Origin of the sequence: Microcoleus sp. N3A4 (assembly GCF_036701805.1) — a bacterium.
Classification (GTDB): Bacteria; Cyanobacteriota; Cyanobacteriia; order Cyanobacteriales; family Microcoleaceae; genus Microcoleus.
The window spans coordinates 47,334-104,372 of sequence record NZ_JAUBRJ010000016.1 but is presented as its reverse complement, the minus strand read 5'-3'; the positions used below and the strand labels follow the sequence as shown (position 1 = coordinate 104,372).

Genomic DNA, 57,039 nt, shown 5'->3' with positions numbered 1-57,039 from the left:
CGAACAAACCGGGTTTCTGAGGTCAACCCGTGCAAGTCTTATCTATTTTTGAGAATATTTCTGCTTATTCTGAACACAAGCGGATTTTTTTCAAAACTCTATTTTCCAGCGATAACGCCTAATTCCTGCTGCTGTCTTTTGAAGCGAGACGCCTAGGAGAGTTAATGCGGCTTTTTCCTGGCCGAGAATTTCAAAGGTGGTACCCGCCACGCGATCGATCCGTGGAATCAATCGAAAGCATCTCAAATCTAAAATCCTCAAGCCCCCGAATTTATCCGTGGGGTCAATCCAAAATCCAAAATCTAAAATCTAAAATCGAATGGCCTTTATTGGGGATGTAAAAAATAGATGCACGGCTGTTTGAGCCGGCAGGTAAAAATCAGATCGACTGACAAACGGGCATTTGATATATATTTTGCCTGCTTGTTTAAGACTTGCCAAGAATTGCGAGTGCAACCTTGCAAGCGATCGAATTACCTGCACTCTTTGCCCGAGAATTCCAGAGAAGGTAACTAACAAATAATCTACCCCGCGTCGGCAAAGGCATCGGTTTACCCCTGGACAGCGAGTTGCTGCTTGCTAACAGTCAATTTTATCGATCGGCAGCAGCATCGGCACATATAATAGTAAAGAATTTGCAAGCCAGACAATCTGGGGGAACTTTTTCTAAGTCTTGCAGATCGACCGGTCGATCTGCTTCGCTGCAGGCGGGAACTATGCACAGGGCAACTTGTCCGACTCCAGCCATGAGTTCGGCAACTCGCTCCAAAATACTGTCAATTTTTTCTATTAGTTGCTCTGCTGCATCGAGACTCGGCGCGATAATGAAAAAGGTTTTGACTCCCTCGGGACAGGGGGCGAAGCCGAGGGTACAGTCTCGTAATAGTGCTTCGGTGGAGAGACTGAAACCGTTGTAGAAGCGATCGATTACTGCTTGATAAAAGGCTTGGGTCAGAGAACGATCGCCAAAAATAGGTTGAGATAACATAACTACTTCCTTTCGTAGGATTTTTGGGAGCATTGAAAAAATTTTAACATACCTTAATGTAAGCGATTTAACTAAATTATTTAGCGATCGAGATCATGGACTTGATGTGACATTTTTTAATTTGTGTAGCGATCGCAACTGTGATAAAATGTACTGTGTGTTAGCACTGCCAGTGCTTTCGATCGCACCAGCAGATCCAAGCTAAGTACAAAATTTCCTAGTAACTGGGGAGAGGGGGAGAGGGGGAGAGGAGGAGAGGGAGAGAGGGAAATTACGTAAGTAGTAAGAGTATTATTGGCAAAAAGTGCTGAATCTAGAGTTTAAAATAAACATCCAATCAAAATATTAAACATGAACTCGATCGCCCAACAGTTAAAAGCAAGATTTGAAAAAGCATTCACCGCGGCATTCGGCGAAAGTTATGCAGGTGCAGATCCGATGCTAGCCGCCGCCAGCAATCCCAACTTTGGGGACTTTCAGTGCAATGCGGCGATGAGTTTGGGGAAAAAGTTAGGAAAACCCCCACGGGCGATCGCCTCTACAATCATCGAAAATCTCGACATCGCCGACATCTGCGAAACCCCAGAAATCGCCGGGCCCGGTTTTATCAATTTGAAGCTGAAACCGGCTTATTTGGAATCGCAAATTAGTGAGATCGCCGCCGACTCGCGTTTGGGGATTGAACCGGCGAAAACGCCTCAGACAATCGCGATCGACTTTTCGAGTCCGAATATAGCCAAAGAAATGCACGTCGGACATTTGCGATCGACAATCATCGGAGATGCGATCGCCCGTACCCTCGAATTTCTCGGCCACGACGTACTCAGAATCAACCACATCGGCGACTGGGGAACCCAATTCGGAATGCTGATCGCCTACTTGCGCGAAGTTCACCCCGAAGCATTAACAACTGCTGACGCCCTAGACTTAGGCGATTTAGTCGCATTTTACCGCCAAGCAAAACAGCGCTTCGACACAGACGAAACCTTCAAAGAAACCGCCCGCCAAGAAGTAGTAAAACTGCAAGCAGGCGCCGAAGACACCCGCCGCGCTTGGAAATTGCTGTGCGATCAATCCCGTCGCGAATTCCAAGTAATCTACGATTTGCTCGACATCAAATTAACCGAACGCGGGGAATCGTTTTACAATCCATTATTGCCCGCAGTAGTCGAAGATTTAACCAATCTAGGTTTGCTAGTAGAAAGTGACGGTGCAAAATGTGTTTTTGTAGACGGTTTCACCAACAAAGAAGGCGAACCGCTACCGCTAATCGTCCAAAAAACCGACGGCGGCTACAACTACGCCACAACAGATTTAGCAGCAGTGCGCTACCGCATCCAAAAAGACGGCGCAAAGCGCTTAATTTACGTCACAGATTCAGGACAAGCCAACCATTTTGCCCAAGTATTTGCAGTAGCCAGAAAAGCCGGTTGGATTCCCGAAGATGTCGAAATTGTCCACGTTCCCTTCGGTTTGGTATTGGGAGAAGACGGCAAAAAATCGAAAACTCGTTCTGGCGATACAGTGCGGCTGCAAGATTTGTTAGATGAGGCGATCGTCCGCGCCCGCAAAGATTTGGAAGAGAGATTAGTCAGAGAAGAAAGACAGGAAACTGAAGAGTTTATAGCTAACGTAGCTCACGTAGTTGGTTTGAGTGCAGTTAAATATGCCGATTTGAGTCAAAACCGGGCGAGCAATTACACTTTTAGTTACGACAAAATGCTCGCTTTGCAAGGCAATACAGCACCTTATATGCTCTATGTTTGCGCGCGCGTGCAAGGAATCGCCCGCAAGGGCGAGATTGATTTCGAGAATTTAGATGCTAGTGCGAAAGTAATTTTGCAGTCGGATGCGGAGTTAGTTTTAGCCAAGCATTTATTGCAATTTAGTGAAGTGATAAATGCTGTTAGCGGCGATTTGTTGCCGAATCGGATTTGTCAGTATTTGTTTGAATTGAGTCAAAAATACAATCAATTTTACGAACAGTGTCCGGTCTTGGAAGCTGAGGAACCGTTGCGGACTTCGCGGTTAATTTTGTGCGATTTGACGGCGAGGACTTTGAAGTTGGGTTTGGAGTTGTTGGGGATTAAGGTATTAGAGAGGATGTAATCTAAAGAAGGTGCGTCAGAGATCGAAACCCTCAATAATTGTTAGAGAAACTCCCCTGACGCACCCGACAGCTCGATCTAATTTTAGATTGCCGATTTTAGATTCAAGATACTAATAAAATCTAAAATCTAAAATCTAAAATTACCATTACCCATTACAAAATTGCGAAGTTTGCGATCGATATACCTCGTACATCAGCAAACTTCCCGCTACCCCGAGATTCAAAGAATCTGCCGCACCTAGCATCGGAATCCGCACTAAATGCTGGCAGAAATCCCGCTGTTGCTGAGTCAGGCCTTGACGCTCTTCGCCGAGGAACAGCACGGTCGATCGAGGATAATTGAAAGAGTGAAAATCAGCAGCGCCGTCAGGCGACGCACCGACGCCGTGACAGCCGTGATGGCGCATCCAGCCACCCAGAGTTCGGAAGTCCGTGCGGACGAACTTCTGGGCGAACAGCCCGCCCATTGAGGCCCTCACAGCGTCTGCATCAAACGGATCGGCACGCCCTCCGACGAAAATGAACCCAGCGCCGCCCACAGCTTCCGATGTGCGGATCAAAGTCCCCAAATTGCCTGGGGATCGCACATTTTCCAGCACTACCCAGCACAAACCGGCTTGGGGCGATATCTCGTCCAATTTAAACCACCGCTGGCGGACGATCGCGCCGACACCTGAAGCGCGTTCTGTTTTGCAAACGCGCCGGAATTGTTCGGGAGTAACTGAAATAGTTGGAATGCCGGAACGGCGGGCGCTGCGAACCATTTTTCGGGCAAGTGGCGCTATGAGCAATTTTTCGCTGAACAGGATTGCCGAAATCTCGAAGTGGCGGTCGATTACCTGCACGAAATTGCGAACGCCTTCAATGTAAAACAGGCTGTGGGTATCGCGGTAGGCGCGATCGAATTGAAGCCTTTCGATTCTTGCCAGGGTAGCCTCAACCTCTGGCCGATCGAGGCTGGAACTTTTAGTACCAGCCATCCTCCTTCTGCGGAGCCATGAGGCTCCCTACTAGCGAGATTTGAATTAACATATATTGCTACAGAAATATCTCTGTAGAACTCAACTTTAATTATTTATAACACGCTACGTCTGCCGATCGACAGATTCATCGAAATCAATTCCCTCCCACAGCTCAGAAAGCGGTACAGTCTCTCCTGTCATTGCTTCGTGCCATCCTTGACGAAAACACTCTTCGGCTGACTTCAGCGGTTCCTCATCAGCAAGAACAATAATGCGAACTCGGCGATCGGCAAATTTCGCTGATTGGGCGAGAATCTCTTCCCAAGTTCCCTCTAGTTCTAAAAGTTGTGATGTCATTGCTTTTACTTTTTTTGAAATAGGGATTTAGTTAATTGTAGCGCATCTCTAAAATCTAGTATTTACGGCTTTTTGTTAACAATCAAGCTATCCAGGACGCCTTTAAACATTGTTACGACAATTTGGCGATCGTTATCTCTCACAAAAATATCGTAATTGGGAGTTGAGTTAATTTCTATTAACCAATATTGTCCGTTTTTATCTAGCGCGATGTCAAACCCCGCATAATTAATCGCCATTTCGGCAAAAACAGGTTTAACAAAATCTTCAATCTCAGACATGAGATTGGGGTTAATTATATGTTTGGCTTTCGCACCTTCCCAGTGCAGCGGGCTTAAATTCCCCGCAAATTTAGCCTGAGATTTGTCTTTCTCGTACAGCAAAACTAGCTTTTCTTTGCAGAATACAGCCCGATATTCGCGGGCAATTTCGATATATTCTTGAGCTAGCGCCACATAGTCATAATTTTTGCTGTCGATGTTAAATATAATTTCTAGGGCTTCTTTAATTTGCTCTATAGTTTTACACAAAAAAACATTGTTGCCACCAGCACCGCGATTTCTTTTGAGAATCACCGGGAAAGCGAAATTTTTGTTTACTTCTAAAACTATTGATTCAATATCTGGGAAACTCAAATACTTTTTATACTTCTCCTCGCAGTGAGGCGTGACAAAACCGAGAGTTCTGGGAGTATTTATTTTGCCGCTTAAGAGTTGATAAGTATATTCTTTGTCTTTAAAAATCTGTGCAATTGATGCGCTGTTAAATGGCATCATGTAATTGACAAAATAATAGTTTTCCTCTCTATGTTTGATTCTAATCAAGTTTTGGGAATGATGCAGGATTTCGTAAGGGATATTTAATTCCTCACAAGCTGCCAGCAGGATTTCAATATTGGTTAGCATAAAATGCAAGTTCAATTGTTAATTTTAACTTTAGTATCCACCATTACTCAATATCCCGCCACTCGCGAGCATCCACAAATCTCGACAAATGCCCCACATTTGTTGTAGCAATAACAACCTCTTCTCCACCTTCAGCAACCAGCAAACATTGAGCCGCTAAAATCACATCTCTATCAAGTTCTTTGGGGTCTGCTGTTGGCATTCCAGCCTGAGCGACGCACCCTACATATTAACATCACAGAATATAAATATAGTGGCTACTGTACTTCATCAACCTGGAATATGCTGTATCTGAAAAAGTTGAGATTCGAGAATCTCTCTCAAACCTCAAATTAAATCAAATTCTATCCAAACAACCGCTGCTGCCCGTTTGCGGCATCTTTCCCGGCATAAATCTCGCGCGTTCCCTTGGGAATGTAAATCCAATCGAATTCTTGCAAGCGGTTGGTCAAATTGGAAATGCTCACTCCCAATTCATCTCTCATTTTGTATAAATGCGACCACTTAGTTAAATCGCGTCCCTGTCTTTTTTCCTCCAAAATACACCGAGGCATCAACAAACAGCTTGCAAAATATTGCGCTTGCCATTCGATCGACAAAACCTTATTATCAGCACTCGCACCCCGACAAACAAACGGTTCCTCGACATCAGACGCCGTTTTTCCTTCATTGCCCAAGTTTAATTCCAACTGTTCGACAGTGCCGTCTGCTTCGTCTTGATTGACGTGTAGCACCCAGTGGCCGATTTCGTGGGCGATCGTCGATTCGATGAAACCCGGCGGTTTTTCGAGAATCTGTTCGTTGATTTCGATTAACCGCTGCTGCGGCAAAATCCTCGCCGCGATCGCACCTTCTTCATCCGGCTCAATGCACTCCCAAACTACGCCCAAATCCAGAAAATCAGCAACCGTTGTCGCATCAAAAGGCCATCTCGGAGCAAAATTTTGCGTTTTCTGCATCTGCATCAGGATGTCATTTGCCAAACGCTCGATCGATTCTTTGGGATAGAAGCAATACGGCTTAAAAATACTCACTATGAGGGGCCTCTCTTACGCTTCAAAAGACTGTTTGAGCCAATCGGGATTTTCTTGCATCCGGCGGAAAAGAGCCTGCATTTCCTTCGGATTCTGCTTCAGCAGCGCTTCGTACTGCTGCGGCAGTCTCCCCGCCAAGAAAATCAATTCCTCTTCGTTTATGTCTAGATTCCGCGCTAATGCTCGGATTACGTCCTCTTTTGGCGCATAATCCGCTCGATCGTTCTCCAACTTCGACAAATAAGTAAAATCCACACTTAGCATAGCAGCTAGCTCACGTTGTGAGTAAGCTTTGTCCTTGCGAGCTTGACGGATCAGTCTTCCAAATGTTTGTTCCACGGTTTTTTGCCTCCTGACAAGCATTCTAGCCTGTTTTGATGAAAAATTCAACAAAAGACTTGACGGGAAAATCAACCCAGGCTACCATGAGGTTAGTTGACGGTTTAATCAACTAATTTAACCGCCCTGGTAGGGTCAAAAGGGGAAATTATCCCAGGAAACAGCTACATATAGCGCCTTTAAATTCAGAGGAGTGAGAAGCGCTGGGCGTCAAAACGCTTGTACGCAGCAAATAAGGAGGAGCAGATCGCAAATGCTGAGAACCTGGACAGACACGCATTACAAGCTCGAAGACGATGACTGGCTATACATCGCCACCCACGAAGAACAAAGCTCAGCCTCACTCGTTTGTCCCGGCTACGCGCGGGATGGCGAAGGCTTCAGCATCCACTTCTCCCCAGCGCACCTAGAAACATTAGAGCATTTGCTCGCCGCGCTGCGGATTATTAAAGCTCAACAAGAGGCGATGCTTGAGTATACCTATCCAGAACCAAAAGCGACAACACATCTCATTAGGTAATGGAAGGAAGAAGGAAGAAGGAAGAAGAAAGAAGGAAGAGGGAAGAAAAATAATTCGATTGTTGTGAGTTCCCAATTCCCAATTACCGATTCCTAATTGTCAGAACATAAATCAATAACTAAGGAAAAACGAACAATGACTACTAAAACACAAGAAAGACCTACATTTTCAGTATTTGGTGCCAAACCTAGCAACGCTTTGCTAGTACCGGAAATCCCGATCGCAGTGCGTAACAATTGCCAAAGCGGCCAATGGGCGATCGGCGATACAGATTACGGTTCCAAGTGTTCCATGACAATCCTCAAATTCTCCAAATTCTTCGGTTCTCTCGGTCAAACTTCGCACACATTGTGGGGTCAACTGTGGTTTGTCGCAGAAACCGGCGAATTGCCGCAAGGAGTTGTCATGGTGACATACATCAAAAACCGCAGTTTGAACGATTTTAACCGCTTGGTAGCCTCAGTTCAATCTCGCGGCGTAGAGCCTGCAACCGGGATTTTTGTTCCCGAATTTGTCAAGCATTCCGGTCAGAAACCAGACGACAGCGGAGTAGTAAAACCGATTAATTACTACAGCTTGAAATGGTCTTGGAACGAGCGGGGCGATTGGGCAGTTATCGACCAAGCAGCAGCAGTTTTGTCGGATTCTGGCAATCAATCGCGGATGATTGACTTAGAAGGAACAAGGGCTATGGTGTGTTTAGATAACTTGCCGGCGCAGCAAGTTGCCTGCTTGATGGCTGCTCACGCTAGTAGTGAAATCGATGCTATTGCTTTGAATTCCAACGGCGGTATGTCGCTACCGCCAGCCGAAGACAAATCAACTGCTGACTTGTTCTAATTTTGTTGTAAAGGCGCGATTTAATCGCGCCTTTATCATAACTGTTACAACAGAGTGAAATGAAGAAATTAACGAAGCTAAAAACCAAACCAAACCTGCAAGAAAGCCGTTTGAGAGAGAATCTTGAGCTACTAAACCAAATTCGGGCAGATGCACTTAACGACATCGAAAGTCTGACCCAAGACTTCCAGCACATGACTTTAGTTGCCGAATCCGTCCAGCGGAATTACCGAGCTTTGTTAGCCGAAAATCAACTGCTAAAAGGCACTCTTTTGAGTATAATTGATGAGTGCGACTGCGGGCAAGGAAATCGGTGCGATCGCTGCTGGGAAATTCTCAAAATTATCGCGATCGACAATCCCGAAGAAACACCCGACGCAGCCAGAAAATATCGAGCCATTCTCAGCCAACTCCGCAACTTAGGATAACTGAAAACGTCTCTGTAAAAAGTCTCGACAAGTTAGAATCAGGAGAAGCAAACATTATGACAATACCAAGTGCCAAAGATAGCAAAGCCAAAATTTTGCAAAACTTTCAGCAGATTTTAGCCGACAAGAAAAACATCGAATCAAAAGTAGAAACCAAAGAACAATCTGCCGAAAAAGCCAAAAACAAACAACTCCTCGAAGTCGCTTCCACCTACACAATTGACAGCATAGTCAAAGGCTTGGCCGACTTGCAATTAGATTTCGGCAGCATCATCAGCGGACTTTCCGAAAAACTCAAAGCGGAATCTTCAAAGTTAGACGAATTAAAACGCGCGATCGAAATAGAAACCGAACAATTGCAACAGTTGCAGCAAATCAGAGTTGTAGCAGACGCCCTCCACATTTTAACTCAAGAACACCGAGAAAAACTGACTCTGCTCGAACAAAATGCCGCCAACCAGCGCGAAATTCTCGAAAAAGATACGACTCAAAAACGCAAGATTTGGGGGAAAGAACAGCAAGAATTCGATCTAGCCGTTCAAGAAAAAACTGCACTCACAACCAAATATCGCCTGGGTGAAACAGCAGATTACCAATACGAATTACAGCGCACCCGCAAAATCGAAACCGACGAATACGAAGAAACGAAGCGCAAACTAGAACAGCAGTTGCAAGAATCAACCCGCGAAAAAGACAAAAATTGGACAGAACGGGAAAAATTACTCAGCGACAATCAAGCGGAGTTTGAAGAGAATCAAAGAAAAGCCGCCGGATTTGAAGAAGAACTCAAACAGGCTTTTGTTAAAGCCAAAGAAGAAGCAATTCAAGAAGTTTCCCGCGAAGCTAAAGTCAAGGCAGATTTAGTGGATAAAGAATGGGAAGGAAGCAAACAGGGATATGAATTGAAAGTGCAATCTTTACAGCAGACAATTGGGCGACAAACCGAACAAATCGCCGAAATTTCCGCGCAACTGCAAGCCACGATGAAGCAAGCGCAAGATTTGGCAATGAAAGCTTTTGCTAGCAAAGCTTAAGGTTGGTTTGCAGCCAAAATTTTGACAAGAAGAATCGGCGGTTGAAACCGCGACTACATAAACAAAGTCCGCCTTCGCGGACTAACAGAGTTAGGAGATGAAGGTAATGGCGAAATTGAGTGACAAAAATACTAAGGCTGAAATCTTAGAAGCTTACAAACAGTTGGAAAAGGAAAAAGCCACATTAGATTCCCAACTGAAGCAGCTTGAAAACTGGCAATCTACAAATTTTTCTCAAAACGACCAATCGGCAAATCTTTCTCAAGCAGAAGTCGCAGTCAAAGAACTAGCAATAGCGGAAGCAAAAAAAGCAATGAATTTAATTGAAAGCAAGCAAAAAATGCAGTCTACAATCGACAATTTGATTTTGCTGCAATTTGGCTTTGGCGGCGCTGTCAGCGAGTTGTCTGAAAAATTAACTTCGGAAGCTGCTAAAGTCGAAGAATTGCGGCGCACTGTGGGCGAGGAAGTTCAACAACTGCAAGAGTTGCACAGTTTAGAAGATGTTGCAGAAGATACGCTGGACAATTTAATTCAACAGTACGAAGAAAGCGCCAAAACTTTTGCTGGCGAACTCAGCGAACAGCGCGAAACTGTTGAACAGGAATTGTTGGAACGCCGGCAAGCTTGGGAAAAAGAGCAGGAACTCCACAAGTTGACCATTAAAGAACGCAATGAGACTCAACAAAAAGCTCGCGAGCGGGATGAAGAGTTGTATGATTATGATTTGAATCTTCAGCGAAATCTGGACATCGAAGAATACGAACAGCGCCAGAAAAGGCTTTATCAAGAAATCGAAGAGTTTCAGCAAGAACAGGAGAAACAGTGGGCGGAACGCGAAAAATCTATTTCGGAACGGGAAAAACTTTATGCTGAGGTTAAAGCTAAGGTAGAAGCTTTCCCGAAAGAACTGGAAGCTAATATCAAGAACGGGAAAGATAACGGCCGCAATATTGGCAATTACCAAGCTAAAGTTAAGGCTGATTTGTCTGCTAAAGATATCGAAGGGCAAAAGCAAAATTATGAACTGCAAATTCAAGGGATGTTGCAGACAATTCAAAATCAAGATGTGCGTCTTGCTAGCTTGTCGAAACAACTGGATTCTGCTTTGAAACAGGTTCAAGATTTGGCGGTGAAGGCGATTGAGGGTGCGTCGAATTTGAGTTCTTTCCAAGCAGTGAGGGAAATTGCGATCGAACAAGCGAAGACTCAGCAAAAAAGTAAGTAATTCGTAGGGCTGTTAGGAGTTAATTAGGTTGCTTTAGATACCCGATTTCTTGAAGAAGTCGGGTATCTGGGTATGGAAGGGAGAGATTTTTGCGATCGCCCGCGAATTGTGCAAAAATATAAGTATTTAGGATTAGCACAACTGCTATGCTTGATACTGACAACTTCGATCCGCGCGAGATTCCTATATATTCTATCCCTCAAGCAGCGCAATATCTCAGGCTGCCGAAGGATAGGTTGCGAGATTGGGTTGGTGGCTGGTTCTCGAGAACAAAAGCGGACAAGCGCTTCTTTGAGCCACTGATTAAGTTACCTCACCCCAACAATTTTGAACTGCTTCCCCAGTCCAAAACTACACTACTTTCTTTCACAAATTTGGTAGAGGCTCATGTCTTGATTGCCATTTTTAAGGCTACTGGCTTCTCCCGAAAACAACTTAGCACTGAACTCGACTACATCAACCATCATCTTTCTACTCCTAAATTATATGCTGGAAGAGAGTTTCAAATCGAGGGAATAGCTCTTTTGTTTGAGAGATTCGGACAGAAGCTTGCAGCATCCGACAGGGAACAGGAAGCAAGACAGATTCTAAAAACTTATTTCGATCGCATTGTACGAGATGAAGCTGGATTACCTATCAAACTCTTCCCTTTTACCAAATTATCAGGTTCCGACGAACCTAAAACAGTGATGATTGACCCCAGAATCTCCTTTGGTCGTCCAGTTTTAGCTGGAACTGGCATTCCCACAGCTATGCTGGCGGAACGTTACAAAGCTGGGGATTCCATCGATGAACTTGCCGAAGACTACAATTGCGATCGGCTCCAAATAGAGGAAGGTATTCGCTGCGAACTTCCGCTAGTAGCAGCATGAATGAGATATTTTTCATAGACAGATGTTTAGGAACGAAACTGGCAGATTCACTCCGAAATGTGGGGGCTACAGTAGAAATTCACGACGATCATTTTGATCCAGATATGAAGGATGAGGATTGGCTGAGGATAGTTGGAGAACGCAATTGGGTGGTATTAACAAAGGACAAGAAAATCGCTACCCGTTCTTTGGAGTTATTAGCCGTGGCTCAAGGCAATGTACGGCTTTTTGCATTTGCCGACGGCAATGTTCGTGGAGTTGTAGTGGCACAAGCTTTTGTAAAGGCCTTACAAAATATGCAAAGATTTATTCGGGGGAATCAAGCACCTTTCATCGCTAAGGTGTACCAGTCGGGTTTGGTAAAGCCCTGCAAGAACCAAAAAGAACTTTTGAGAATGCTCCCTAAAACAAGTGAGTAAATCATCCCCAATCAATCTCCCTTAGTCCAGTTTTAAAACTGTCCACTCGCTGCGAGTCTTCCTTGAGCCTCAAAGCCTATCTACATCGTTCTAATTTTTAGTAAAAAGCCCGATCGCCCTGTTCACTTATCGAAACTGTCCCTTCCTCTCCTGACCGCTTCACTCACGCTATCTATTCTTTAAGTTAATCAACCAAAAGATATATTTGACTTAGAGGCACTATGCAGAAACAAATCATACGTCAAAAAGATACTAATGCTTGGATACTTCAGTGTTGGGTTTCTTTTATTGTTGCCCTTTCCGCAACTACTGTAGGTATCATTTATTTACAGGTAGACCCCTGGCAGAAAGCTTTTATGGGTATGGGTTTAACTTTTTCAATCGGCTCGTCTTTTACTTTAGCAAAAACCATTCGCGATAACAACGAGGCAACAACATTAACTGCCAGAATCGACGAAGCTAGAGTTGAGAAAATTCTCGCTGAGCACCATCCTTTGAAATAATCGGCGGCGCATCACTCGGCGGATGACTCGGCGGTTGAAACCGATCCTACACAAACGAAGTCCGCCGACGCGGACTAAGAGTAAGTGAAAGTTATATTTTGTATAAAAACAGCCCGCGCAGGCGGGCTTTGTTTTTGTAGCCTGATTGCTTCAAGCTGTGGATTTTAATTGGGGATTTCAATGGCCACCTTTGAACTTACGATCGCCCAATTTAGCTTTTTCCCGCTGGCGAACACCAGTCCGAATCGTCGCATACTCCACGGGAAAACCAACTACAGGAATCACCTGATCCTTGCGTTCCTCTTCCAGATTCTTGAGTTCGGTGTAATCAACCCAGTGAATGCAATTCACCGGACAAGTGTCGATCGCCTCAGCAATCAACTCTTCAGAATCCCCGTCTTGTCGAACTACGCGCGATCGACCGTAATCCGGTTCAATATAAAAAGTGTTGCGAGCAACGTGAGCGCAGTGCTTGCAGCCAATGCAGGTAATCTCATCAACATAGACACCTTTTTGGCGCAACACGCCGCCCAATTCCGGTTCAAAACCAGAGCGATCGGGCGCATCCCGCAAAAAACCTCCCAACTCCGGCTCTAAACCAGAGCGATCGTTTGCTGTATCTATTCCGAGTCCAGAAAGCTCAGACATTTAGACCCCCACAAGAGTAAATAAGTCCTCCACGCACTCCGACAAGGCACTGAGCGAAGTCGAATGTGTTTAGCGAATTTCCGGTTTAACTGAGATGTTGCACCATTCTCAATAAGCCTTTTATGAACAGGCAAGATGCCTGTTCCACAAAGACTGAATTTTCTTCTTGTGGAACAGGCATCTTGCCTGTTACTGACATAGTGCAAGATGTCAGCTTTCACGCATCTAAGCGCACCAGCGCTGAACCACCAAGCGGATCGAACCGTCTTGATTTTGCTTTTGCTCAGAAACTTGGAAACCCTGCTTAGCGCTTTCATTCACCACAGTATGGTAAGCGTAGCGCTGAGTCACCTTATTCAGAAAACGGTCTACAGACCAAGCTTGCTGCCAAAACTGCAAATCAGCCACCAATTCATACTCAGTCCCGTTCCAGCTAAAACCTAGGTCATAGCCGTTTTCTTGCTCAATTACCACCTCAGCGGTGCTGGTTAGGCCGCGATAGCCGCGCACCTCAGTCGGGCCAGACTTCCAATCGATACTCAAGTCTGTTAAAGCGGCTTCCAAAGAATTCAAATTGCGGATCTGGGTCTTAATTTGGCTAAAGTGTGACATGGTGATTCCAAAAAAATTTAAGTGAACTCAACAAAAAAATTACCAATCGCTAAAAGCCACTTGGGCGGTCGCTTCGGCTGACTGATGCAGCGCTTGCGTGAAATATTCAGATGTTGACTCTTGATGAAGCACCACGCCGAGCTGAGCTTCAATTGCAGCCGTTACCTCAGCGCAGGAAGCACCGATAATGCCGGTGACAGTTTCCTGTACGCGGCCATCTGGATAGATCACAAACTCTAGTGTTTCCATAGTTCGGGCTGACTGAATAGGAATATTGAGAACAGACACCGACACCAGCAAGCCAGGGACGATGCCTCCTGAAGTAGCTTCTTGAGAGTTGGCTGACTGACAAAGCGCTATATCAATTTTGACGAATTGATAGGTTTTGAGTCAGAACTTAACATAAGTTATTAATAATTAGAAGCAATACATCAGTTGTATGTAAAGTTTCGCGTACATCGTGACATCAGTCAAGTCAGTCTATTTGATGAGATTTTAGATTTTAGAGGGAGGAGGAAGGAGAGGGGATGAACCGCAGAGGGCGCAGAGGACGCAGAGGGAAGAAGGCAGAAGGTAAAAGGCAGAAGGCAAAACGAAAAAGTATAAATTCCCCCACCCCTCCTCTAATTCCCTCTGGGGTCTAAAACGTCTCGCAGGCCATCCCCCAAAAGGTTGAAACCGAGAACAGTCAAGGTAATCAGCAAACCTGGAAACACGATCGTCCAAGGAGACGAAAGAGCGTATCCGCCCTTAAAAGCATCAGAAAGCATGGTCCCCAACTCAGGGGCGGGCGGCTGTGCGCCCAAACCCAAAAAACCCAAACCGGCAGCTTCTAGTGTCGCCGTACCAGTCGAAAGAGTTGCTTGTACAACTAGAGGCGCGAGACTTCCAGGCAAAATGTGGCGAAAAATAATCCGCAAGTCGCTGGCGCCCAAGGCCTTGACAGCCAAAACAAATTCTTGTTCCCGCAGAGACAGCACCATACTGCGAGTTAAGCGGATGTAAATCGGAATTTGCACGACGCTGACAGCGATAATTACGCTTTGCAGGCTCGGCCCGGTGACGGTAACAACGCCGATCGCCAGTAAAATCGAAGGAAAAGCTAGCAAAATATCCGCCAAAGTGCCGATCGCAATTTCCAGAAACCCCCGAAAATAGCCGGCCACCAGCCCCAAAACCGCTCCCACAATTAAACCCGCACCCACAGAAACCAGGCTGACGAGTAAAGATATCCCCAATCCGTGCCACACCCGCACCAACAAATCTCGCCCCAAACCGTCGGTGCCAAACCAATGTTTAGCGCTAGGAGCCACTAAGCGCAACAAATAATCTCGATCGACCGCAGCATCGTAATGGGAAAGTACGGGGGCTAACAGTGCCCATATCGTCAGCGCTACAGTCAAAATTAAGCCGATTTTCCCCGAAGTCGATCGCCAAAATCGTTGAAAAGCTGGTTGTGGAAATATTAAGTTTTTATTCAATCTTCGATTTTCCATCGAATGTTGTTACCAAAAAACTGAGGACTTGGGCAACTATTAGGATAAATTAACGATCGCGATCGCTGAAATACGTTAACAAGACTTCTTCCGCGAGACCAAAAACTCGGTGCGTGGATTACCCTCCATATCCAATTGCATTTTTCCCGCCAAATGCCGAATGCCTGAGCCCTTCGTTAAAGACGCTTTAAGATATAGAGAACAAGATCAATTTAAAAGCGCAATGACATCAACCCTGCTCAAAACCTCCTCCCGATCGCCCCTCAACGCCCCAACAGTCCGCCATTTCCCCAACGGTCTCACAGTTATAGCCGAACACTTGCCGGTCGATGCTGTTAACCTCAGCGTGTGGCTCAATTTAGGCTCAGCCGTCGAACCCGACGAAATCAACGGCATGGCTCACTTTTTAGAACACATGATTTTTAAGGGAACTCCCAGCATTCCCAGTGGCGAATTTGAGCGCGCGATCGAGCAGCGCGGCGCTGTCACCAATGCTGCCACCAGCCAAGATTACACTAACTATTACATCACCACAGCTCCTAAAGATTTTGCCGAACTAGCTCCCCTGCAAGTCGATGTGTTGCTCAACGCCAGCATTCCCGACGACGCCTTCGATCGAGAACGGCTGGTAGTGTTAGAAGAAATTAGACGATCGGAAGACAATCCCCGCCGCCGCACCTATCAGCGATCGATGGAATTAGCCTTTGAAGTCCTGCCCTACAAGCGACCGGTACTCGGCCCGACTGGCGTAATCGAACAGTTGACAGCGCAACAAATGCGGGATTTCCACAGCAGCAGATATCAGCCGGGGGCCATGACAGCCGTAGCTGTTGGCAATTTGCCAGTCGATCGACTAATAGAAATTGTTGCAGACAGTTTTGCAGCAAAAAGTACAGCACAAAACAACAAAATAAATGTGCCTGCTGTCAGCAACTTTCACCCAGAACCCCAAATCCTGAACTACGGCGAAGAATCGCCGTTTACAGAAACAGTCCGCCGCGAATTTGTAGACTCCGCCCTTCAGCAAGCCCGACTGATCGTGATGTGGCGAGTGCCAGGTTTCGTGGAACTGTCCGAAACTTATGCCCTCGACGTTTTGGCGACAATATTGGGTCACGGCCGCACAACTCGCTTGGTTCAGGATTTGCGCGAAGAAAAAGGGCTAGTCTCGTCAATTTCGGTCAGCAACATGACTCAGCGACTGGGCGGGGTATTCTCAATTTCCGCTCAACTACCGACAGAAAACTTGCCAGCAGTCGAAGCTGCGATCGTCGGACACATCCGCACTCTCCAAACCGAACTGGTGACAGATGCCGAAATTTCCCGCATCCGCACCCAAGTAGCAAATCGGTTTGTCTTTGGTAACGAAACTCCGAGCGATCGAGCAAGTTTGTACGGTTACTATCAGTCGATGTTAGGAGATATCGCTCCCGCCCTCAACTATGCCGCCTGCATCCAAGCTCAGACGGCGCAGGATCTCCGAGAAGCCGCCGTCAAATATCTATCTCCCGACGCGATGGGTGTTGTGGTAATTCGCCCCGACGAAGCATAAATCGGACGATCGCCTCAGCAGGGCAATTCTACCATCGCTTTGCTTTTGAGGCATCCAACGGCATTCGGCATTCAGCAAAAACAAGGTCAACCGGCACCAGGGATTTTTAGTCAATAGTGCGTGAAATTCGATCGGCCCTCGCCTTGAAGGTTTTGTATCAAATAATTAATACAAAGCCTTTAAGGTACGGACGATCGGTAGAATTGCCGTAATTTTCTGAGAGAATAAGCTGGGAATTATTGACCAGCAAGTAATTTGGTCTGGGGCACCCAGATTTATCCGCAGTCGTAATTCTCAAATCTCAAATCTCAAATCTCAAATCTCAAATCGATAGAATTGCCGTAATTTTCTGAGAGAATAAGCTGGGAATTATTGGCGATCGAGCAATTTGGTCTGGGGCACCCGGATTTATCCGCAGTCATAATTCTCAAATCTAAAATCTAAAATCTAAAATCTAAAATCGATTGACGTGGGTAGGCAAGCATGAAATTACAAAACTTTCTCAACTCTAAAATTAGGTACGATGCTAAAGCAATAGCTGCTGACGACGAACTCAGCCGCCAAATTCAAAGCCGCCTAATTGACCTAAGTTTACTGAAACCTCCCGTAGACGGCAAATTTGGCCCTCTCTCTACTGCTGCTCTCCACCGATTTCAAACTCTGATGAAGTGCGGCGAAGCTGGTTTTTTGGGAGCAGTAACAGCCAAAAAGCTGATCGAAACCAAACCGGGGGACATTCCCACACCTCCCCTGATACTGAAAACGATCAGAGACACCATTTTTAAATCAAAACCGCTGGCGTCTTCTCAACTTCAGGACTCGGAAAAACAAGTAATACCAGCAGGAAAAGAATTTGAACTCCTTGCTTTTGCTCCGATTCGCGGCCACGTCAGAGTTGCTCTGCGGAACGAATCTTTCAAAGGTTCAGGAGTTTGGTATGTTTACGGGCCGCACGCTCAAATTACTCAAGACGGCGCTTTGCTTTATCCCAAACCCAATCCGCCAACTGTGAGGCTGGGGGTTCCTTATCGATCGCAAATGGATAACTTTTACAACCCGACAGGTGCTTGCAATGTAACTTCAATAGCGATGTGTCTGGACTTTTTGAGGGTGCCGCGGCGCAAAAAAACCGGGCAATATGAAGACGAACTTTACGAATATGCGATCGCCAAGAATTACAGTCGCTGGGAACCGTTGGATTTAGCAAAGATTGTTAAAGATTACGGTGCCCAAGATTTCTTTACCGAGAATGCAACTATTGATGACGTTCAAGATTGGCTAGCCAGCGGAAATCCCGCTGTCATACACGGGTATTTCACGTCTTTCGGTCACATTATAGTTGCCGCCGGCTACGACAGCGAGGGATTCTTCGTTCACGATCCCTATGGCGAGTGGTTCCCAAGCGGTTACGACACAAGTGTCAGCGGTGCTTACTTGCACTATTCCTATCGATTAATCCGCAGCGTGTGTATGGCTGACGGGAATTTTTGGGTTCATTTTATTTCTAAGTAATTGGGAATTGGTTATTGGTTATTGGTTATTGGTTATTGGTAACAACTAACCAATATAGTCCTGGACGCATTTTAAAGTAATGATGTCATTCTCAGCAACTCTGGACACGGCAGTGCCGTTTCCCTACTCCCAAATAATCGATTGCGCGATCGATCGAAAGAGGACACGGCAATGCCGTTTCCCTACCACAATTAATTGTAGGGAAACGGCATTGCCGTGTCCAGACTGTGGGTAACTAACAACCAATAACCAATAACAAATAACCACTAACTAACTAATAACTATTAATTTTCATGCTCAAATCTAGCCAAGTCGATCGCGTAATCGGAGCACTGGTAGAAATATAGTCAACTCCGGTTTCCGCCACACTCCGAATAGTTTCTAAAGTAACATTGCCGGAAGCTTCAATTTTTACCCGATCGCTCTTTTCGCGAATTATTGCCACAGCCTGCCGCATCAAATCAAAGGACATATTATCTAACATGATAATATCGGCTTTGTGCTGCAAAGCTGTCTCTACTTCAGCGAGAGTTTCGGTTTCGACTTCGATTGTCAGCGGATAGGGGATAGAATTGCGAATTAGGGCGATCGCCTCGGCAATTCCCCCAGCCGCCGCAATGTGATTGTCTTTCACCATCACTGCGTCATCCAATCCCATCCGGTGATTGCAAGCACCGCCGACTTGAGTTGCGTATTTTTCCAACAATCTCAACCCCGGCGTTGTCTTGCGCGTATCCACCAATTGCACGGGTAAATCGGCAATTTTGTCAACATATTTCTGAGTTAAAGTAGCGATGCCGCTCAAACGCATTGCCAAGTTTAATGCTACTCTTTCTCCGGTTAACAGCGCCTCGAAATTGCCGGAAATCTTGGCAATTACTTCTCCTTTTTCGCACAGTTTCCCTTCGGGTACTTGGGGGATGAAACTGAGGCTGCTGTCTAAAAGTTTAAATGTGCGATCGGCAATTGGCAATCCGGCTATGACTCCAGCTTCTTTGACAATCCATTTAGCAGTACCCTGGATGCTGTTTGCGGGGAATAAAGCCGATGTTGTGCGATCGCCCCTACCGATATCTTCTAGCAGCCAGTTGTGCAGTAGGGAGTCTAAAACTATCCAAGGTGGTAATATTGCTGTCATGTTTTCTTTGTTATTCCTGCTACTAGGAACGATAGTCGATCGCGTAATTTTAGGCAAGTTGCAAGATAGTGATGGTGTTGGTGCGATTTTGGGCGATCTGGATTTGGGATGCGGGGGCGATCGGGCTAGATGATGGGGTATTCTGTTGCTGACATTGGGTGTTGGTGCTTTAATGGAGTAGATAGGGCGATCGCAAGTAAAAACCATGATACAGCCAGTCATTTTAGAAAAACTAGAAGAACTCCCTGAGTCTCTTCAGACAGAAGTGCTTCATTATATTGAGTTTTTGATCGAAAAGCAGGCTAAAAACTCAACCCAAGAAAAGCCGACACAGAAGCGTCGTGTGGCCGGAACAATGAAAGGAATGTTTGTTCTACCGCTACCTGATGACTTTGATGAGCCGCTTGAGGATATGAAGGAATACATGGAATGAATAGATTACTATTAGATACTCATGCTTTGATCTGGTTTGTATCCAATGATCCAAATCTGCCAGTGTCAACCAGAGACAAGATTGAATCTGCCGACGATGTTTTCTTGAGCATTGCAAGTCTTTGGGAGATGGCAATTAAACTCAATATTGGAAAACTCCCCTTACAGGGCAATTTTGAAGACATTGAACCTCAACTCATTGCTGCGGGTATAACGATTCTTCCTCTGACATTTGCCGATACTGTTCAATTCCGTTATTTACCCCTGCATCATCGAGATCCTTTCGATCGCATTCTGGTGGCACAGGCGATTAATCATTCCCTTGTTTTGATTAGTTGCGATGTGGCTTTTGATGCCTATGACCTTCAGCGGGTATGGTCATAATGAATGCAAAAATATTTTACTTTTGTAAAGGCGATCGCTACCATCAAAAGCTAACTTTTAGTGGTGCTTTAGTCATTGTTTCGGCGGGTAATGTGGCGACATCTGCCCGTTCTTTAGTAGCTCCGGCGAGTATCCTGTTGACAACCTTGGGTATTGGTGCTTTGATGGAATGGAGGGGTTTAATTTAGTATCAAAAAGAGTTTGAGCCTCTTAAGACAGTTCATTTAACTCATATAGGCTTAACTGATTGCCGTGAAGATCACATCAGATATGGATACAGGTATGGATAATAGTGAACTACAGAAAAGGCACTTTGCAGCTCTTAAACAGAAATATCAAGTAGGTCAGTATAAGAGTGGTGTGTCTGATAGTTTCCTATATCTGATACTGAGAAAAGCCGACCTGGGCATTCAGGTCACAAACCTAGAGTTTCAATGGCTAACAGAGAATCGCCTTGTCGGAACCGTTGAAATCATTTCTTTACAGCAATACCAAGCAGAAGACAAGAAAAGGCTAGAAGCTGAATTTCTACAACTGCGAACTAAGTACCATATTCCAAAACAGTTAGAGATTCCAATCTCCAGCCCAGTCTATTCAATACTTTGGAAATTAGATCCTGGGTATAGCCTTACAGATTCAGAGTTGGAACTACTAAATAATCATGGTCTTGTAGACACAATAACTTTGATTGAAGATATTCGTAACTTTTCAAAACTCAAAATTAACTATAAAGCGACTAAGAATCTAAACCAATTTCCTGAAGAGCCTCTGTATTCAATTCTGAAAAAGCTTGATGCGAGAGAGCAATTATATAACTCCGAAGCTGAATGGCTTTTAGAATTAGATTTTGGAGAAACACTAGAAATTCATTGGCAGCAAGAGGATGAAAGGAAAGTTGAAATTGAATTTTCAGAACTAAAGTCTAAATATCAGATTGATTCTCACCCAGATACTTCTATTTCTAGTCCACTATATTCTATTTTGAGCAAATTCAACTCAGAATTAGAATTAGAGCCTAGTGAATGTGAATGGTTGAAGCAGCAAAACTTGAGCGAGTTAATTTCAATCGATCGAGAGCGTAAGGACAGAAGATTCTTTGCGGAACTTAAAAATAAATATAAAGCCACTCAATATCAAAGCTCAGAACCTTCGAGCCGTTTATTTTTAATCCTTAGAATTTTTGAGATTAGTGAATCAAAAACTTCCAACCCTTCTGAGGAATCGAAAGTATTGATTGACGAAAAAGATATTCAGTGGTTGTCAGAAGAAGGACTTGTTGAGACAGTAGATATTGCCAAACAGATCCACTTCAGGACATTAAAAACCAAGTATCAGATTGTGGGTCAATTAGCGCTCGACCCATTTTATGAAATTATGCTCAAACTTGAGCGAGAGGAACGACTCGACCCAAAACAAGTCATTCAATTAATTGAAGAAGGTCGTCTTGCTCGACATGGAAAGATAGCGATCGCCTACTACAGATTAGAAGCAATATTTTGCGAAAAAGAACATCAACGAACTGGAAACAGATGGAAGCTACCGAGTGCAAGTAGTAACTGGCGGAAGGCAGATGAGCCGGAAAAAGCTCTAAAAGTAACAGAAAATGTGAACTGGAACAAAGTACAAGAATCTGACCTGAAATCAGCTCTGTGGGTAACTAGAGGTGCAGCATTTCGGGATCTTAATCAACTAGATGAAGCAGAAAATTGTGCAACGCAAGCAAGAGAATGTCACCCTGATAGTCACCAACCCTATACCCTTATGGGAGCAATTTGTTACGACCGAGGTGAATATGCGGATGGTGATAATTGGTTTGAACTGGCCGCAGAACGTGGGGCTGACGATACCGATGACGAAATTGAAAGAATTGTCAGAATGACAAAAGACAAGGATAAACGTAGAGAAGTTGCAGAGTATCTTCTGAGTAAAGATTCAAATCGCTATAAATGGGCAAATTCGTATCTAAAGTAGGAAGAACTATGGAAGAATCGAAAAGGTCTGCCTCTACCAGTATCCTGACGGCTCATATAGGTGCAAAGGAAAAGGCAAGATGATCGCCCACTATTGACTGCTAAAATAAGGGCGATCGCTCGTGATGATTGTGTTAAAATATGGTTCTATTCCCCCGCAATTCTAGATTATTTGAAAACAGTCATTGAAACATCACATAACCATCATGCAAACCAAAACGATCGCAATTCGCGTCAATGCTGAAGTTGCTAAGATATTTGAGGCTGCTTCTGAAGAACAGCGTCGTAAATTGGAGGCATTACTTAGCCTGAAACTTAGTGATGCAATTCGACGCAAAAGACCCCTGGAGGAGGTAATGAGTGAGATGAGTCGGAATGCTCAATCGCGAGGATTGACCCCAGAAATTTTGGATTCAATTCTTTTTGATGAGTAAGATGCGCTACGTTTTTGATACAAATGCAATTGTCAGTGCGATTCTGTTTGATAACAGTAAACCCGATCGTGCCCTTCGATATGCTTTAGCAAACGGAGAGATATTACTATCACTTGAACTGCTAGAAGAATTGAATGAGGTATTGGGGCGCGAAAAATTTAATCGGTATGTCACAAGTGAAGAAAGGGAGGAATTTTTAGCAGCTTTGGTGGACAGGGCAGTTCTAGTAGAGATAATTGAGAAGGTGCAAGAGTGCCGCGATCCAAAAGATGACAAGGTTTTGGAGTTGGCATTAAATGGAGAAGCGCAGTATATCATCACTGGTGACAGAGATTTGCTAGTATTGCACCCATTTCGTGGTGTGGTGGTAATCACAGTAGACGAGTTTTTGAAGACTATCGAACCTGAGTAGTCTCGGTGGCTCAACTTTGCCATCCTACCACGATAAAAGATGCGCTCGCCCACTATTGACTGCTAAAATTAAGGGCGATCGCTTTCCCTATTTAAGCTACAGTAAAAGCTATATTTTCTAGCACTACATTAGGTATACTTCCACTACCTAAAACCTGTGTAGCATCTAAAACTTCTATCCCTACCAATAACTCATTTTCCCCAATATTTAAAGCAATTTCGTCAGTCAACTGTAAAGTGCGACACTGATGCTTACCTTCTACAAGTCTAATGTAGAGAGCATCAATTTCGGAATCATAACTAATCTTCATAAATATTTACCTCTTATTCTTCAGTCCGCGGAGGCGGACTTCGTTTGTGTAGTAGCGGTTTCAACCGCCGAGCTTCGTTTGTGTGTTGCTGCGCGGTTTCAACCGCCGAACCCTAAAGGAAACGACTAATAACCCCCCAAAAAAACTAAAGCTCTTTTCCGTTGTTGCGGGAAAAGAGCTTTAATTTATTATTAACCTGGCACTGAGCTATTTTACCGGGCAGTGACCCGCCGAGTATCTTCGCCATAGCAACGTTTAACAACCGAGTTCGGGATGGATCGGAGTGGTTCCATTACATCATAAGCACCAGGAAAGCTTTGAAAACTTTGAATCATGTGTCTGCGTTAAGTTTGATGCGCTGCATCTCTTTCGCTCGACTTAATTACCTTATCAAGTTTTCCTTTGTCTGTCAACCCCTTTGTCCAAACTTTTTTTCGATCGCCCGAAACAGCCCCCAATCGCCGAGTTTGACGTATTATTTGCCAGTGTTACCGATCGACCTTTAACTCACAAATCCAAAAAAGCCGCATCGGTTCCCTGTTCTCTGCGAATCTTCCCGTCCTTCACAAACCACGCCACGACCTGCTTAACTGTTAATTGTTCGATCGCCCCTCCCGATTCCACAGCAATTTGCCTCAAAGGCCGCAAAGACGCAATTACCAAATTCGTAAAAAAGTTTTCAAAACTAGCATCAAGTTCGATCGACCCTTTAATACTCTCATCATTCTTAATCCAATCCATCACCTGCCCATTTGTCACCTCAGCCACCGGCAAACCAGTCTCCCCAGCAATTTGCTTTAGCACCCTCAAAGCATAAATTGCCAGCCGCGCCGAAAACTTTTCCTTCGACGACAGCAGCGCCATATCAACTTCCGCACACTCTTCCGGCTTTAAAAAATCTGCTAGCGGTTCCATAGTTATTAGTTACTTGTTATTTGTTATTTGTTATTTGTTATTGGTAAAAACATCTATCCGTGTATCCGTGTCAAAATTCGTGTCGTGCTGTTGGTAATCGGTAAAAGCAAAAAACACCCATCCGTGTATCCGTGTCAAAATCCGTGTAGTGCTGTCGGTAATCGGTAAAAGCAAAAAACACCCATCCGTGTATCCGTGTCAAAATCCGTGTAGTGCTGTCGGTAATTGGTAAAAGCAAAAAATACCCATCCGTGTATCCGTGTCAAAATCCGTGTAGTGCTGTCGGTAATTGGTAATTGGTAAAAACACCCATCCGTGTATCTGTGTCAAAATCCGTGTAATGCCTTCCCTCATCCTTCTTCCTTCTTCCTTCTTCCTTCTTCCTTCTTCTTAGCGATCGAATAACCGCAGCGGTGTTCCCCATTAATAATCCAGTGAGTCCGCTCTACAATACAATCCGGCAAAACCCCTGCAAACATTTCCAACTCATTGCCGCACACACTCGGAAAAGTTTCAGCCACATTAGAAATCGCGCAGTTGTGTTCCGCAAACACAAATCGATCGCCCAAACCAGCGCGATCGCACATCCCCACCTCTACAGATTCTACAGGATAACACTCAGCCATATAACCTTCAGCCCTGCGGAGTTCCACCAACTTAGTCACCCGCTCTTGCAGCGAACCCGCACCCACGAGTCGCCGATAGTCCGTAGCCTTGCGCTGCCACTGTTTTCGTAGGATACTAATCACTTGCTCGCGGCCGACGGTTTCCGCCAACGTATCCAAGAAAGAGACTGCAAAATCGCCGTAACGGTTCGGGAATCGATCGCGCCCCAGACTGGTAAGCTCATAAATGTGCTGCGGCCGCCCCATCCCAGCCTGAACCGACTGATACTGAATCAGCCCCTCCGCTTCCAAATCCTTCAAGTGACGGCGAATCGCCTGCGGGCTGATATCCAAAGACTCCGCCAACTCAAGAGCCGTCCCTTTATCTCCCTTAAGCAAATATTGCAGGATGTCTTGTTTCGTGGAAGTCTGCTGAGTAGTCTCCATCATCTTCACAAAAAATTATTAATTTGACTTTGACAATATCACTATTGTTAATGTAGCTTAAAATATAGTAAAGCAACAAAATTGTTGTTTTACTTCCCAGAGCAGTCCAGCAGAACTCGCTCAAGCCCAGACAGGCATTGCCCCGTCTGCCATCCAGAGAGCATTATCTAGAACACTGAACACGCAAAATAATGAGTTCTACCACAGTCAAAACCTTAGTCAACCAGCCCTACAAATACGGTTTCGTCACCGACATCGAGTCAGACACCATCCCCCGCGGCTTGAGCGAAGATGTAGTCAGGCTGATTTCGGCCAAGAAAAACGAACCGGAATTCATGCTGCAATTCCGCCTCAAAGCATACCGGAAGTGGCTGACAATGACCGAGCCCACCTGGCCCCACGTCAACTATCCCGCGATCGACTACCAACAAATTATCTACTATTCCGCGCCCAAACAAAAGCCCAAAAAGCTCAACAGTTTGGACGAAGTTGACCCGACACTGCTAGAAACCTTCGAGAAACTCGGTATTCCCCTCTCCGAACAAAGGCGGCTCGGAAATGTCGCCGTTGACGCCGTTTTTGACAGCGTTTCAATTGCGACAACCTTTAGAGAAAAGCTAGCCAAAGACGGCGTAATATTCTGTTCCATCTCAGAAGCTGTCAAAGATTATCCCGAACTAATAGAAAAATATCTCGGCAGCGTCGTACCAGTCGGCGACAACTTTTTCGCAGCCCTCAACTCCGCCGTATTCAGCGACGGTTCCTTTGTTTACATTCCCAAAGGCGTCAAATGCCCGATGGAATTGTCAACATATTTCCGCATCAACAACGGAGATTCCGGCCAGTTCGAGCGCACCTTAATTGTCGCAGAAGAAAACAGCTCAGTGTCTTACCTAGAAGGCTGCACCGCCCCCATGTTTGACACCAATCAACTGCACGCCGCCGTTGTGGAATTGGTAACAATGGACAATGCAGACATCAAATACTCCACAGTGCAAAATTGGTACGCTGGCGACGCCAACGGCAAAGGGGGCATTTACAACTTCGTGACGAAACGGGGTTTGTGTCAGGGAGTCAATTCTAAGATTTCTTGGACACAAGTAGAAACCGGTTCCGCGATTACTTGGAAATATCCCAGTTGCGTGTTAGTCGGCGACAACTCGGTGGGCGAATTCTACTCGGTAGCGCTGACAAATAACAAACAGCAAGCTGACACCGGAACCAAAATGATCCACGTTGGTAAAAATACTCGCAGCACGATTATTTCTAAGGGAATTTCGGCGGGAAATTCATCCAACAGCTATCGCGGTTTGGTGAAAATGGGGCCGAACGCTAAAGGCTCTCGCAATTACTCTCAGTGCGATTCCATGCTGATTGGCGACAACGCTCAAGCGAATACTTTCCCTTATATTCAAGTGCAGAACCATACTGCTAAAGTGGAACACGAAGCTTCTACTTCTAAGATTGGGGAAGAGCAATTGTTCTTCTTCGCACAGCGGGGAATTTCCGCAGAAAATGCTATTTCGATGATGATTAGCGGTTTCTGTAAAGATGTTTTCAATCAGTTGCCGATGGAATTTGCGGCGGAAGCTGATAAGCTGTTGAGCCTGAAGCTTGAAGGAAGTGTCGGATAATTTTGGCGGGCGAGAAACCCTTCCAGGCCGAGTCTATTGGTGACAACTTAAGACTGCAATCCATAAATAATGTCGCTTTTATTCGAGTCTAGATCCCCCTAAATCCCCCTTAAGAAGGGGGACTTTGAGAATACTTCTTGTCTCCCCTCTTCCTTATTAAGGGGGACTTTGAGAACACTCTTGTCCCCCCCTTATTAAGGGGGGTTAGGGGGGATCTAGGCTTCGATACAAACAAGAGAGACGGTAGGTTTAACGTTAAATTGTCACCAATTGACAGAGCCTAGGAACGAGAAGAACGAGAATAAAAAGCTGTAAAGTGCATTGAGGAAAAGGACAAAAATAGATGATTGTTGAAAATAGTCAAGTGGTGCTATCCGTCCGCAATTTAACTGCGAATGTCGAAGATACCCAAATCCTGAAGGGTTTGAATCTGGAAATTAAATCGGGTGAAATTCACGCGATTATGGGCCCGAACGGTTCGGGAAAAAGCACTTTATCCAAGATATTAGCCGGCCATCCTGCTTATACGGTAACGGGCGGAGAAGTTACTTTTTTGGGTCGAAATTTGCTGGAATTAGCGCCGGAAGAACGTTCTTTGGCTGGCGTGTTCCTAGCGTTCCAATATCCTTTAGAAATTCCCGGCGTTAGCAATCTGGATTTCTTGCGCGTGGCTTACAATTCTCACCGCAAACATCGCGGCTTGGAAGAATTGGATGCTTTTGATTTCCAAGATTTAATCGAGGAAAAGCTGGATATTGTCAAGATGAATGATTCTTTTTTAGGCCGCAGCGTAAATGAGGGTTTTTCCGGCGGCGAGAAAAAGCGGAATGAAATATTGCAAATGGCGCTGTTGGAACCGAAATTAGCTATTTTGGATGAGACTGATTCGGGTTTGGATATCGATGCTCTCAAGATTGTCGCCGGCGGTGTGAATCAGTTGTCAACTGCTGAAAATTCGATGTTGGTGATTACTCACTATCAGCGGTTGCTGAATTACATTATTCCTGATTTTATTCACGTCATGGAAGCCGGCAGAATTATCTTGACTGGCCCGAAAGAGTTGGCGCTGGAATTGGAAGAGCGCGGTTATGACTGGGTTGTGGAAGAGGAAGCAGCAGGAGTGGGCGCGCGATGATAAATACGCAAGTTGCTAGTAGGGAAATGTTTTTGGCTGATTTGGTGAATCAGTGCGGCAAGTTGGAGGCTGCTAATAGCAAAAGTGCGGCTTATGGGTTGCAGGATTTGCGGGATGCGGCGACTGAATACGTGCTTGCTTCGAGTTTTCCGACGGTGAGGGATGAGGAATGGCGCTTTACTGATTTGTCGCCGGTGTTGCAAATTCCTTTTCATATACCGCAGAGCAATCAGTCAAAAGTTAAGTTGGCTGATATCATTATGCCTGTGAAAAATCGGGATGATTTACCATTAAGATTGGTATTTGTCAACGGTTTTTATGCACCGGATTTGTCAACTGTGAATTTGCCGAATTTGCCGTTAGCGGAGCCCTCGAAGAGGCTCGACTTTTACGCAGGGAATCTATCTAATGTACCCGAAAAATATCAAGGGCGGATCGCCGATGTTTTGAGCCAGCACAGCCAGCAAACTGAAGTTTTTACAGCGTTGAATACTGCGGGTTTAGTGGATGCTGCGGTGGTGTTCGTACCGGCCAATATGTCGATCGACCTTCCGATTCACTTGCTGTTCCTGACAGCACCAGGTGCATCTCCCACGATGTCCCAGCCGCACTGCTTAGTCATAGCTGAGCCTGGAAGCAATGTGACGCTGGTTGAGGATTACGCAACTATCGGTAATGTACCAGCGTTTACGAATGCTGTGACGGATGTTATTGTCGGCGAAAACGCCACTGTGAATCACGTTCGGCTGCAGCGGGAAGGTGGGGAAGTTGTTCATATCGGCAAAAGTGCGATCGAGCAATCTCGTAATAGCCGTTACAGTTGCCATGCTATCAGCTTGGGAGGCAAAATATCCCGGCACAATTTAGAAGTTTTTCAGCGCGGCGAAGCCACTGAAACAACTCTAAACGGTTTAACCGTAGCCTTTGGGGAACAGTTATCAGACACTCACAGTTTAATCGATTTCAATCACCCCCACGGTACAAGCCGCCAACTGCACAAGTGCATTATCGGCAACAAAGCTCGCGCTGTATTTAACGGCAAAGTTTTCGTTCGCAAAGCCGCACAATTGACAGATGCCGGACAATTGAGCCGGAATTTGTTGCTGTCGCCGAGAGCTCGCGTAGATACCAAACCGCAGTTGGAAATTGTCGCTGACAACGTTAAATGTTCCCACGGTGCAACTGTCAGCCAATTAGAAGACGATGAACTTTTCTACTTGCAAAGTCGCGGTTTGGATTTAGAAAGAAGCCGCTATTTGCTAATTGATGCTTTTGCAGCGGAAATTCTCAATCAGTTGCCAATTGTAGGTGTGGCGAAAATGCTTTCTACTTGTGTGGCTGTGCAAGAATAACTGATAGAGACAGATTAGGACACAGCAGTGCTGTGTCCCTACCACATCTTGCACCATTTTTAACAGCCTGTAGGGGCGGGCTTCACGAATAATAATTGCCTAAAACCAACAATCTCGTAAACCCGCCCCCACCCAACGATAAATCACTAACTTCAAAAATTATGACACTTATTCAAGAAAAAACACTTGCATCAAAAGTTCGCGGCGACTTCCCAATTTTGACTCAAAAAGTCAACGGTAAACCGCTAGTTTATCTAGACAATGCAGCTACTTCTCAAAAACCTCTGGCTGTACTCAATGCTTGGCGCGATTACTACGAACAATACAATGCTAACGTGCACCGCGGCGCTCACACTCTCAGCGCCAAAGCGACTGATGCTTACGAAGGTGCGAGAGACAAAGTTGCTGCTTTTATAAATGCGGCGTCGCGGCAAGAAATTGTTTACACTCGCAACGCCACCGAAGCGATTAATTTGGTTGCTTATTCTTGGGGCTTGAGCAATCTGCAAGCCGGAGATGAAATTATCTTGTCGGTGATGGAACACCACAGCAATCTCGTGCCGTGGCAAATGATGGCTCAAAGAACCGGTGCAGTGCTGAAGTTTGTGGAGTTAACGGAAACTAACGAGTTTGATTTGGAACAGTTTAAGACGCTGATTTCCCATAAAACTAAATTGGTGTCAACCGTTCACGTTTCTAATACTTTGGGCTGCATCAGTCCTGTCAAAGAAATCTGCCAAATTGCACACAGTTTCGGCGCAAAAGTTTTAATAGATGCTTGCCAAAGCGTGCCGCACATGATAGTAGATGTGCAAGCAATAGATTGCGATTGGCTGGTTGCTTCCGGTCACAAAATGTGCGCTCCGACTGGCATCGGTTTTCTGTACGGTAAGCTGGACTTGCTGAGAGAAATGCCTCCGTTTTTCGGCGGCGGCGAGATGATTGCTGACGTGTTTCTCGATTATTCCACCTATGCCGATTTGCCGCACAAATTTGAGGCCGGCACGCCTGCAATCGGCGAGGCGATCGCCCTTGGTGCCGCAATCGATTATCTTAATAACATTGGCATGGATAAGATTCACGCTTGCGAAGCCGAATTGACGGCTTATTTGTTCCAACAATTGCGGCAAATTCCCGAGATTAAAATTTACGGGCCGCAACCAGACAGCAACGGCGAAGGTAGGGCAGCTTTGGCGGCATTTACAGCCGGAGAAATTCACCCTCAAGACTTGTCTACCATGTTAGACCAGGAGGGGGTCGCGATTCGTTCCGGGCATCACTGCACGCAAGCTTTGCACCGCTATTTGAATATTTCATCGACGGCGCGGGCGAGTTTGTATTTTTACAATACTCGCGAGGAGATTGATGTGTTTGTGAAAGCGTTGAAAGAGACGATCGACTTTTTTGCTGGGATTATGGGATAAGTTAATTAGTGATTAAAATGGCTTTTTTTATAACCGCAGATGTCGGCAGATGAACACGGATGAACGCAGATGAAAAAAAAAATCTAAATCTGTCAATATCGCCCTTTCTCCATCCGCGTTCATCAGCGTCAATCCGCCTACATCTGCGGTTATAAAAAAGATTAGCCCAACTAATACTCCCTAATTTCAGGATGGATAAATTGATAACCAGCCGCCTTAATCTTTTGATTCGACACCCTCGCATTATAAGGCCGCACGCTAGGACTTCCATCCCAAGAAACTTGAGGCAGATTGTGAGTTTCAAAAATGCGATCGAGCAATTCACCACTAGATAGCGATACATCGCCAACTAAATTGTAAATTCCCTGCAATCGATTTTCCAAAGCAAATGTTAACCCCCCAACAACATCATCCAGATGCACCCAATTAGTAGCATCTTCCCCCGCACCGGGACGAGTGTTCCCAGCCCAACGTCCAAAAATTTTAACTAATTCTCGCCCGGGCCCATAAATTCCTCCCAAACGGAGAATGCAGACGTGAAGATTGGGACTAGATGCTGCTAATAAAACCCGTTCAGTTTCTGCCATAATTTCACTGTTTGGATTAGCTAGTTTGACGGGCGATTCTTCATTTACCAATTCACCTTGGCGATCGCCATACACAGAATAACTACCCGTATAAATAACCTGCTTTACTGTCGGTGTTTCCTGTAAAACCGATACTAAAGTTGTCGCAGTATCTAAATAACTCTCCTGATAAGTATCAGAATTTGGAGCACCGACGCACAGCATAACAGCATCTTGTTCTTGCAGTAAAGAAGCGATCGCATCTTTGTCATTTCCCTTGATCACGGCTACCCGCTGGGCGACACCCTCCAATTCAACTACTCGGCTCGCCGTCGTAGTTGTCGCCGTCACAGTACAATCAGATTTGCCGCGTAAATGTTGGGCTGTCGCAGTACCCACATAGCCACAGCCGACGATCGCAACTTTCATAAAAAAATCTCCTTTGTTTCATCCTCTCTAAAATTATTGCCCATTTTTGAAATCATTTCGATTTGAGTTTTGTGGTAAAATACAAAGCGTCGTTATCAATCGGAGTAGCATCGTGTCCGAGAGAGATATTTTTGCCACATCCTCAGAAAGCGAACTTTTAGCTTTTTATGGTTCTTTGTTTGCGATCGCAGCCGCCGATGGTTCCGTTGATATTGACGAACTAGATTTGTTGTTTAAAACCATAAATTTAGACAAATTTTCTGACTCTGCAAAGACTCAAATCCAATCCTACACAGCCAGTCCCCCATCACTCACCGACTGTTTGCAAACACTCAGCCATTCAGAAGAACCGCTGCGTTTGGGAGTCATGTATTTTTTAATCAACATTGCGCGGGCAAATAAGACGCTGCATCCCGCAGAAAGCGAGGCTATCCAATCCGCAAAAAAACTGCTGGCTGTTTCCGACTTGCAAATCCAAGCGATGCAGGAATTCATCGCAAACATGAAACAAATACGGGAGGCGGGGCCAAATAAGAATCAGGCATCAGCATCCTTCAAATCTGCTATTTCTCAGCTTAAAAGTAATGGCATCCCTCTCGATTTGCTCGACCCAAAAGGAACCACAACAAACCTCAGCAACCCCAAAATTAACTATTCAGATGAAAGTTTTTGGACTAAACTTAAAAACTTTGCTTTACCCGCAGGAAGAGAAGTAGTAGAAAAAGCTTTGACACTTTACTATACCGCTCAAAATCCCAACGTTCCGGCTTGGGCAAAAACTGTTGTTGTTGGAGCTTTGACGTACTTTATATCTCCTGTTGATGCGATTCCCGATGTATTAGTCGGTATCGGATTTACAGATGATTTGGGAGTGTTACTGACGGCGATCGCTACTGTTTCAGTATACATTAGTTCAGAAACTAAAGAACAAGCCAAACAAAAAATGAATGATTGGTTTGGCTCATAATATTATGTCCTGTGGATCGTTTTGTTTCCGCCTGCATCGGAATAATATAATCTGAATAATATAGCAGTTGTCAATCGGATGAAATACAGGACACGGCAGTGCCGTGTCCCTACCCAATATCTGTAATTCACCCAACTGAAAACTTGATTATTGTGGATTTTCAGTCTTTAATCGGCTTGCCATCTCGATTGACAATACGGCTTTCACCATCCTTAGCGGTGACATTTTCGTAAACCCCTTCATCCCGTTTCACGTACTTGCTGAAACCCGAACTTTTATAATCGGTGTCGGATGTAGGCTTCATCAACCTCGGAGCGCTCAGCAGCCGGCGTACCGGAGCATCTGCGGGAGTGTCCCCGGGTTCGCACTTAGCCAACTCGCACAGTTTGCCCCAAGTCGAAACTTCCAGGTTCATGCTGTGCGAAACTTCTAACTGCTGGTTGTTTGTGGGACAAAAATAATCGTATACAGGCATACTAAGAATCTCGTTTGCAACTACTAAAATTACTAATTGCATGGTAATTGAGAGTATTATAGCTCAACATTATTAACTATTCAAGCCAAAAAATCAAACTTTACTATTTTTAACGGTTGTTGAAACACTAAATCAGCTATATTATTAACCCTGTGCGCTTGCTCCCGGATGCGATCGAGACAAAGCCCAAAAGTACGCTACCCTGAAATCCTCGGACTCGATCCAACGATCGCACGATCGATGGCTAGCAAATGCCCGCAAGACTTACCTCAATGCCCTCAAAGGATCGATCGTGATTTTCAGACTGTACGCAAATCACAGATTCTAAGTTTCAATTTTATTTATCTACTCACCAGCGAGGATTTACCGATGAGCGATTTCAAAGTTACGCCAGAAGTAGAGCTGAACACAGCTCAAATGTTGGAGCGATACCAACTGCAAGATGAGACAACTCTGCGGCGTTGGGCAAAACTGCACGGCATCAACAGCACTCGCGGTTTCTTCTATCCCAGTGAAGTAGATTTGATGGATCACGCTCACCACCACCTTTACAATCTGGGAATGAGTATTGCTGACTACCAAAGTCTTTTAGACCGACGCCGCAGCCATTCCCAGACATCAGGCGACCAAAATAAAACAGTAGCAAGTCAAGTTGCTGACGAAGCATACGAGGCCATAGAAACGCTGACCGATCAGTATGCTGAAGCTATTGATTTAATGGGAGAACGTATAGCGGATCATTTCATCGATGAACTCGATTTATCTGTGATGCGACACCTTTCTAAAAAAGTGCAAGACCGCCGCACTCTCAACGGTCAAACCAAAAAGCCTAACCGTTTTCTCCAAGTGATTAAAGCCGTGTTGCAACCGAGCAGCGAAAATACGCTTCTGGTTCCCAAAAAAGATGACGATTCTAGTTTAGAATTAGAACAGCATCACCGACTCGGCTAGCCGCCAATTTCGTTGAAAGACTAAGAGACTTTTTGTCAAAATTACGTCAAATTTACTGAGATATCCCACCCGCTCCCTCCCCTTGTCTAGGGGAGGGTTAAAGAGTGCTATTTTGTATATTGCGAACAAGAATTGAAGAGAATAAATTGAGGTCTTTCAGAAGTCTAAATTACTTTTCAACTGATGTTGGGTTTTGCGAGTCAACTCAACTTAATATAACTAGAGACAGATTGCGCGATCGCCAAAATTAGAGATAATATCTGCTGAATTGAACCTGTCAACCTCGCCCAAGGTAAAAAAATGATTAAATCCTGGATGGTAATTGGAGGAGTCGCCTTTGTAGTAGCTTTAGCAGCTAACATAATCGCGCCCAGCGACATCCAATGGTTCAACCGCTTGCAGCGTCCGAGATGGCTAGTATTTGAAAAAGCAATTCCCCTAATTTGGACAGTAATTTTTATTTGTGCAGCTTGGTCAGCAGTGATTGTTTGGGAAAAAGAACCGGGAACTCAGGAGACTTGGCTGAGAATGGCTTTGTACCTGTTTTTAGAAATAGTAACCATATCTTACACCTCGGTTATGTGCAAAGTAAGGAGCCTAAAAGTCGGCACAATAATCGGCGGAACGGGCGCTATTTTAAGCGTAATACTAGCTTTAAGTGTATTGCAAGTTTCCGAGCCTGCCGCCCTGTTATTGCTGCCTTACATACTTTGGAGTCCGATCGGCACTTACACCACTTGGGCAATGATGCACCTAAATCCGGCGGATGTTTAGGCTTTGGAATTAGTCATTTTAATAGGATTGCAAGCATCGGGAAAAAGCACCTTTTAAACCTAAAATCTGCTCCCTGTTAGATCCCCGGCTTCTTTAATAAGTCCGGGATCGGGGTGTTCTGTTTTTTGAAAATTGGCAATTAACGATCGACTATCTCAAACCAGATCGACTGCCATAAACTTTAACCCTTTCTTTCTACGTTAAATTTATCACAATAGTTTTATGTATCAGACTGCAAATTTTCGATCGCGGAAAAGAGTTGTTGCAGTAGCTCACCAAAGCCAGCCATCTGTTCATCAAAAGCATCGCCATTCCTTACATAAAGATCGTTCTTTCGTTCACTTTCAAGCACTTCCTTTGCAGCTATAGCAGTCCTAAATCTGTCGCAAAATCGAGCGAGATCGGAATCCTTGTAGTGCGAGCATCTTGCTCGCGTACTATTTTTCAAATCATTTAGGATTGCTATATAACTTCTGCGACACTAATGCCATGCTTCTTGGATAATTTTACTATCACTGCAATAAAAGCATCCAGATGCGAATCTTCTACTGTGCAGTAATTTCGCTCTTTCTGGCTAAATAAAGTACCCATCTGGTTTCTAAAAATAGTTATTTCTTAAACATACCACTATGATATTCATTTTTAATAAAGACTAAAACCGCAAAAAAATCTGTACAAATTAACGCTTGCTTGTACAGATAAGTAAAGATATTAGGTAGCAGCTTCTCACCCTCAAACCTAGCGACTCGGAGTTATGTAGGGTGCGTCGCTGCGACCTTTTAAATGGAACTTGCAGATTGACGGGTGGCGACGCACCTTACTTATTACAAGATTGTGTGTACCGCATATACATGGAATAAGCTGTGGAGCATTTAAACCATTAACGCTCCAGGTAAGGTGCGTCATTCGCGAACACTTACTATACATGGGAAACGCTTCTCTACGCCCGGCACCCTACTATCCTCCTTTAAATGCCGAACAGCTTATGCTGTATTGCGTAGCAGTTTCTCACCCTCAAATTTACTGACTTGGAGATTTGCTAGGCGGCTCAGTTTCCGGGGGTTCGGGAGCCGGAGATTCAGCAGCCGGAGGATTCAGCGACTCCTCCCAAACTTTGATTTGCGATCGAGCTTGTTCAAAAGCCCGAGTGCCCGAGGGAATTTTCTTCAAAGTTGCGATCGCCCCAGCCAGATCCGACGACGACTGTTCCACACCAAGCGCCAAAATCCGCTGGCTCCACTCATCAATCGCCTCAGTCGCCTGCCACCGGAGCGAACTCGACTCGGGAACCTCAAGGGCCAGGGAAATTGCCGTTTGCAAAGCCTCCGCAGTCCCCGCTCGGGCTGCTTGACGGGCGCTCTGCAAACCTTGCTCGCCCTGAGATTGAGCCTCCCAAGTCCGAATGTTCGATCGAGCTTCCTCATAAAGCACCCGTCCCGATCGAATCCGGCGGGCCATCTCAATTGCCCCCGCCAAATTGCCCCCCGCCGCTAGCTGCTGAGCTCTATCCAAAAACGGCTGGTCAACAAGCCGCTGTCTCCTCTCGATCCAAGCTTGAATTTTGGTTTGAGCTTCCACGTAAAGCGCCCTACCTCTACCGATCCGAGAAGCTTGAGCAACGGCGGCCTCCAGAGCATTCGGATCGCCCGTACTCGCCAAATCGTTCGCCCTTTGCAAATACGGACTGTCTTCCATCAGCTCGATTTGACGGCTCAAGCGGTTAATTTGACTGCGAGCTTGCTCAGAGCGGGGATTTGATTGAGGAACTGTTTGCAATTGCGCGATCGCAGCCCTCAAATCATTTACCCGTCCCGGCGCCGCCAGCCTGCTTGCCAAATCCAAAACTTTCACATCAGCCATTTCTTGCTGCCAGCGGCCGACTAAATCTTGAGCTTGTTTGTACAAAGGGCGGCTCGAATTCAACTTTTGAGCGATCTCGACCGCCTTGGACAAACCCTCAACAGAGCCGCTCAAAGCCTGAGCAGTAGCATTCGCCAACTGGTTAAAATCCTCAACTTGTTCCCTTAAATTTGCAGTGTCGGGAATCTTGTTAGCAATCGCGATCGCCTGCTCCCAATCCCCTGCCTGCAAGCGTTTTTGGGCGATACCCATAATTTTCTTGCTAAATTCCGCGATCGCCGCCTTGGCAGCTTGATACAAATAACTGTTTTGACCAATTTCCTGGGCCAGCTTAATCGCCGTCACCAGATTGTCGAGCCCTCCCTCTGCTGCTGTATTCCGGGCTTTTACCAACTTATTGCCCTCAGTCCGAGTCGCCTGAATGAGCTTAGTCAACTCCTCGTACTTAGTCGATTCCCAGAAAGTATTTCCCAAATCCAAAAGCAAAGTAGCTTGGCGGAAAGCCAGCGTCCACTCTTCCTTACGCAAGTTGTCTTCGGCCGTGCGGTAAATTTTCTCTGCATCCATCCATATCGACTGCCACTTTTCTATCTGCTTTTCCACCGTCGGGTAAGCGGGAACGTCTTTAGGGACCTTGCGAGCGATCGCAATCGCCTCCTCCAGCTTTCCTTCTTGGAAACTAGCATTTCCCAGCCTGAGAATATCCTCCGACCACCGCTCGATTTGACCGTTAATTCTCGGCCGCAGCGGGTGGTCTTGAGGCAAAGCATTAACTAATTCGATCGCCAACAGCAAATCATCTGCCGTCCGCTTGCTAGCTGCTTCTTGAGCGCAAAAAAAGCGATCGTTAGCAGAAGCCGTCGGCCAAAAAATCTTTGAGCAATTCGACTGCGAGGTCAAGTTGAGCAAAGACGCAAGTGCCACAAACCCCATACCCACCGACAGGATCAAACTCACGGCCAGCCAAAACTGCCACTTATTCGACCAGCTCAGCCACAACCGATTGTGTCCCTCCGGCTGCTGCGAGTTTTCCCCAGACAAATTCGGCGGTAGTTCCAGATGCCCTCCCGGCAGTTTTCCCGAAGTAACCAACTCTCGGAGCTCTTTAAGTCGCTCAGCCCGGTTTTTCCTTGCTGGTAGCCGCACCAGGGACGAAGTATCCTTTGTTGACTCCAAGGATTCTGATGCAGACCAACGGCCTGATGTTTTGCGATCTTGACTCATATCCTCACCACAAACAACAACCAGCCTGTCTTAATTATTTCAAAACAGCGATCGCTGCTATTGACTGCTCTATAGAATGTATTCATCACTTTTAAATACTCCCGCCGGCCCAAGACTGCAAGAGCCGATCGCCAAACCGCCAAAATCAAAATTTCGTGATTAGGTAATTGATAATGCGTAATTGGCAATTGGTCAAGGCCGTCATCCCTAACTCGCACTCAATAGAGCCAATTACACATTATCGTCTCAAGAACCGGAGTTCGATCGCAAATCGCCGATCAGTTCCGCAAGTTGGTCGCTGTTGGCTTTGTAAACCTCGTTGCAGAAATGGCACGTAGCCTCAGCCCCGCCATCTTTTTCAATCATGTCTTGGAGTTCCGCTTCGCCCAACATTTTCAAAGCTCCCAAAACTCGATCGAACGAACAGCCGCAGTGGAAGCGCACCATCTGAGTTTCCGGGAAAATTTCCAGGCCCATATCTCCCAGTAAATCTTCGAGAATCTCGTGCAGCGTTTTGCCCGATCGCAGCAGCGGCGTAAAACCCGACAGTGCAGCTACTCTAGATTCTAGAGTTTGCACCAATTTTTCGTCCGTTGCCGCCTTCGGCAGAACCTGCAACAGCACGCCCCCAGACGCTTGTACCCCGTCCGCCCCCACAAACACCCCCAAAACCAGAGCCGAAGGCGTCTGCTCCGAGGTTGCCAAATAGTGACTAATATCGTCGCCAATTTCGCCGGAAACCAATTCTACCGTACTTGAGTAAGGGAAGCCGTATCCAACGTCCCGCACCACGTACAAATAACCGTTGCCTATTGCCCCGCCGACATCGAGTTTGCCTTTAGCATTCGGTGGCAATTCCACTCCGGGATTGTCCGCATAACCTCGAACCGTTCCATCCAGTCCCGCATCAATCAGAAGTCCGCCCAGTGGCCCATCTCCTTTGATGCGAATATTGACTCTCGATTCGGGGCGTTTCATGCTGGAGGCGAGTAACAGCCCGGCTGACATCGTGCGGCCGAGGGCGGCTGTAGCCACGTAGGAGAGCTTGTGCCGCCCTCTTGCTTCTTCGGTGAGGCGGGTGGTAATGACCCCTACAGCGCGAATTCCGCCATCTGCGGCTGTAGCGCGAATTAATTGATCGGCCATGAAAAACCTTACTTTTGTCCTTTGATACCTGCTTGAACTATTTTAGAAGTTCTTCAAGGTTGCCGCCACAGCTAGCTCCAGCCGCTAAATTTTCGGCGTTGCACAGATGTGGTATGATTGAAGATGAAGGTCTATCAAAGTTTAAAATAATTTGTCCTAAATGTCAGTCCATAAACCTCAATAAAAATGGCTGAAAAAGGGGAAAGCTTGCACTATATTTGCTCCCGATTTCGGTCGTCTATTTAGAGAAATATCTGCGAAACTAGGTGATTCAGCTATGGGTCAAACGGCATTAGACCTCTTGCAAAAATCCTTTTCATCAATTGATGGGACGGGCTATTCGGCCCATCCCACAAGAGTTATTTTTTATTGTGGGATGGGCCGGAGAGCCCGTCCTAATTATTTTTGCAAGAGGTCTATTGAGTCATAAATTTAGGGAGCATCCCATTTTTGCTTTCAGATCGTGGACGGTTGCATCAGAATAATATATTTCGATGATATAGCGTGCGAGCGTCTCGCTCGCGGCTAGATCGCGGCTAGATCGCGAGCGAGACGCTCGCACTCCTAAAAAACGGCTTTTTACCAAATTGGGATGCTCCCTAAATTTATCGATCGCTCTTTCTAGTCGATCGGACTGTCGTTGCGGGCGATCGCCAACTCAAGAACAGTGATAAACTTGATATTCATACCCATCCACCGCAGGCAAGTCGCGCGACTCAAGCTGACATTTCTGTGGTTCTAGATTGACAGGTACGCGAAAATTAACCAACCACAAATCTACCGGGCGTTCTAATTGAGTGAGTGTTTTCTCAACTGTCCCTGCCGCTATTTCCGGCGCATATTTTTTCAGATTAGCTAAAAGAAACAGCGGAGAATTCAATGATTTAACCTCTGACTTCTGACTCCTAATTTCTGAGTCACGCTCAATAGTTAATCCGTGTATCCGTGTCAAAATCCGTGTCGTGCCTTCCGCCTTCCTTCTTTCCCATTCCCACCCTATTCCCATCAACTCTCCTATTTCTACATGAGTGCTTTGAGTAGTAGCAATTAACACGGGAACTTTCGATACTTCGCGGATAATCGGAACTAAAAGGTCTGGTTTGTAATATTTGCGATAGCCGAGATTGGAATTTACTGTTACACCGCTGAAAAAACCCATTGCTAAAATTAGCACCACTGCTTTTTTGCCAGCAATTTCCACAGCAGGTAAATTAAACCATTGACTTTTTGCTGTAGGTGTGTTAAAAATAACCGCCAAGGTTGCTCCTAACAGCAATATCGCCCCCGGAAAATAGACGAAATTGTATCGAGCGCCGCGAGTTAGGTCAATCCCTAGAATATATGCAAAGCTGAAAAATAGGAAAATTGCTCCTAGCACAAATCCGCCGAAAATAACAGTACCTAAACGAGTATCGCTTGTTTTTAACGAAGTTTTAAGAGCGCCTCGCAGCAGGGGAAGCACCAATATAAAAAATATTGTCATGGCGATCGCCGATGCAACGACTACTGCCAAATTTGACGATTCCACCGGCAGCAGAGACATCACAGTCACCCATCCAGCGAAAGCTTGAAAAATCGGATCGATCAAATCTAAAAATGTGCGATCGCCGCTGACAATCCAATTAGTTAGTTCGCTGCCGTATTTATTTGACAAAAATACCGGCAACCAAACTAAACCGCCAGCTAAAGTGCCGAGGGCTACTGCTAAAAGCCGCCAGATGATTTGAAATTGCCAAATATTAGGCTGCTGGCTGTTTGAAATTGGCAACTTTCCATTAAACTGCTGCCAGATGACAGCAATTAATGCTATTGCTTCGGCACACAAAGTCAGTGTAAAAAAGTAGTGAGCGGCAATCCCTAAACAATTAACAACTACCCAAAGCAGCACCGCCCAAATAGGCATGGGCGCGCGCTGTTGCAGCTTTTTTGCAGCTAATGTCAAGCAAAAAAGAGAGGCAATAACTAATAAGATTCCTAAAGTGTAATGGCGAGCTTCTTGAGCGAGATAAATGCCGTAGGGAGAAACTGCCATCATCGCGGCCGCACATTGACCGACTAAACGAGAATTAAAAGCAAACTTGCCCAAAAAGTAAATAGCGGGAACTGAAATCACGCCCAATAATGCAGGAAGAGCTCGCCCAATCCAAACTAAACTATCCTCAGAAGGCTCAAACAACCGCATCCACCAGTTGGCGAGCATAAAATACACTGGTGGATGGTTGCTTTCTAGCAGCAAATGGTTTAGGACATCTGGAATGTCAGCATCGGGGCGAAATTGTAGCGGTTGTAATAATGTAGAAAGATCGATCGCGCGATCGATCGGCACACCGCGAAAACTGTTGCCCAAACTAAACACTAGAGTCGAAAACTCATCCGTCCACAGCGGTTTCGAGTCCAAATTGGCAAAGCGCAAAATAAAGGCGATCGCCGTCCACAGAAATAGCAACAACAGTTGTTTTTTATTAATCATTAATTCAGTCATTTAAAGGCAGTTGGCAGTTGGCAGTTGGCAGTTGGCAGTTGGCAGTTGGCATTTGTTAGTTGTCATTTCCAATAACCACTAACAACTAACGAATAGCCCAACTAAAAACTATTTTTGAACGTCCGTCACCCGCCAACTCAGCTTCATATTGATCCAGAAATTCCACAGAGTCACAGTTGCGATCGCAATCAACTTAGCCCAATATTCGTTTACCTTAAAAACATTAAACAGCACATTCACCAGCAGCACATTCATCATCAAGCCGATCAAACAAATCACATTAAATTTCAACAGCCGTTTCAAGCACTGGCGCTTTCCAGGCTGCCGCTTAGAAATATCACCAAAAGTCCACAAATCGTTCCACAAAAAATTATTGATAATTGCCACTTCAGCAGAAAAGATTGCACTGCGAGTCAGCCCCAAACCGAGGACAGTCCGCAGCAGGTAAAAAACTCCCATATCCACAAACACGCCGCTGAAACCAACCACGCCAAACCGCAGGAATCGGCCCATCGGCCAGCGGGCAAAGCGCAATCTGAGCAAGTGCCGCAAATACTCAATATACTGTTTCCAAGTAACTTTGCTCTCGCCTTCTTGCCGCTCCTGAAACACGTAACCAACTTCTCCAATCCAGCGGATCTCCCCCCTGCCGAGCACTTCAATCAATATTTTGTAACCTGCAGGATTCATGGTTTTGCCGGCTATGCAACTGCGACGCACCATAAAATACCCGCTCATCGGATCGGAAACTCGGCCCACGACTCCGGGCAGTATAATTAATCCCAAAGTCTGAGCACCCCGCGATAAAAATCTCCTGACAAGGCTCCAGTCGCTCACCCCGCCCTCGCCAACGTGGCGGCTCGCAGCGGCCAAATCGGCTCCCCGCTGAATTTCTGCTAAAAGCTGCAACAGCGTCTCCGGCGGATGCTGCAAGTCGGCATCAATGACGCCCAAAACCTCGCCCCGAGACACCTGCCACCCGCGAATTACCGCTGTGGAAAGTCCCCGCTCCTCTTCCCGGCGCATCACCCGCAATTGCGGATATTCCGGTGTCAGGGACAGGGCGACTTCCCAGGTGCGATCGGGGCTGTCGTCATCGACTACAATTAATTCGTAGTCGCCGGGAATGATGCCATCGAGCAATTGAGTCAATTGTTCCACCATACTCCTGATATTCTTGCACTCGTTGTAGGTGGGAATGACGAGGGATAAATAAATTCCCGGTGTGCGCGCGCGTGTAAAAGTTGAACCGAAAGTCTGTAAAGCAGGAATTTGCAAAGGCCCAGACGGCACTGGCAAGACCTGATTTTCTTGGTGAATGCCCATAATTTCAGTTCCCAGAAAGTCAAGGATGGTTTGGTATTACTTGAGATTTTAAAATATCGTTCCTCTATAATTGATTGGTTAAAATATAAAAATGTCTTTATTCTAGTCAGTAATTATGTAGTTGAGTGAAAAAGAAAACTGTGGATGCAATTCTCGATCGAGCTTTACAAGGTTACAACATCTCTACCGCAGAGGCTTTGGTACTTTTGCAGCAAAGAGATCCAGACGCGCGAGCTTCTATTCAAACAACCGCTGACTTGCTCCGCCGCCGACAATCAGGGGATACTGTCACTTATGTTATAAATCGAAATATTAATTTTACTAATATTTGCGAGCAGCATTGCAGTTTTTGTGCGTTCCGCCGGGACGAGGGAGATGAGGGCGCTTTTTGGTTAGATGCAGCCCAAATTCAGGAAAAGGCAACTGATGCAGTGCAGCGGGATGCAACGGAAATTTGTATGCAGGGCGGCTTAAATCTTCAAGCTAAGCTCAACGGCGAATCTTTGCCTTATTATCTGCAATTGGTAAAAATTATTAAGGATAAGTTTCCGCAGTTGCACTTGCACGCTTTTTCGCCTCAAGAAATAGAGTTTATTGCCAGAGAAGATAATCTTAGTTTCAGTTATGTAATTTCGGCTTTGCGGGATGCGGGAGTCGGTTCGATGCCGGGAACCGCTGCGGAAGTTCTCGACGATGCTGTGCGACGGGTGATTTGCCCGGAAAAACTAAATTCGGCAACTTGGTTAGAAATTGTGGGAACTGCTCACAGTCTGGGTTTGCCGACAACGAGTACGATGCTTTGCGGGCATATTGAGACGGCCGAACAGCAGGTTTTGCATTTAGAAAAAGTGCGATCGCTCCAACAAAGTGCGATCGACCAAAACTATCGGGCACGCATCACAGAATTTATTTTACTGCCATTTGTCGGACAGCAAGCACCGGCACCTTTGCGGAGTCGAGTCGGCCGCGACCAACCAATTTTAGCAGATACATTGTTACTCACCGCAGTATCGAGAATCTTCTTAGGCAATTTGATTTCCAATCACCAACCGAGTTGGGTGAAATTAGGTTTAGATGGAGCTACAGAAGCGCTGAACTGGGGCTGCAACGACATCGGCGGTACATTGATGGAAGAGCACATTACAACGATGGCCGGTGCGGTTGGCGGCAGTTGTCAATCTGTGGAAGATTTGCAAAATGCGGTTAGTTCTTTGGGGCGGAGTTATCAGCAAAGAGATACAATTTATCGACCTTTAGGGGTTGACAATTTGGCAGCTATTGTGTAACTTTTAGGATGCGAAGCGCGAAGCGCGTAACGCATCCTAGGAGTTTAGCCGTTAGCGAAGCCCTCGGAGAGGATCGCACTTTCAAACTCTTCTAGCGCTTGCAAATTTCCAACCTGCCAAGCACGTTCCACTGTAGCAGGAATCAGTTGGGCGATCGCGATTTCTGGAAAATTCGGACTCATATCGGATTCTACATACTCTCCATCTTGCAGCAAATAAATGCGAAGTCTGCCGATGTCATAAACCCATACTTCTGGAACTCCAATAATTTTATAGGCATCGATCGTAGTTTTAGAAGTTACATCCGTTTCAATTGCCAAATCCGGCGGCGGATCGTCCGGCAAAAGTCGGCGGCGGCTAATCATCCGCTGATAATTTAGAATATAAAAGCAAGCATCAGGTTCAACTCCTGCTGCACCTTCCCGTTTGAAAGTAGTAGAACCAAAGGGTTCGTATCTTCTGCCCGCTGACTTGAGTAAAATTTTGACAATATCGGAAATTAAATCTTTCGGAATTTCCCTATCTAGTAAGGGAACCATAATTTCTAAGGTACTGTTGCTGTAGGCAATTCTGGTTCTTCGCTTTTCCCCTAATTCCTGCAAAATCGACTCAAATTCCAGCCAACTTATATTGGGAATAGTTACGACACTACCGGGAGAAAGCGTTATTTGGCTAACGGGCTTAAGGACTGGAGCGATAACAATCATAAGCTGAATTGCGAGCTAGTTGTTAAGTTTGTGCCAAGGGCAGGCAGGATGCCTACCCCACAAGAAAACTCATTCTTTGTGGAACAGGCATCTTGCCTGTTCTTGATAAGAATACAAGATATCTATTGAGTGTAGCACGGGCAACGAGAAGAGATTCGCGATCGCACTTTTGACTCAATTCTAGAAACATCGATCGCACATTTAAAACTTCATTCCAACCGGATTAATTTGACTAACAGACTCATGATTTCTCCCTGTTCCGGTGTAATAATGATGCGATTGTCGGGAATGGCGATCGGATGAGTCCAACGAACAGCTTCCGCGTAGCGCAATGCGTGCAGTTGGTGGATAGTTCGCCGTACCCCCAGCGGCGAACCGATGATGACGTGACGGACTGCTTCGCGATCGCCCTCAAAGGTTTGGTTGGTTAAAACTTGGGGCGATGTTTGGTTCGATGATGAATCTTGCAACATGGCTTTGACTAATAATTTTGGATAGGTTTGATGCTTTGTAACGGTAAAACCGCGTACAATAACAAGTTGAAGAAAAGACAGCAATTCCCCTACAGCACAAGTGGCTTAGCTGGTGCTGTCTAATCTCTATTGAGTTAAATCTAAATTAATTTAGGGTAGATGTCAATCATTTTAGGCAAAGCCCTAATAAATTAATATAACTTAACAAATAGCCTATGGAAATCTCAGAAAGAGCCGATCGATCGCCCCTAATGCGACTGAGAGTTCAGCGGTTTATGACTCAAAAGCAGCTAGCAGAAGCACTTGGCGTTACGGAAGCGACGGTAAGCAACTGGGAAGCTGGGCGATCGGTACCGAAGCTAACGCCTGTTCAATACAAGAAGTTGCTAGAGATTCTGCAAATTACCTCTGCTGAATTACCAGACCAATTTGGTTTTCCCAATGATGCTGATGGATAGAAAATGAAACATTATAATCGATGTGTTTTATTTAAACGAACTCATACAATGTTGTGAAAAAAAAAGGAATATGAGACTTAACATCGCTACTTTGCTGTGAATAAAATCTCCCAATTTCTAACGAGAGTTGCTCTCTAAATACCCAATCTTCCCGGCTAAAGTCACCGGATGGCTTAATTTGATGCCAATAATCTTTAGCTTTTTTAATTGTCAGCAAAACTGCGATCGACTGATTCCTATGCGTTTCATCTACAGCATTTTGAAACCGCTCTTTCCACGAAGCCTGAAATGCTTGAGTTTCGGTACAATCTAATCCCGAACAGTAACTAATGCGATCGAACGCTCTCTTTAGGTTATTCTGTAAATCCAAGTCATTACAAATTGCATCAGCCATATCCAGATAAATATTTGCTAGTACCGCAGGATTCCCCTGATAAATCGGTTTGTTACAACAATTATCAAATATTGGTTGAAGTTCAGGTGTCAGAAAATATGCTTCTTTATGAATCAAACCTGTAACCCAGATCCGGTGCTGTGCTGCGTTTTGCTCTTTCACCTGCGCTTTTTCGTAAAGATTCCGAAAAATTGCCTCTGTATCTGTAAAAATATAATTTTCGATCGTTTGCAGTTGCAAGTCTAAATCTATCATTGCAAAAAGTCGATCGGGATCTAAATATGAATTAGTGGTATCCTTTTCGTGTAATATTGGAAGAGTAGAGTAGGTGTCTAATACATCTTTGCGATCGCCGCAGTTGAAAAATTCCGGTAACTTCTGTCTCCACCATGTCGGAACGCAAGCCTTATAAAAGTTGGCATCAGGCATTTGCTCCATTGCTTTATAAGCTTGAGGTGACTCTCTACCCTGCGTCTTCCGAATATCACCTTCGCACAATACCACAATTTTGTTTTTAATTCTTGGCGATTGCAGAATAGCCTTGCAATGTTTTTTTAGCTGTTCTGAACTAAGACTCATTTGTAATATTAGATTCTTGTTTAATCAGTTTTGGCTCAATTTCTTTAACGTGAGCTGGTGTCAAAGCTTCACACAATGCGTAGGAGTGAGTTGCCAGAATATATTGATTGCTGGGAGCCCACTCTTTAAGGTCTGATATAATTTGATATTGCCAATCTGGATGAAAAGCAATTTCAACTTCATCCATCAAAACGATAGCATCTTCTATGTTGCGAGACTTAAGCCATATATAAATGCTGAGTCTTTTGAGTTCGCCGTGACTTAAATCGTCTGGATATAGTTCTAGAGTTTCACCATTATTATATAATTTAAAGTTGACACCAGAAAAATCTTCATTTAAATTTATTCTTTTATTTCCCAACAGCAGATTTAATTCCTTAATTAGAGTTTGATAGTTGTTTCCATAGGTACCTGTTTTAATCGCTTCTCTGAAGTCGAGATCGCGAGCAGTTCTAAATAATTCAATAAGTAGCTCTACAGCAAGGAAATCATAGGTAAATAAGCATTTTAATTTAGATTTTGCCGATTCCAGTATCCCATAGTAATTCCTATCTTCTTCACTTGAGGTTCCAAATAAGAGTTTTCTAGAATCTTGCGAAAAAAATAGAAATATTTGCGTGGACGGGGCTGCCAAAAATATTTTATGTGACAACTCATTAAAAAAACATTCTGTTTCTTTGCTATCTATATTATTGAAATGACATAATAAAGCTTCATCTCGCTTATCATGAGAATTTCGGTCACTTGAATAGTTACATATATATGTCATATCTTCTGATTCTAAATATTTAATAATTTCCTCACTAATTACCTCAAGCTTTTTATGTTCTTTTCGAGATTTCACTATCTGTTCTTCATTTCTTTGCGGATTTAATGAAATTTGTTTGAGTAGGTAAGCCGTGACATTTTTGAATTTTTTTAAGGTCGAAAAACACAGATATTCTTCCTCTATAGTTTCCTTTTTACTATCTAAGTCTAATATTTTTTTTACATAATAATCTTTATAAGAAATGAATTGAAGTTTGACAACTTTTTCTCCATCCCAAATGTCAATTACGGCTAAGACTCGTTTGTCTTCACCATCATAAATTTTAAATCCCTGAAGCAGATTTGCTAAAAACCGTTTTTTCTCATCATCAACTGAACAGTGTAACAATACAAAAATCAACTGCAATAGCGTACTTTTACCGCCGCCATTTTGACTCCCCAGCGGAAAAATTTTAGGAAGAAAATCTTTTTCAAAAGTGATGTCTATATTTTTCAAACCCCGAAAATCAGGAACTTGAACTCGTAGCAAGTGCATAAAAAACTCCTGGTGTTAGCTTGCATTCAGTTTGGTTAATCGGACTTACTCACGGGTGTTCAGAAACCGGGTTTTTTCGAGAATACTTCGCTACAGCCCACAAAAACCGTAAAAACCCGGTTTCTTTGGTTGTGATGCGTAAGTCCCGACTAAGTAATAAAACTAACTAAAATTCCCAAAATTTCATCAACTGGTGGCAATGAGTATTCTCTCAAACCAATGGTAACAGTTTGCTCTTCTAATTTGATAAATTTCCACAAGTTCCCGGTCGTAACGCAACCATAGAGCTTGTTTACAAAGTAGCCGTTTTTTTCATTGAAACGCTGAGCAGCAATCATTTCAGCAACACATTGTCCAAGTCCGCCGTTGATATCTTCTTTTTTAGCTTCCACTACAATCATAGCAGGAGCTTCGATAAAAAATTGTTCAGGCGATTTGCTGATCAGAAAGTCGCAGACACCGTTAAGTCCCACCGATTGATCTACAGTAAATTCATTACCAGAAAAAAGACTGATTTGCTGCTGAAAAATATCTTTTAATTCTAGCAGAATTGGACAGATAATCATTTCAGAACGAGCTTTTTCTGTATTCAGTGCTAGGGCAAGAGGCAGGCGTTTTTCGATGAACTCAGCTAGAGCTGGACTCGGCTGAATCGGGGGCGCAGAAACAATAAAAGTAGGTACTTCTATTAGGGTGAGCTGAAAGTCTTGTTTGACTTTTTTGAGGGTGAATTCGCTATAGGACATTGCTTTTTTATACTCATAATAAAGTTGGCTGGCTTAGATTATAACACTTTTCAATCGGATGAAATACAGCAGATGGGAGTATGGACACGGCAGTGCCGTGTCCATACCGGATTCACATGAGACTAAACCTTAAACTTCTCCACAATCCGTCTCATCGCCTCCTCCACATTCTCCCGACTATTAAACGCCGAAATGCGGAAATAACCCTCACCCGCCGCACCAAAACCAGAACCCGGAGTTCCCACCACATTGCAAGTTTCCAGCAACTTCTGAAAGAAATCCCAACTCGACAAACCGTGAGGCGTTTTCACCCACACATAAGGTGCATTTTCGCCACCAAAAACCTCTATTCCCGCCGCTGTCAATTTCTCGCGAATAATCGCAGCATTTTCCATGTAAAAATTGACTAATGCCTTAATTTGTGCCTTGCCTGCCTCTGAATAAACCGCCTCAGCACCGCGCTGCACGATGTAAGAAACACCGTTAAACTTAGTAGATTGGCGGCGGTTCCACAGCTTCCAAATTTCGACATCGGAACCATCTGCTGCTTTTCCAGTCAAAGTCTTGGGTACAACTGTTAGCGCACAGCGAGTACCCGTAAAACCAGCATTTTTGGAAAAAGAACGAAATTCGATCGCACAATCCCGCGCCCCTTCAATTTCGTAGATAGAATGCGGTAAACTCGGATCGGTAATATACGCTTCGTAAGCTGCATCGAAGAAAATAATCGAACCGTTAGCTTTAGCATAATTTACCCAAGCTTGCAAGTGTTCCTTGGTTGCAGTTGCCCCGGTCGGGTTATTCGGGAAACACAAGTAAATTAAATCGACTTTTTTGTCAGTGGGAATTTGGGCAGTAAAATTGTTTTCCGCTGTAATTGGCAGGTAAACTAAGCCGCCGTATTCGCCATTTTCGTTCGCATCTCCCGTGTGCCCGGCCATCACGTTAGTGTCTACATACACCGGATAAACTGGATCTGTAACTGCGATCGTATTATTGTTGCCAAAGATATCGAGAATATTGCCACAATCGCACTTAGAACCATCAGAAATAAAGATTTCCGAAGCATCAACATCGCATCCCCGCGACTTAAAATCGCGATCGGCAATTTTCTCCCGCAGCCATTCATAACCTTGTTCCGGGCCGTATCCTTTAAAGGTATCCCGCGAACCCATTTCCTCCACCGCCTTCACCATCGCCTCCCGACAAGCAGCCGGTAGCGGTTCCGTCACGTCGCCAATCCCCAGCCGGATGATGGGCGCTTCGGGATTCGCCTCTGCAAAGGCTTTCACCCTGCGCCCAATTTCGGGAAACAGGTAGCCGGCTTTGAGTTTGAGGTAATTGTCGTTGATAGTTGCCATAGTTCGATCGCTACAAATGTCGTAGAATAGCTTACTGCTAATTGGCAGTTGACTGTTGACTGTTGACTGCTAACTGTTGACTGTTGACCGAAAAGCCCTGGGATTCATCCGTGAGAGTAATCCTAAAATTTAAAACCTAAAATCGGCAGGGTACTTGACCAAAAAATCAAATCTGCTTGTATAATCAGAATAGCGTGCAGTGCAGAAGCAATTATGGATGAGATCGAGTATGCCAAACTCTATCAAGAACTGGCAGCAATTCTGAATGAGTTTAATTTAGGTTGGGTGGTTCAACAAGTAGCGGATACTGTAGAGATAGGCAAAGTAATTGAAGAGCGATCGCTCAAAAGAAAAACACCCCTGCTCAAGATAGAAGATTATACCGCAAAAGAACAACTTTTGCTGTTAATTAATGCTGTCGAACAAGCGACAGTGAACACTTCCGAAATGGAAGACGAAATTGCTTATTTCTTGAAAGTAGAATCAGAAACCTCTCCCCTCGGCACAAAAATTACCTTTGCCAATTCAGGTGCCGAAACTGCCAAAACCATCGAGTTTACCTCCAGCGTCACAGCCCCCCGTCACAAACAGGCGATCGCCCTCAAGCCATTGCTCGATAAACTGCCTTTAGGGCCGAGCAACTACGCCATCAATTCCGAAATTAAAAGCAAATTAAAAAGCTCGATCGATCCCGAGTTTAACACAGCGGCAGAACAAGCCAGAATTTTTGACACTTACCTCTTCACCATCTTGCTAAAAGCAGTTGCTAATGAAGGCGGTACTATTTATTACAACAATGTTTTAGACGACGAAACACCGAAATATTTAACATTTAGAAAAACAGCGGGAAAAATCCACGGAAATGCACATCCATACACTCATGCTGTTGTGGAATTTCCCGACAAACCAGCCCTGGAAGTTCACCTAGGAGTAAAAGTCCAAGGTAGAGCCGGAGTTCTCCACAACTGCAACGTGTTAATTTTGTACCAAAAAGAAGCGAATATCTGCCGCTTGCTCAACCGGGAACCTCGACACTCGCAGGTAATTTTAGCAGTAAAATCTCAGCACTGCACCTCGGAACTCAAACTAGAAATGGCCGGTGCTTTTATCGGCTTAGCGTCAGATATTCGCTACGAAGGCGGCAGCTATTTCATTTCTAACAGTTACTCCCAACCCGTAGCAAAACTGCTAACTACGGCTCGCAAAAAATGGGAACTCAACATTTTTCCGAGAGCCACAAACGATGTCCACCGGCTGATGTACTCGTTTCAAACTATCTTTAAAGACTTTAAGGCCAGAAACTAACATTAGGGAATTGGGCATTGGGCATTGGGCATTGGGCATTGGGGATCGGGAGTAGTTAGTGTAGGACTTATGCGTAAATACCAAAGAAACCAGGTTTTTTACCAGTATTAAAGGCTCAAATCCAGTATTTAGTAAAAAAAACGGCTTCTGCGTCTAGGACTATTGTGGTTAGTGGTTGCTGGTTAGTAGTTTTTCTAATAAAAAATAAAAAACAACAAATTACCAATGCCCCATGCCCCATGCCCCATGCCCCATGCCCCATGCCCCATGCCCCATGCCCGATGCCCCATGCCCGATGCCCCATGCCCAATCCCCAATATAATTTATGATGTTGCGAGCACCCGAACCTTACGAATAATGTTTAAGAAAGATAAATCTTCCCTGCTGTTTACGATCGGAGCCGCCACACTTCTGATCGGTTTAGGCTTTCTCACCTACTCGATCGTCATTTCCCGCGGCCCCGCCAAAGATTTGCCGGCGGGAGCAACCGTTGTCCCCCAAGATACGATGATGGCCCTATCCATCACCACCGATGAATCGCAGTGGAATAAACTGCGAGAGTTTGGCACGCCGGAGTCAAAAGCTTCGTTTGAAAGGTTTTTAACCGAAATGCGCGATCGCCTCCTCACAACCAACGGCTACGCCTACGGGCAAGACATTCAACCCTGGGTGGGGAATACGGCAATGATTGTATTTCTCCGCAACAAAATAGCCATACCAGTCCCCCCGCCCGCACCCAACGCGCCCCCGCCTCCACCAATTCAACAGTCAGTAGCAATTATCCTGCCAATTGCCAACCCGCTCAAAGCCAAAGAATTATTAGCAAAGCCCAGACCCCTCAGCCAAGGAAAAATGGTTGAGCGCAATTATAAAGGCGTGCAAGTTACAGAAACTCAAGGTATGCCCGATCGCAATTTCTCAGTCGCGGTACTCGGCACAAGCTATCTAGCAGTCACCACAGATCCTAGCGCTACAGACAGAATAATCGATACCTACAAAGGCGAACCTTCCCTAGCAAAAACCCCTGGCTATGCAGACGCCATAGAACGAATAAAAAGTCCGGGCGCCTTCGGTCAAATCTACGTCAATATGCCCGTTGCCGCCGCCTATGCCGCCGCCAACTCAGCCCGCGAAATTTCGGCGGAAAACCTCGAAAAACTGCAACAAAATCAGGGATTTGCCACCACAGCGACGCTGGATGCAGAAGGAATTGGATTCAAATCAATCTCTTGGCTGAAACCAGATTCTACCAGAAGGATAGCAGTAGAAAACAATGCTCTAAAAATGGTTAATCGGCTGCCAAACAATACAATAATGATGGTATCCGGCGGCAACTTGCAGCGTTTGTGGCAAGACTACGTATTGGGAGCCGATGCGAACCCGATTTCGCCGATTAATCCCCAAGTGTTGCGCGCAGGTTTAAAATCCACTACTGGCATGGATTTAGATAAAGATTTCATCAACTGGATGGCGGGAGAATTTTCTCTATCATTAATACCAGCCCCCGCGCCGAATCCCAAAGACAAATATGCTGCTGGATTTGTATTTATGGTGGAAACAAATAACCGGGGCGCTGCCGACAAATCCCTAAAACAGCTTGATGAAACGATGAGAATGAAAGGGTTTAGAGTTGAGGAAATTCAAGTCGGCGGCAAACCTGCGATTAAATGGACATCGCAGTTTGGAGGGATTACGGTAACTCGCGGTTGGATGAACGATGTAGCGTTTATCACAGTAGGAGCTCCCGTGGTTGATGCGATCGTTCCGGCACCGAAAAGTCCGCTTTTAAGCAGCGAACTGTTCCAGAAAACTGTACGATCGCAACTTAAACCTCACAACGGCAATTTCTTCATCGATACAGAGAGTGCATTCAACCCGAAAAACTTAGCTTTGCCGGAATTTCTTCCCCCCAGTCAAAAAATCTGGATAGACGCCATGCGATCGATCGGCATTACAGCGGCAGTCATTGGCGATCGTACCACCCGCTACGACGCTTTTGTCGGTCTCAAAAAATCCGACCAATCCACTCCTTCACCCAATCCCTCACCGAGCCCTGCTTCACCCAGTCCCTCGCCCACCGTCAAAACTTCTCCAAATTAACTCTTAAATCATCGAACAAATCCGCCCTAGCAGCCCCCTTAAACAGCAACAGGGCGATCGATTCAAACTGAAAAGCAGCCGATCGAAACCGACAATAGCGGATTTGACTGCAAGAGGGAAATTGAGCCGGATTTAAGTAGTTTTACTTCAAAAAAAACTCACACCAAAAAACCCAAAACCCGGTTTCTTAAAAAAAATCGGGTTTCTGAACACCATAAAAATTTGACTTGCTTATTCTTGTCAGAATTTTAAAAACCGACAATTGTAGAGGCGGCTATTTTGTTTTTTATAAAAGCAAAATAAAGATTTTTTACCTAGATTTTCCGGTCTGTTCTGGACAGAGAAACCGATTTTTTAAACCGTCATACTTCGTTCAAAATGTCACTCATATAAAAAAACTGGTTTCTCGGCCTCGGAGTGCCTCTAGGAAGGCCGTTTTTGTTGTTTTATATGTCATGGGGAAGATACAGATACTAGGCATTGCGAGTTATATTTAGATTGTGGAGAAGATACGCTCGGGGAAGTGCAAATGCCGAAGCCAATTATACTCATTTAGTCCTCAACCCAATGACAGTCAGAAACCCGGTTGCTTCATAAATATAGCGTCTTCAACCGTTCCGAAAAACCTATGGAGAGCTTGGCATTCCCAGTCAGCACCTGTACCGCGTCGGAACGTGCATTCAATCGTCTTAAGTGACCAATAATTTCAAAGGTGGTACCCGCCACGTGATTTATCCGTGGAATCAATCTAAAATCTAAAATCGAAAATCCTCAAGAAAGAGCATTTATCTCGCGCAAGTCAATCTAAAATCTAAAATCTAAAATCTAAAATCGATTGACTGCGTTCATCTGCTCGTGACACCGTGATGTCAACCCCAGCATTATGCACTGTCAAAGGCGATCGACGAACGAACAGGTTTATAGCCAAGCGTATGGCTTTCCTAACAAGCGATCGTCAACATTGACTAAGCAAAGCTTACTTAGCAATAAAACTGACAGAATAGATCGCAAATACCCCTCTGAAAATGAGGGGTGTATTTTCACTCATCTATGCAAATTGACCAGACACAGTACAGAGGTGCACAGATTTAGTGACAAAGCCGTCAACCTAGATTTTTCTTACCAACCGGGTTGGTTTACCTAATTTCTGTCATTCATTATATATTTTAGTCTTTAGAGACCTATGAAAACTGCCAATAATAATGTTAAAATAAAGGCGAAATTCCTGTCTAAAGCAAGAATCAGCAAACTGACACTTGCTCTGCAAATAGTATTAATAAATCTTTACTTTTTGCAAGCAAAAGCCGAAGGTCAAATCATTGTTCCAGCGTCGGACGGAACGGCCACTACCGTCACTCCCGCTGCCCAAAACGGAACTCCTGGGCAGCCAACTCGCTTCGACATTCAAGGCGGACAATTATCGAGCGATCGACAAAATCTCTTCCACAGCTTTACACAATTCGGCTTGTCGGAAAATCAGATCGCCAACTTTATATCAAACCCCAACATTCGCAACATTTTAGCGCGCATAGGCGGCGAGAACCCCTCGATTATTAACGGCTTAATTCAAGTAACCGGCGGCAATTCTAACTTGTTTCTGATGAATCCATCCGGCATCATATTTGGCAACAGTGCCAGCTTAAACGTGCCGGCTTCTTTCACCGCAACCACCGCCACCGCTATTGGATTTGGTACTAACTCGTTTAACGCCAACGGTACTAACACTTACACATCTCTGACAGGCGCGCCCAGTTCCTTTGCTTTTGGGCCCGATCGAGCTGGGGCAATTATCAGCACGGCCGACTTAGCAGTCAAGTCAGGGCAGAACTTAACCTTGCTCGGCGGTACCGTTGTCAGCACAGGCAGCCTTTCGGCCCCAGACGGTCAAATTACCGTCGCATCAGTCTCCGGGACAAATTTAGTGCGCCTCAGCCAGCGAGGCAATTTGCTGAGTTTGGAAATCGAGGCGCCCTCAGCGACGAGCAGCACTGAAACAGCGGTAACAGCTTCGGCATTGCCGATCGCATCCTTGCCCGAACTGCTCACAGGCATCGGTCAAACGAACGCTACAGGCCTGAGCGTCAACCTCAGCGGTCAAATCGTACTAACGGCGTCTAACCTAGCAGTAGCTGCGGGGGACGTTGCAGTAAAAGATGTAAACGCTCGGGCGATCGAAATTCAAGCAGCCAACAGCATTGCAGCCAGCGGAAACCTGACGAGTTCCCAAGGCGGCCAGATCGTCCTAGAAGCTAGCGGCGACATTCGCACGCTCGCTCTCGACTCCCACTCCGACACCACCGCAGGCGGCAACATCAGTGTCACCAGCCGTACAGGAAAAGTAGAAACAGGCAATATCAACGCAGGGTCGATCGACAAAAACAGCAACGCCGGAGACGTTAGTATTGCAGCACCCTCAAGCAGCATTCAAACAGGGTTCATAGACGCCAACTCCGCAGAAAAACAAGGCGGCAAAATTACCCTCAACGCCCGCAACGACATCGAAGTAACCCGTATCAACACCGAAGGCCTAACAGCCGGAGGAAATATTGACATTACAGCCGGCGGTTATTTCCGAGCTACAGGCACTTTCACAAACGATCGCAACTGCTTGTCGCAACCTTGCAGCATTTCCGCCTCCGCGACTGGTAGCGCTAATGGTGGAGATATCACCATTCGCCACGGCGGCGAAGCCTCGAATATAGTTTTCGGCATCGGGCCCGAGTATAACAGACTCAACGGTACTGCTGGCAGCATTGCCACTGGGGGTGCGAACAAAGAAAATGTTATTGCATCTGGAGGTTATGTCAGCCCCGGCCCTCAGATAGTACAGCCGACGCAAATTAACATTACGGCTTCTTCAGTCTCACCGACACCCGCACCGACACCCGCACCGACACCTGCACCGACTCCTGCACCAACTCCCGCACCAACTCCTGCACCGACTCCTGCACCAACTCCTGCACCGACTCCTGCACCAACTCCTGCACCAACTCCTGCACCAACTCCTGCACCAATACCCGCGCCGACTCCTGCACCGACTCCTGCACCAATACCCGCGCCAACTCCTGCACCGACACCCGCGCCAACTCCTGCACCAATACCCGCGCCAACTCCTGCACCAATACCCGCGCCAACTCCTGCACCAATACCCGCGCCAACTCCTGCACCAATACCCG

The 57,039-nt window shown here is 45.3% G+C and carries 59 protein-coding genes and 1 rRNA gene; 30 read left to right on the top strand and 30 right to left on the bottom strand.

Going from position 1 to position 57,039, the window contains the following annotated elements:
- Window positions 1–90: 90 nt before the first annotated feature.
- Together QUA56_RS12175 and QUA56_RS12170 are read right to left on the bottom strand one after the other, a co-directional pair.
- A complete protein-coding gene (locus QUA56_RS12175) occupies window positions 91–231 on the bottom strand; it encodes a hypothetical protein (protein ID WP_333357660.1) in 141 nt (46 codons plus the stop codon).
- Between the two features lie 361 nt (window positions 232–592).
- Window positions 593–988: a hypothetical protein gene (locus tag QUA56_RS12170; protein ID WP_333357657.1), complete on the bottom strand. Its 396-nt coding sequence runs from the start codon at window positions 986–988 to the stop codon at window positions 593–595.
- Window positions 989–1,339: 351 nt separating this feature from the next.
- Here QUA56_RS12170 and argS point away from each other — a divergent pair, with 351 nt between their 5' ends.
- On the top strand, window positions 1,340–3,097 hold the full coding sequence (gene argS / locus QUA56_RS12165; protein WP_333357654.1) for an arginine--tRNA ligase: 1,758 nt from the start codon (window positions 1,340–1,342) through the stop codon (window positions 3,095–3,097).
- Between the two features lie 147 nt (window positions 3,098–3,244).
- Here argS and QUA56_RS12160 read toward each other — a convergent pair whose 3' ends face one another.
- From QUA56_RS12160 to QUA56_RS12135, 6 genes are all read right to left on the bottom strand, one after another.
- A complete protein-coding gene (locus tag QUA56_RS12160; protein ID WP_333357651.1) occupies window positions 3,245–4,078 on the bottom strand; it encodes an RNA methyltransferase in 834 nt (277 codons plus the stop codon).
- Window positions 4,079–4,183: 105 nt separating this feature from the next.
- Window positions 4,184–4,417, bottom strand: coding sequence for a hypothetical protein (locus tag QUA56_RS12155; protein WP_333357648.1), 234 nt, complete (start codon window positions 4,415–4,417; stop codon window positions 4,184–4,186).
- Between the two features lie 62 nt (window positions 4,418–4,479).
- On the bottom strand, window positions 4,480–5,322 hold the full coding sequence (locus QUA56_RS12150) for a YheC/YheD family protein (protein WP_333357646.1): 843 nt from the start codon (window positions 5,320–5,322) through the stop codon (window positions 4,480–4,482).
- A gap of 43 nt (window positions 5,323–5,365) precedes the next feature.
- Window positions 5,366–5,524, bottom strand: coding sequence for a hypothetical protein (locus QUA56_RS12145; protein WP_333357643.1), 159 nt, complete (start codon window positions 5,522–5,524; stop codon window positions 5,366–5,368).
- Window positions 5,525–5,666: 142 nt separating this feature from the next.
- Complete coding sequence (locus tag QUA56_RS12140) at window positions 5,667–6,356, bottom strand: ImmA/IrrE family metallo-endopeptidase (protein ID WP_242716182.1); 690 nt, start codon at window positions 6,354–6,356, stop codon at window positions 5,667–5,669.
- Between the two features lie 15 nt (window positions 6,357–6,371).
- Window positions 6,372–6,695 carry a helix-turn-helix domain-containing protein gene (locus tag QUA56_RS12135; protein ID WP_172189318.1) on the bottom strand — a complete coding sequence of 108 codons (324 nt, stop codon included), beginning with the start codon at window positions 6,693–6,695 and terminating at the stop codon, window positions 6,372–6,374.
- 253 nt (window positions 6,696–6,948) lie between these two features.
- On the opposite strand from QUA56_RS12135, the gene QUA56_RS12130 reads away from it, so the two are divergent.
- From QUA56_RS12130 to QUA56_RS12095, 8 genes are all read left to right on the top strand, one after another.
- Complete coding sequence (locus QUA56_RS12130) at window positions 6,949–7,215, top strand: hypothetical protein (RefSeq protein WP_333357641.1); 267 nt, start codon at window positions 6,949–6,951, stop codon at window positions 7,213–7,215.
- A 135-nt stretch (window positions 7,216–7,350) separates the two neighbouring features.
- The gene (locus tag QUA56_RS12125; protein WP_333357638.1) at window positions 7,351–8,055 is read left to right on the top strand and encodes a hypothetical protein; all 705 of its coding nucleotides are present in this window, start codon (window positions 7,351–7,353) and stop codon (window positions 8,053–8,055) included.
- 59 nt (window positions 8,056–8,114) lie between these two features.
- A complete protein-coding gene (locus QUA56_RS12120) occupies window positions 8,115–8,483 on the top strand; it encodes a hypothetical protein (RefSeq protein WP_333357634.1) in 369 nt (122 codons plus the stop codon).
- A gap of 56 nt (window positions 8,484–8,539) precedes the next feature.
- Window positions 8,540–9,517, top strand: coding sequence for a hypothetical protein (locus tag QUA56_RS12115; RefSeq protein WP_333357631.1), 978 nt, complete (start codon window positions 8,540–8,542; stop codon window positions 9,515–9,517).
- A gap of 106 nt (window positions 9,518–9,623) precedes the next feature.
- Window positions 9,624–10,745, top strand: coding sequence for a hypothetical protein (locus QUA56_RS12110; RefSeq protein WP_333357628.1), 1,122 nt, complete (start codon window positions 9,624–9,626; stop codon window positions 10,743–10,745).
- Window positions 10,746–10,891: 146 nt separating this feature from the next.
- Entirely contained in the window at window positions 10,892–11,617 is a 726-nt protein-coding gene (locus QUA56_RS12105) for a DUF433 domain-containing protein (protein ID WP_333357625.1), read from the top strand.
- A complete protein-coding gene (locus QUA56_RS12100) occupies window positions 11,614–12,036 on the top strand; it encodes a PIN-like domain-containing protein (protein WP_333357622.1) in 423 nt (140 codons plus the stop codon). Before QUA56_RS12105 ends, QUA56_RS12100 begins: the two co-directional genes overlap by 4 nt.
- 221 nt (window positions 12,037–12,257) lie before the next feature.
- Entirely contained in the window at window positions 12,258–12,539 is a 282-nt protein-coding gene (locus tag QUA56_RS12095) for a YiaA/YiaB family inner membrane protein (RefSeq protein ID WP_333357619.1), read from the top strand.
- 177 nt (window positions 12,540–12,716) lie between these two features.
- Here QUA56_RS12095 and QUA56_RS12090 read toward each other — a convergent pair whose 3' ends face one another.
- The 4 genes from QUA56_RS12090 to QUA56_RS12075 all read right to left on the bottom strand — a co-directional run bounded on the left by QUA56_RS12090 (window position 12,717) and on the right by QUA56_RS12075 (window position 15,280).
- Window positions 12,717–13,187, bottom strand: coding sequence for a ferredoxin (locus QUA56_RS12090; protein ID WP_333357616.1), 471 nt, complete (start codon window positions 13,185–13,187; stop codon window positions 12,717–12,719).
- Window positions 13,188–13,412: 225 nt separating this feature from the next.
- Window positions 13,413–13,799, bottom strand: coding sequence for a DUF1257 domain-containing protein (locus QUA56_RS12085; RefSeq protein ID WP_333032116.1), 387 nt, complete (start codon window positions 13,797–13,799; stop codon window positions 13,413–13,415).
- A gap of 39 nt (window positions 13,800–13,838) precedes the next feature.
- Complete coding sequence (locus tag QUA56_RS12080; protein WP_333357613.1) at window positions 13,839–14,048, bottom strand: DUF2997 domain-containing protein; 210 nt, start codon at window positions 14,046–14,048, stop codon at window positions 13,839–13,841.
- Window positions 14,049–14,422: 374 nt separating this feature from the next.
- A complete protein-coding gene (locus QUA56_RS12075; RefSeq protein WP_333357610.1) occupies window positions 14,423–15,280 on the bottom strand; it encodes an ABC transporter permease in 858 nt (285 codons plus the stop codon).
- 238 nt (window positions 15,281–15,518) lie between these two features.
- Between QUA56_RS12075 and QUA56_RS12070 the strand changes: the two genes are divergently transcribed.
- Together QUA56_RS12070 and QUA56_RS12065 are read left to right on the top strand one after the other, a co-directional pair.
- Window positions 15,519–16,847, top strand: coding sequence for a pitrilysin family protein (locus tag QUA56_RS12070; RefSeq protein ID WP_333357608.1), 1,329 nt, complete (start codon window positions 15,519–15,521; stop codon window positions 16,845–16,847).
- Between the two features lie 483 nt (window positions 16,848–17,330).
- Window positions 17,331–18,359 carry a C39 family peptidase gene (locus QUA56_RS12065; RefSeq protein WP_333357605.1) on the top strand — a complete coding sequence of 343 codons (1,029 nt, stop codon included), beginning with the start codon at window positions 17,331–17,333 and terminating at the stop codon, window positions 18,357–18,359.
- Window positions 18,360–18,633: 274 nt separating this feature from the next.
- On the opposite strand, the gene nadC is transcribed toward QUA56_RS12065, so the two are convergent.
- Entirely contained in the window at window positions 18,634–19,497 is an 864-nt protein-coding gene (nadC, locus tag QUA56_RS12060) for a carboxylating nicotinate-nucleotide diphosphorylase (protein ID WP_333357602.1), read from the bottom strand.
- Between nadC and QUA56_RS12055 the strand changes: the two genes are divergently transcribed.
- The 7 genes from QUA56_RS12055 to QUA56_RS12025 all read left to right on the top strand — a co-directional run bounded on the left by QUA56_RS12055 (window position 19,496) and on the right by QUA56_RS12025 (window position 23,129).
- Window positions 19,496–19,630 (top strand): hypothetical protein, encoded by a 135-nt coding sequence (locus QUA56_RS12055; protein ID WP_333357600.1) that lies wholly within the window; start codon window positions 19,496–19,498, stop codon window positions 19,628–19,630. The genes nadC and QUA56_RS12055 overlap by 2 nt on opposite strands.
- Window positions 19,631–19,702: 72 nt before the next feature.
- A complete protein-coding gene (gene vapB, locus QUA56_RS12050) occupies window positions 19,703–19,930 on the top strand; it encodes a type II toxin-antitoxin system VapB family antitoxin (protein WP_333357597.1) in 228 nt (75 codons plus the stop codon).
- Complete coding sequence (locus tag QUA56_RS12045; protein ID WP_333357592.1) at window positions 19,927–20,313, top strand: type II toxin-antitoxin system VapC family toxin; 387 nt, start codon at window positions 19,927–19,929, stop codon at window positions 20,311–20,313. Before vapB ends, QUA56_RS12045 begins: the two co-directional genes overlap by 4 nt.
- Window positions 20,313–20,501 carry a hypothetical protein gene (locus QUA56_RS12040; RefSeq protein ID WP_333357590.1) on the top strand — a complete coding sequence of 63 codons (189 nt, stop codon included), beginning with the start codon at window positions 20,313–20,315 and terminating at the stop codon, window positions 20,499–20,501. The genes QUA56_RS12045 and QUA56_RS12040 overlap by 1 nt, the downstream gene beginning before the upstream one ends.
- A 64-nt stretch (window positions 20,502–20,565) precedes the next feature.
- Complete coding sequence (locus QUA56_RS12035) at window positions 20,566–22,284, top strand: hypothetical protein (protein ID WP_333357587.1); 1,719 nt, start codon at window positions 20,566–20,568, stop codon at window positions 22,282–22,284.
- Between the two features lie 205 nt (window positions 22,285–22,489).
- The gene (locus tag QUA56_RS12030; RefSeq protein ID WP_333319614.1) at window positions 22,490–22,717 is read left to right on the top strand and encodes a hypothetical protein; all 228 of its coding nucleotides are present in this window, start codon (window positions 22,490–22,492) and stop codon (window positions 22,715–22,717) included.
- Complete coding sequence (locus QUA56_RS12025) at window positions 22,710–23,129, top strand: putative toxin-antitoxin system toxin component, PIN family (protein ID WP_333357584.1); 420 nt, start codon at window positions 22,710–22,712, stop codon at window positions 23,127–23,129. The genes QUA56_RS12030 and QUA56_RS12025 overlap by 8 nt, the downstream gene beginning before the upstream one ends.
- A gap of 91 nt (window positions 23,130–23,220) precedes the next feature.
- Here the strand turns inward: QUA56_RS12025 and QUA56_RS12020 are convergent, their stop codons facing one another.
- The 4 genes from QUA56_RS12020 to sufR form a co-directional block, all read right to left on the bottom strand.
- The gene (locus QUA56_RS12020; RefSeq protein WP_333357581.1) at window positions 23,221–23,439 is read right to left on the bottom strand and encodes a DUF2283 domain-containing protein; all 219 of its coding nucleotides are present in this window, start codon (window positions 23,437–23,439) and stop codon (window positions 23,221–23,223) included.
- A gap of 194 nt (window positions 23,440–23,633) precedes the next feature.
- Window positions 23,634–23,750 (bottom strand): 5S ribosomal RNA (gene rrf / locus QUA56_RS12015).
- A gap of 196 nt (window positions 23,751–23,946) precedes the next feature.
- The gene (locus QUA56_RS12010) at window positions 23,947–24,354 is read right to left on the bottom strand and encodes a hypothetical protein (protein WP_333357579.1); all 408 of its coding nucleotides are present in this window, start codon (window positions 24,352–24,354) and stop codon (window positions 23,947–23,949) included.
- 350 nt (window positions 24,355–24,704) lie between these two features.
- Window positions 24,705–25,409, bottom strand: a complete 705-nt coding sequence (gene sufR / locus QUA56_RS12005; protein ID WP_333357576.1) for an iron-sulfur cluster biosynthesis transcriptional regulator SufR — start codon at window positions 25,407–25,409, stop codon at window positions 24,705–24,707.
- Between the two features lie 188 nt (window positions 25,410–25,597).
- Between sufR and sufB the strand changes: the two genes are divergently transcribed.
- The 4 genes from sufB (at window position 25,598) to QUA56_RS11985 (ending at window position 30,951) form a co-directional block, all read left to right on the top strand.
- Complete coding sequence (gene sufB / locus QUA56_RS12000) at window positions 25,598–27,040, top strand: Fe-S cluster assembly protein SufB (protein ID WP_333031904.1); 1,443 nt, start codon at window positions 25,598–25,600, stop codon at window positions 27,038–27,040.
- Window positions 27,041–27,383: 343 nt separating this feature from the next.
- Window positions 27,384–28,175 (top strand): Fe-S cluster assembly ATPase SufC, encoded by a 792-nt coding sequence (gene sufC, locus QUA56_RS11995; RefSeq protein ID WP_333357573.1) that lies wholly within the window; start codon window positions 27,384–27,386, stop codon window positions 28,173–28,175.
- Window positions 28,172–29,527: a Fe-S cluster assembly protein SufD gene (sufD, locus tag QUA56_RS11990; protein ID WP_333357570.1), complete on the top strand. Its 1,356-nt coding sequence runs from the start codon at window positions 28,172–28,174 to the stop codon at window positions 29,525–29,527. The genes sufC and sufD overlap by 4 nt, the downstream gene beginning before the upstream one ends.
- A gap of 161 nt (window positions 29,528–29,688) precedes the next feature.
- Window positions 29,689–30,951: a cysteine desulfurase gene (locus QUA56_RS11985; RefSeq protein ID WP_333357568.1), complete on the top strand. Its 1,263-nt coding sequence runs from the start codon at window positions 29,689–29,691 to the stop codon at window positions 30,949–30,951.
- 170 nt (window positions 30,952–31,121) lie between these two features.
- Here the strand turns inward: QUA56_RS11985 and QUA56_RS11980 are convergent, their stop codons facing one another.
- Window positions 31,122–31,946, bottom strand: coding sequence for an NAD-dependent epimerase/dehydratase family protein (locus QUA56_RS11980; RefSeq protein WP_333357566.1), 825 nt, complete (start codon window positions 31,944–31,946; stop codon window positions 31,122–31,124).
- 112 nt (window positions 31,947–32,058) lie between these two features.
- On the opposite strand from QUA56_RS11980, the gene QUA56_RS11975 reads away from it, so the two are divergent.
- The gene (locus QUA56_RS11975; protein ID WP_333357563.1) at window positions 32,059–32,913 is read left to right on the top strand and encodes a DUF1232 domain-containing protein; all 855 of its coding nucleotides are present in this window, start codon (window positions 32,059–32,061) and stop codon (window positions 32,911–32,913) included.
- A gap of 160 nt (window positions 32,914–33,073) precedes the next feature.
- Here QUA56_RS11975 and QUA56_RS11970 read toward each other — a convergent pair whose 3' ends face one another.
- Window positions 33,074–33,430 (bottom strand): zinc ribbon domain-containing protein, encoded by a 357-nt coding sequence (locus QUA56_RS11970; RefSeq protein ID WP_333357560.1) that lies wholly within the window; start codon window positions 33,428–33,430, stop codon window positions 33,074–33,076.
- Between the two features lie 327 nt (window positions 33,431–33,757).
- Here QUA56_RS11970 and QUA56_RS11965 point away from each other — a divergent pair, with 327 nt between their 5' ends.
- Window positions 33,758–34,339: a hypothetical protein gene (locus QUA56_RS11965; RefSeq protein WP_333357557.1), complete on the top strand. Its 582-nt coding sequence runs from the start codon at window positions 33,758–33,760 to the stop codon at window positions 34,337–34,339.
- A 300-nt stretch (window positions 34,340–34,639) separates the two neighbouring features.
- Window positions 34,640–35,113 (top strand): TspO/MBR family protein, encoded by a 474-nt coding sequence (locus QUA56_RS11960; protein ID WP_333357554.1) that lies wholly within the window; start codon window positions 34,640–34,642, stop codon window positions 35,111–35,113.
- Window positions 35,114–36,133: 1,020 nt separating this feature from the next.
- On the opposite strand, the gene QUA56_RS11955 is transcribed toward QUA56_RS11960, so the two are convergent.
- From QUA56_RS11955 to QUA56_RS11935, 5 genes are all read right to left on the bottom strand, one after another.
- Window positions 36,134–38,197 (bottom strand): hypothetical protein, encoded by a 2,064-nt coding sequence (locus QUA56_RS11955; RefSeq protein WP_333357551.1) that lies wholly within the window; start codon window positions 38,195–38,197, stop codon window positions 36,134–36,136.
- Window positions 38,194–38,415, bottom strand: coding sequence for a hypothetical protein (locus QUA56_RS11950; RefSeq protein WP_333357548.1), 222 nt, complete (start codon window positions 38,413–38,415; stop codon window positions 38,194–38,196). Before QUA56_RS11950 ends, QUA56_RS11955 begins: the two co-directional genes overlap by 4 nt.
- A gap of 28 nt (window positions 38,416–38,443) precedes the next feature.
- Complete coding sequence (gene hslO, locus QUA56_RS11945) at window positions 38,444–39,343, bottom strand: Hsp33 family molecular chaperone HslO (protein ID WP_333357545.1); 900 nt, start codon at window positions 39,341–39,343, stop codon at window positions 38,444–38,446.
- 658 nt (window positions 39,344–40,001) lie between these two features.
- Window positions 40,002–41,813 (bottom strand): glycosyltransferase family 39 protein, encoded by a 1,812-nt coding sequence (locus tag QUA56_RS11940; RefSeq protein ID WP_333357543.1) that lies wholly within the window; start codon window positions 41,811–41,813, stop codon window positions 40,002–40,004.
- Between the two features lie 120 nt (window positions 41,814–41,933).
- Window positions 41,934–43,151, bottom strand: a complete 1,218-nt coding sequence (locus tag QUA56_RS11935; protein ID WP_333357540.1) for a glycosyltransferase — start codon at window positions 43,149–43,151, stop codon at window positions 41,934–41,936.
- A gap of 125 nt (window positions 43,152–43,276) precedes the next feature.
- On the opposite strand from QUA56_RS11935, the gene cofH reads away from it, so the two are divergent.
- Window positions 43,277–44,437 (top strand): 7,8-didemethyl-8-hydroxy-5-deazariboflavin synthase subunit CofH, encoded by a 1,161-nt coding sequence (cofH, locus tag QUA56_RS11930; RefSeq protein ID WP_333357537.1) that lies wholly within the window; start codon window positions 43,277–43,279, stop codon window positions 44,435–44,437.
- A gap of 44 nt (window positions 44,438–44,481) precedes the next feature.
- On the opposite strand, the gene QUA56_RS11925 is transcribed toward cofH, so the two are convergent.
- Both QUA56_RS11925 and QUA56_RS11920 read right to left on the bottom strand, forming a co-directional pair.
- Window positions 44,482–45,144 carry a Uma2 family endonuclease gene (locus tag QUA56_RS11925; protein ID WP_333357535.1) on the bottom strand — a complete coding sequence of 221 codons (663 nt, stop codon included), beginning with the start codon at window positions 45,142–45,144 and terminating at the stop codon, window positions 44,482–44,484.
- A 209-nt stretch (window positions 45,145–45,353) separates the two neighbouring features.
- Complete coding sequence (locus QUA56_RS11920) at window positions 45,354–45,617, bottom strand: hypothetical protein (RefSeq protein ID WP_333196168.1); 264 nt, start codon at window positions 45,615–45,617, stop codon at window positions 45,354–45,356.
- A 215-nt stretch (window positions 45,618–45,832) separates the two neighbouring features.
- Here QUA56_RS11920 and QUA56_RS11915 point away from each other — a divergent pair, with 215 nt between their 5' ends.
- Complete coding sequence (locus QUA56_RS11915; RefSeq protein WP_333196170.1) at window positions 45,833–46,075, top strand: helix-turn-helix transcriptional regulator; 243 nt, start codon at window positions 45,833–45,835, stop codon at window positions 46,073–46,075.
- A 31-nt stretch (window positions 46,076–46,106) separates the two neighbouring features.
- Here QUA56_RS11915 and QUA56_RS11910 read toward each other — a convergent pair whose 3' ends face one another.
- The 4 genes from QUA56_RS11910 to QUA56_RS11895 all read right to left on the bottom strand — a co-directional run bounded on the left by QUA56_RS11910 (window position 46,107) and on the right by QUA56_RS11895 (window position 50,458).
- Window positions 46,107–47,048, bottom strand: coding sequence for a hypothetical protein (locus QUA56_RS11910; protein WP_333357533.1), 942 nt, complete (start codon window positions 47,046–47,048; stop codon window positions 46,107–46,109).
- Window positions 47,038–48,351 carry an AAA family ATPase gene (locus QUA56_RS11905; protein WP_333357530.1) on the bottom strand — a complete coding sequence of 438 codons (1,314 nt, stop codon included), beginning with the start codon at window positions 48,349–48,351 and terminating at the stop codon, window positions 47,038–47,040. Before QUA56_RS11905 ends, QUA56_RS11910 begins: the two co-directional genes overlap by 11 nt.
- Window positions 48,352–48,500: 149 nt before the next feature.
- Window positions 48,501–49,097, bottom strand: a complete 597-nt coding sequence (locus QUA56_RS11900) for a hypothetical protein (RefSeq protein WP_333357527.1) — start codon at window positions 49,095–49,097, stop codon at window positions 48,501–48,503.
- 122 nt (window positions 49,098–49,219) lie between these two features.
- The gene (locus tag QUA56_RS11895) at window positions 49,220–50,458 is read right to left on the bottom strand and encodes an LL-diaminopimelate aminotransferase (RefSeq protein ID WP_333357524.1); all 1,239 of its coding nucleotides are present in this window, start codon (window positions 50,456–50,458) and stop codon (window positions 49,220–49,222) included.
- A gap of 213 nt (window positions 50,459–50,671) precedes the next feature.
- Between QUA56_RS11895 and QUA56_RS11890 the strand changes: the two genes are divergently transcribed.
- The 3 genes from QUA56_RS11890 to QUA56_RS11880 form a co-directional block, all read left to right on the top strand.
- On the top strand, window positions 50,672–51,763 hold the full coding sequence (locus QUA56_RS11890; protein WP_333357520.1) for a hypothetical protein: 1,092 nt from the start codon (window positions 50,672–50,674) through the stop codon (window positions 51,761–51,763).
- A gap of 357 nt (window positions 51,764–52,120) precedes the next feature.
- Window positions 52,121–53,863, top strand: coding sequence for a DUF3352 domain-containing protein (locus QUA56_RS11885; protein ID WP_333357517.1), 1,743 nt, complete (start codon window positions 52,121–52,123; stop codon window positions 53,861–53,863).
- A gap of 1,183 nt (window positions 53,864–55,046) precedes the next feature.
- Window positions 55,047–57,039 (top strand): two-partner secretion domain-containing protein (locus tag QUA56_RS11880; protein WP_333357514.1); only part of this gene is annotated, 1,993 nt, incomplete at its 3' end.

Excerpts from the sequence above, each read along its gene's own strand:
- QUA56_RS12170 (WP_333357657.1), bottom strand. The coding sequence starts at position 988 with ATGTTATCTCAACCTATTTTTGGCGATCGTTCTCTGACCCAAGCCTTT.
- argS (WP_333357654.1), top strand. The coding sequence starts at position 1,340 with ATGAACTCGATCGCCCAACAGTTAAAAGCAAGATTTGAAAAAGCATTC.
- QUA56_RS12160 (WP_333357651.1), bottom strand. The coding sequence starts at position 4,078 with ATGGCTGGTACTAAAAGTTCCAGCCTCGATCGGCCAGAGGTTGAGGCT.
- QUA56_RS12155 (WP_333357648.1), bottom strand. The coding sequence starts at position 4,417 with ATGACATCACAACTTTTAGAACTAGAGGGAACTTGGGAAGAGATTCTC.
- QUA56_RS12150 (WP_333357646.1), bottom strand. The coding sequence starts at position 5,322 with ATGCTAACCAATATTGAAATCCTGCTGGCAGCTTGTGAGGAATTAAAT.
- QUA56_RS12145 (WP_333357643.1), bottom strand. The coding sequence starts at position 5,524 with ATGCCAACAGCAGACCCCAAAGAACTTGATAGAGATGTGATTTTAGCG.
- QUA56_RS12130 (WP_333357641.1), top strand. The coding sequence starts at position 6,949 with ATGCTGAGAACCTGGACAGACACGCATTACAAGCTCGAAGACGATGAC.
- QUA56_RS12125 (WP_333357638.1), top strand. The coding sequence starts at position 7,351 with ATGACTACTAAAACACAAGAAAGACCTACATTTTCAGTATTTGGTGCC.
- QUA56_RS12120 (WP_333357634.1), top strand. The coding sequence starts at position 8,115 with ATGAAGAAATTAACGAAGCTAAAAACCAAACCAAACCTGCAAGAAAGC.
- QUA56_RS12115 (WP_333357631.1), top strand. The coding sequence starts at position 8,540 with ATGACAATACCAAGTGCCAAAGATAGCAAAGCCAAAATTTTGCAAAAC.
- QUA56_RS12110 (WP_333357628.1), top strand. The coding sequence starts at position 9,624 with ATGGCGAAATTGAGTGACAAAAATACTAAGGCTGAAATCTTAGAAGCT.
- QUA56_RS12105 (WP_333357625.1), top strand. The coding sequence starts at position 10,892 with ATGCTTGATACTGACAACTTCGATCCGCGCGAGATTCCTATATATTCT.
- QUA56_RS12100 (WP_333357622.1), top strand. The coding sequence starts at position 11,614 with ATGAATGAGATATTTTTCATAGACAGATGTTTAGGAACGAAACTGGCA.
- QUA56_RS12095 (WP_333357619.1), top strand. The coding sequence starts at position 12,258 with ATGCAGAAACAAATCATACGTCAAAAAGATACTAATGCTTGGATACTT.
- QUA56_RS12090 (WP_333357616.1), bottom strand. The coding sequence starts at position 13,187 with ATGTCTGAGCTTTCTGGACTCGGAATAGATACAGCAAACGATCGCTCT.
- QUA56_RS12085 (WP_333032116.1), bottom strand. The coding sequence starts at position 13,799 with ATGTCACACTTTAGCCAAATTAAGACCCAGATCCGCAATTTGAATTCT.
- QUA56_RS12080 (WP_333357613.1), bottom strand. The coding sequence starts at position 14,048 with ATGGAAACACTAGAGTTTGTGATCTATCCAGATGGCCGCGTACAGGAA.
- QUA56_RS12070 (WP_333357608.1), top strand. The coding sequence starts at position 15,519 with ATGACATCAACCCTGCTCAAAACCTCCTCCCGATCGCCCCTCAACGCC.
- QUA56_RS12065 (WP_333357605.1), top strand. The coding sequence starts at position 17,331 with ATGAAATTACAAAACTTTCTCAACTCTAAAATTAGGTACGATGCTAAA.
- QUA56_RS12055 (WP_333357600.1), top strand. The coding sequence starts at position 19,496 with ATGTTTTCTTTGTTATTCCTGCTACTAGGAACGATAGTCGATCGCGTA.
- nadC (WP_333357602.1), bottom strand. The coding sequence starts at position 19,497 with ATGACAGCAATATTACCACCTTGGATAGTTTTAGACTCCCTACTGCAC.
- vapB (WP_333357597.1), top strand. The coding sequence starts at position 19,703 with ATGATACAGCCAGTCATTTTAGAAAAACTAGAAGAACTCCCTGAGTCT.
- QUA56_RS12045 (WP_333357592.1), top strand. The coding sequence starts at position 19,927 with ATGAATAGATTACTATTAGATACTCATGCTTTGATCTGGTTTGTATCC.
- QUA56_RS12040 (WP_333357590.1), top strand. The coding sequence starts at position 20,313 with ATGAATGCAAAAATATTTTACTTTTGTAAAGGCGATCGCTACCATCAA.
- QUA56_RS12030 (WP_333319614.1), top strand. The coding sequence starts at position 22,490 with ATGCAAACCAAAACGATCGCAATTCGCGTCAATGCTGAAGTTGCTAAG.
- QUA56_RS12025 (WP_333357584.1), top strand. The coding sequence starts at position 22,710 with ATGAGTAAGATGCGCTACGTTTTTGATACAAATGCAATTGTCAGTGCG.
- QUA56_RS12020 (WP_333357581.1), bottom strand. The coding sequence starts at position 23,439 with ATGAAGATTAGTTATGATTCCGAAATTGATGCTCTCTACATTAGACTT.
- QUA56_RS12010 (WP_333357579.1), bottom strand. The coding sequence starts at position 24,354 with ATGGAACCGCTAGCAGATTTTTTAAAGCCGGAAGAGTGTGCGGAAGTT.
- sufR (WP_333357576.1), bottom strand. The coding sequence starts at position 25,409 with ATGATGGAGACTACTCAGCAGACTTCCACGAAACAAGACATCCTGCAA.
- sufB (WP_333031904.1), top strand. The coding sequence starts at position 25,598 with ATGAGTTCTACCACAGTCAAAACCTTAGTCAACCAGCCCTACAAATAC.
- sufC (WP_333357573.1), top strand. The coding sequence starts at position 27,384 with ATGATTGTTGAAAATAGTCAAGTGGTGCTATCCGTCCGCAATTTAACT.
- sufD (WP_333357570.1), top strand. The coding sequence starts at position 28,172 with ATGATAAATACGCAAGTTGCTAGTAGGGAAATGTTTTTGGCTGATTTG.
- QUA56_RS11985 (WP_333357568.1), top strand. The coding sequence starts at position 29,689 with ATGACACTTATTCAAGAAAAAACACTTGCATCAAAAGTTCGCGGCGAC.
- QUA56_RS11980 (WP_333357566.1), bottom strand. The coding sequence starts at position 31,946 with ATGAAAGTTGCGATCGTCGGCTGTGGCTATGTGGGTACTGCGACAGCC.
- QUA56_RS11970 (WP_333357560.1), bottom strand. The coding sequence starts at position 33,430 with ATGCAATTAGTAATTTTAGTAGTTGCAAACGAGATTCTTAGTATGCCT.
- QUA56_RS11965 (WP_333357557.1), top strand. The coding sequence starts at position 33,758 with ATGAGCGATTTCAAAGTTACGCCAGAAGTAGAGCTGAACACAGCTCAA.
- QUA56_RS11960 (WP_333357554.1), top strand. The coding sequence starts at position 34,640 with ATGATTAAATCCTGGATGGTAATTGGAGGAGTCGCCTTTGTAGTAGCT.
- QUA56_RS11955 (WP_333357551.1), bottom strand. The coding sequence starts at position 38,197 with ATGAGTCAAGATCGCAAAACATCAGGCCGTTGGTCTGCATCAGAATCC.
- hslO (WP_333357545.1), bottom strand. The coding sequence starts at position 39,343 with ATGGCCGATCAATTAATTCGCGCTACAGCCGCAGATGGCGGAATTCGC.
- QUA56_RS11940 (WP_333357543.1), bottom strand. The coding sequence starts at position 41,813 with ATGATTAATAAAAAACAACTGTTGTTGCTATTTCTGTGGACGGCGATC.
- QUA56_RS11935 (WP_333357540.1), bottom strand. The coding sequence starts at position 43,151 with ATGGGCATTCACCAAGAAAATCAGGTCTTGCCAGTGCCGTCTGGGCCT.
- QUA56_RS11925 (WP_333357535.1), bottom strand. The coding sequence starts at position 45,144 with ATGATTGTTATCGCTCCAGTCCTTAAGCCCGTTAGCCAAATAACGCTT.
- QUA56_RS11920 (WP_333196168.1), bottom strand. The coding sequence starts at position 45,617 with ATGTTGCAAGATTCATCATCGAACCAAACATCGCCCCAAGTTTTAACC.
- QUA56_RS11915 (WP_333196170.1), top strand. The coding sequence starts at position 45,833 with ATGGAAATCTCAGAAAGAGCCGATCGATCGCCCCTAATGCGACTGAGA.
- QUA56_RS11910 (WP_333357533.1), bottom strand. The coding sequence starts at position 47,048 with ATGAGTCTTAGTTCAGAACAGCTAAAAAAACATTGCAAGGCTATTCTG.
- QUA56_RS11905 (WP_333357530.1), bottom strand. The coding sequence starts at position 48,351 with ATGCACTTGCTACGAGTTCAAGTTCCTGATTTTCGGGGTTTGAAAAAT.
- QUA56_RS11900 (WP_333357527.1), bottom strand. The coding sequence starts at position 49,097 with ATGTCCTATAGCGAATTCACCCTCAAAAAAGTCAAACAAGACTTTCAG.
- QUA56_RS11895 (WP_333357524.1), bottom strand. The coding sequence starts at position 50,458 with ATGGCAACTATCAACGACAATTACCTCAAACTCAAAGCCGGCTACCTG.
- QUA56_RS11890 (WP_333357520.1), top strand. The coding sequence starts at position 50,672 with ATGGATGAGATCGAGTATGCCAAACTCTATCAAGAACTGGCAGCAATT.
- QUA56_RS11885 (WP_333357517.1), top strand. The coding sequence starts at position 52,121 with ATGTTTAAGAAAGATAAATCTTCCCTGCTGTTTACGATCGGAGCCGCC.